Annotated in this window: 50 protein-coding genes and 8 pseudogenes (1 of these 58 running past the window's edge); 5 read left to right on the forward strand and 53 right to left on the reverse strand. The window is 51.0% G+C overall.

Going from position 1 to position 57,671, the window contains the following annotated elements:
* From XI25_RS00005 to pdhA, 9 genes and pseudogenes are all read right to left on the reverse strand, one after another.
* On the reverse strand, positions 1 to 273 hold a 273-nt coding region (locus XI25_RS00005; RefSeq protein ID WP_046676801.1), incomplete at its 3' end, for a helix-turn-helix domain-containing protein.
* A gap of 134 nt (positions 274 to 407) precedes the next feature.
* A pseudogene (locus XI25_RS00010) lies at positions 408 to 2,716 on the reverse strand (DNA topoisomerase 3).
* A 135-nt stretch (positions 2,717 to 2,851) separates the two neighbouring features.
* Complete coding sequence (locus XI25_RS00015; protein ID WP_046676802.1) at positions 2,852 to 4,339, reverse strand: glutamate synthase subunit beta; 1,488 nt, start codon at positions 4,337 to 4,339, stop codon at positions 2,852 to 2,854.
* A gap of 315 nt (positions 4,340 to 4,654) precedes the next feature.
* A complete protein-coding gene (locus XI25_RS00020) occupies positions 4,655 to 5,155 on the reverse strand; it encodes a dihydrofolate reductase (protein WP_082112153.1) in 501 nt (166 codons plus the stop codon).
* A 62-nt stretch (positions 5,156 to 5,217) separates the two neighbouring features.
* Positions 5,218 to 6,012, reverse strand: coding sequence for a thymidylate synthase (gene thyA, locus XI25_RS00025; RefSeq protein ID WP_046676803.1), 795 nt, complete (start codon positions 6,010 to 6,012; stop codon positions 5,218 to 5,220).
* A 342-nt stretch (positions 6,013 to 6,354) separates the two neighbouring features.
* Positions 6,355 to 7,777 (reverse strand): annotated as a pseudogene (gene lpdA, locus XI25_RS00030) (dihydrolipoyl dehydrogenase).
* A 3-nt stretch (positions 7,778 to 7,780) separates the two neighbouring features.
* Positions 7,781 to 9,100 carry a dihydrolipoamide acetyltransferase family protein gene (locus XI25_RS00035; protein ID WP_046676804.1) on the reverse strand — a complete coding sequence of 440 codons (1,320 nt, stop codon included), beginning with the start codon at positions 9,098 to 9,100 and terminating at the stop codon, positions 7,781 to 7,783.
* A gap of 30 nt (positions 9,101 to 9,130) precedes the next feature.
* Positions 9,131 to 10,108, reverse strand: coding sequence for an alpha-ketoacid dehydrogenase subunit beta (locus tag XI25_RS00040; protein ID WP_046676805.1), 978 nt, complete (start codon positions 10,106 to 10,108; stop codon positions 9,131 to 9,133).
* 161 nt (positions 10,109 to 10,269) lie between these two features.
* Complete coding sequence (pdhA, locus tag XI25_RS00045) at positions 10,270 to 11,337, reverse strand: pyruvate dehydrogenase (acetyl-transferring) E1 component subunit alpha (protein WP_046676869.1); 1,068 nt, start codon at positions 11,335 to 11,337, stop codon at positions 10,270 to 10,272.
* A gap of 252 nt (positions 11,338 to 11,589) precedes the next feature.
* Here pdhA and XI25_RS00050 point away from each other — a divergent pair, with 252 nt between their 5' ends.
* Positions 11,590 to 12,321, forward strand: coding sequence for an alpha/beta hydrolase (locus XI25_RS00050; protein WP_046676806.1), 732 nt, complete (start codon positions 11,590 to 11,592; stop codon positions 12,319 to 12,321).
* Positions 12,322 to 12,573: 252 nt separating this feature from the next.
* Here the strand turns inward: XI25_RS00050 and XI25_RS00055 are convergent, their stop codons facing one another.
* The gene (locus XI25_RS00055; protein ID WP_046676807.1) at positions 12,574 to 13,038 is read right to left on the reverse strand and encodes a low molecular weight protein-tyrosine-phosphatase; all 465 of its coding nucleotides are present in this window, start codon (positions 13,036 to 13,038) and stop codon (positions 12,574 to 12,576) included.
* Positions 13,039 to 13,105: 67 nt separating this feature from the next.
* On the reverse strand, positions 13,106 to 13,744 hold the full coding sequence (locus XI25_RS00060) for a trimeric intracellular cation channel family protein (protein WP_046676870.1): 639 nt from the start codon (positions 13,742 to 13,744) through the stop codon (positions 13,106 to 13,108).
* 134 nt (positions 13,745 to 13,878) lie between these two features.
* Here XI25_RS00060 and XI25_RS00065 point away from each other — a divergent pair, with 134 nt between their 5' ends.
* Complete coding sequence (locus tag XI25_RS00065) at positions 13,879 to 14,523, forward strand: thiamine diphosphokinase (protein WP_046676808.1); 645 nt, start codon at positions 13,879 to 13,881, stop codon at positions 14,521 to 14,523.
* 254 nt (positions 14,524 to 14,777) lie between these two features.
* Positions 14,778 to 15,278 carry a C40 family peptidase gene (locus XI25_RS00070; RefSeq protein ID WP_046676809.1) on the forward strand — a complete coding sequence of 167 codons (501 nt, stop codon included), beginning with the start codon at positions 14,778 to 14,780 and terminating at the stop codon, positions 15,276 to 15,278.
* 293 nt (positions 15,279 to 15,571) lie between these two features.
* Here the strand turns inward: XI25_RS00070 and XI25_RS00075 are convergent, their stop codons facing one another.
* The 22 genes and pseudogenes from XI25_RS00075 to metH all read right to left on the reverse strand — a co-directional run bounded on the left by XI25_RS00075 (position 15,572) and on the right by metH (position 38,763).
* A complete protein-coding gene (locus tag XI25_RS00075; protein WP_046676810.1) occupies positions 15,572 to 16,267 on the reverse strand; it encodes a response regulator transcription factor in 696 nt (231 codons plus the stop codon).
* A 152-nt stretch (positions 16,268 to 16,419) separates the two neighbouring features.
* The gene (locus XI25_RS00080; protein WP_046676811.1) at positions 16,420 to 17,973 is read right to left on the reverse strand and encodes an ABC-F family ATP-binding cassette domain-containing protein; all 1,554 of its coding nucleotides are present in this window, start codon (positions 17,971 to 17,973) and stop codon (positions 16,420 to 16,422) included.
* Between the two features lie 190 nt (positions 17,974 to 18,163).
* Positions 18,164 to 19,156, reverse strand: coding sequence for a hypothetical protein (locus XI25_RS00085; protein ID WP_046676812.1), 993 nt, complete (start codon positions 19,154 to 19,156; stop codon positions 18,164 to 18,166).
* Positions 19,143 to 19,697 carry a hypothetical protein gene (locus XI25_RS00090; protein WP_046676813.1) on the reverse strand — a complete coding sequence of 185 codons (555 nt, stop codon included), beginning with the start codon at positions 19,695 to 19,697 and terminating at the stop codon, positions 19,143 to 19,145. Before XI25_RS00090 ends, XI25_RS00085 begins: the two co-directional genes overlap by 14 nt.
* A 3-nt stretch (positions 19,698 to 19,700) precedes the next feature.
* Positions 19,701 to 20,096, reverse strand: a complete 396-nt coding sequence (locus tag XI25_RS00095) for a hypothetical protein (protein ID WP_046676814.1) — start codon at positions 20,094 to 20,096, stop codon at positions 19,701 to 19,703.
* A gap of 23 nt (positions 20,097 to 20,119) precedes the next feature.
* Complete coding sequence (locus XI25_RS00100; protein WP_046676815.1) at positions 20,120 to 20,578, reverse strand: hypothetical protein; 459 nt, start codon at positions 20,576 to 20,578, stop codon at positions 20,120 to 20,122.
* Positions 20,579 to 20,638: 60 nt separating this feature from the next.
* Positions 20,639 to 22,690 carry a hypothetical protein gene (locus XI25_RS00105; RefSeq protein ID WP_235439583.1) on the reverse strand — a complete coding sequence of 684 codons (2,052 nt, stop codon included), beginning with the start codon at positions 22,688 to 22,690 and terminating at the stop codon, positions 20,639 to 20,641.
* Positions 22,687 to 24,573, reverse strand: a complete 1,887-nt coding sequence (locus XI25_RS00110) for an ATPase, T2SS/T4P/T4SS family (RefSeq protein WP_046676816.1) — start codon at positions 24,571 to 24,573, stop codon at positions 22,687 to 22,689. Before XI25_RS00110 ends, XI25_RS00105 begins: the two co-directional genes overlap by 4 nt.
* The gene (locus tag XI25_RS33225; RefSeq protein WP_046676817.1) at positions 24,574 to 25,416 is read right to left on the reverse strand and encodes a hypothetical protein; all 843 of its coding nucleotides are present in this window, start codon (positions 25,414 to 25,416) and stop codon (positions 24,574 to 24,576) included.
* Position 25,417: 1 nt separating this feature from the next.
* Positions 25,418 to 26,125, reverse strand: coding sequence for a hypothetical protein (locus XI25_RS00120; protein ID WP_046676818.1), 708 nt, complete (start codon positions 26,123 to 26,125; stop codon positions 25,418 to 25,420).
* Positions 26,126 to 26,152: 27 nt separating this feature from the next.
* Positions 26,153 to 26,806 (reverse strand): hypothetical protein, encoded by a 654-nt coding sequence (locus tag XI25_RS33875; RefSeq protein ID WP_235439584.1) that lies wholly within the window; start codon positions 26,804 to 26,806, stop codon positions 26,153 to 26,155.
* Complete coding sequence (locus XI25_RS33880) at positions 26,694 to 27,233, reverse strand: SAF domain-containing protein (protein ID WP_052759385.1); 540 nt, start codon at positions 27,231 to 27,233, stop codon at positions 26,694 to 26,696. Before XI25_RS33880 ends, XI25_RS33875 begins: the two co-directional genes overlap by 113 nt.
* Positions 27,234 to 27,236: 3 nt before the next feature.
* The gene (locus tag XI25_RS00130; RefSeq protein WP_046676819.1) at positions 27,237 to 28,733 is read right to left on the reverse strand and encodes a serine/threonine protein kinase; all 1,497 of its coding nucleotides are present in this window, start codon (positions 28,731 to 28,733) and stop codon (positions 27,237 to 27,239) included.
* Positions 28,734 to 28,918: 185 nt separating this feature from the next.
* The gene (locus tag XI25_RS00135; RefSeq protein WP_046676820.1) at positions 28,919 to 29,980 is read right to left on the reverse strand and encodes an SAM-dependent methyltransferase; all 1,062 of its coding nucleotides are present in this window, start codon (positions 29,978 to 29,980) and stop codon (positions 28,919 to 28,921) included.
* A gap of 5 nt (positions 29,981 to 29,985) precedes the next feature.
* The gene (locus tag XI25_RS00140) at positions 29,986 to 30,759 is read right to left on the reverse strand and encodes an ABC transporter ATP-binding protein (protein ID WP_046676821.1); all 774 of its coding nucleotides are present in this window, start codon (positions 30,757 to 30,759) and stop codon (positions 29,986 to 29,988) included.
* A complete protein-coding gene (locus tag XI25_RS00145; protein ID WP_052759386.1) occupies positions 30,756 to 31,103 on the reverse strand; it encodes a thioredoxin family protein in 348 nt (115 codons plus the stop codon). Before XI25_RS00145 ends, XI25_RS00140 begins: the two co-directional genes overlap by 4 nt.
* Positions 31,100 to 31,438 (reverse strand): cyclic-phosphate processing receiver domain-containing protein, encoded by a 339-nt coding sequence (locus XI25_RS00150; RefSeq protein WP_046676822.1) that lies wholly within the window; start codon positions 31,436 to 31,438, stop codon positions 31,100 to 31,102. The genes XI25_RS00145 and XI25_RS00150 overlap by 4 nt, the downstream gene beginning before the upstream one ends.
* Before the next feature lie 13 nt (positions 31,439 to 31,451).
* Positions 31,452 to 32,303 (reverse strand): deoxyribonuclease IV, encoded by an 852-nt coding sequence (locus tag XI25_RS00155; protein WP_046676823.1) that lies wholly within the window; start codon positions 32,301 to 32,303, stop codon positions 31,452 to 31,454.
* Positions 32,293 to 33,111, reverse strand: a complete 819-nt coding sequence (gene mutM / locus XI25_RS00160) for a DNA-formamidopyrimidine glycosylase (RefSeq protein ID WP_046676824.1) — start codon at positions 33,109 to 33,111, stop codon at positions 32,293 to 32,295. Before mutM ends, XI25_RS00155 begins: the two co-directional genes overlap by 11 nt.
* Before the next feature lie 47 nt (positions 33,112 to 33,158).
* Positions 33,159 to 33,947 (reverse strand): TIGR01457 family HAD-type hydrolase, encoded by a 789-nt coding sequence (locus XI25_RS00165; RefSeq protein ID WP_046676825.1) that lies wholly within the window; start codon positions 33,945 to 33,947, stop codon positions 33,159 to 33,161.
* A gap of 347 nt (positions 33,948 to 34,294) precedes the next feature.
* Positions 34,295 to 35,224: a ribonuclease Z gene (gene rnz, locus XI25_RS00170; protein ID WP_046676826.1), complete on the reverse strand. Its 930-nt coding sequence runs from the start codon at positions 35,222 to 35,224 to the stop codon at positions 34,295 to 34,297.
* Positions 35,225 to 35,320: 96 nt separating this feature from the next.
* Positions 35,321 to 38,763, reverse strand: a pseudogene (metH, locus tag XI25_RS00175) (methionine synthase).
* A gap of 178 nt (positions 38,764 to 38,941) precedes the next feature.
* Between metH and XI25_RS00180 the strand changes: the two are divergent.
* Positions 38,942 to 39,479, forward strand: a pseudogene (locus XI25_RS00180) (cupin domain-containing protein).
* Between the two features lie 74 nt (positions 39,480 to 39,553).
* Here XI25_RS00180 and XI25_RS00185 read toward each other — a convergent pair.
* The 6 genes from XI25_RS00185 to XI25_RS00205 all read right to left on the reverse strand — a co-directional run bounded on the left by XI25_RS00185 (position 39,554) and on the right by XI25_RS00205 (position 42,493).
* Positions 39,554 to 39,961 carry a FixH family protein gene (locus XI25_RS00185; protein WP_046676827.1) on the reverse strand — a complete coding sequence of 136 codons (408 nt, stop codon included), beginning with the start codon at positions 39,959 to 39,961 and terminating at the stop codon, positions 39,554 to 39,556.
* Positions 39,962 to 40,281: 320 nt separating this feature from the next.
* Positions 40,282 to 41,073, reverse strand: a complete 792-nt coding sequence (locus XI25_RS00190) for an HAD family hydrolase (RefSeq protein WP_046676828.1) — start codon at positions 41,071 to 41,073, stop codon at positions 40,282 to 40,284.
* 47 nt (positions 41,074 to 41,120) lie between these two features.
* Positions 41,121 to 41,348, reverse strand: a complete 228-nt coding sequence (locus XI25_RS36000; protein ID WP_327204700.1) for a hypothetical protein — start codon at positions 41,346 to 41,348, stop codon at positions 41,121 to 41,123.
* A complete protein-coding gene (locus XI25_RS36005; protein WP_327204701.1) occupies positions 41,320 to 41,649 on the reverse strand; it encodes a hypothetical protein in 330 nt (109 codons plus the stop codon). Before XI25_RS36005 ends, XI25_RS36000 begins: the two co-directional genes overlap by 29 nt.
* A 59-nt stretch (positions 41,650 to 41,708) precedes the next feature.
* Complete coding sequence (locus tag XI25_RS00200) at positions 41,709 to 41,909, reverse strand: DUF896 domain-containing protein (RefSeq protein WP_046676829.1); 201 nt, start codon at positions 41,907 to 41,909, stop codon at positions 41,709 to 41,711.
* 215 nt (positions 41,910 to 42,124) lie between these two features.
* Positions 42,125 to 42,493 (reverse strand): LysM peptidoglycan-binding domain-containing protein, encoded by a 369-nt coding sequence (locus XI25_RS00205; protein WP_046676830.1) that lies wholly within the window; start codon positions 42,491 to 42,493, stop codon positions 42,125 to 42,127.
* A gap of 184 nt (positions 42,494 to 42,677) precedes the next feature.
* On the opposite strand from XI25_RS00205, the gene lexA reads away from it, so the two are divergent.
* Positions 42,678 to 43,304 carry a transcriptional repressor LexA gene (lexA, locus tag XI25_RS00210; protein ID WP_046676831.1) on the forward strand — a complete coding sequence of 209 codons (627 nt, stop codon included), beginning with the start codon at positions 42,678 to 42,680 and terminating at the stop codon, positions 43,302 to 43,304.
* Between the two features lie 390 nt (positions 43,305 to 43,694).
* Here the strand turns inward: lexA and glnA are convergent, their stop codons facing one another.
* From glnA to mutS, 14 genes and pseudogenes are all read right to left on the reverse strand, one after another.
* On the reverse strand, positions 43,695 to 45,023 hold the full coding sequence (gene glnA / locus XI25_RS00215; protein ID WP_046676832.1) for a type I glutamate--ammonia ligase: 1,329 nt from the start codon (positions 45,021 to 45,023) through the stop codon (positions 43,695 to 43,697).
* A gap of 27 nt (positions 45,024 to 45,050) precedes the next feature.
* Complete coding sequence (locus XI25_RS00220; protein ID WP_046676833.1) at positions 45,051 to 45,461, reverse strand: MerR family transcriptional regulator; 411 nt, start codon at positions 45,459 to 45,461, stop codon at positions 45,051 to 45,053.
* Between the two features lie 81 nt (positions 45,462 to 45,542).
* A pseudogene (locus tag XI25_RS00225) lies at positions 45,543 to 46,797 on the reverse strand (methionine gamma-lyase family protein).
* Positions 46,798 to 46,905: 108 nt separating this feature from the next.
* Positions 46,906 to 48,191: pseudogene (hflX, locus tag XI25_RS00230) on the reverse strand (GTPase HflX).
* A 31-nt stretch (positions 48,192 to 48,222) separates the two neighbouring features.
* Positions 48,223 to 49,203 carry an AAA family ATPase gene (locus tag XI25_RS00235; RefSeq protein ID WP_046676834.1) on the reverse strand — a complete coding sequence of 327 codons (981 nt, stop codon included), beginning with the start codon at positions 49,201 to 49,203 and terminating at the stop codon, positions 48,223 to 48,225.
* Positions 49,204 to 49,283: 80 nt separating this feature from the next.
* Positions 49,284 to 49,940, reverse strand: coding sequence for a YdcF family protein (locus tag XI25_RS00240; protein WP_046676835.1), 657 nt, complete (start codon positions 49,938 to 49,940; stop codon positions 49,284 to 49,286).
* Positions 49,940 to 50,497 (reverse strand): DUF402 domain-containing protein, encoded by a 558-nt coding sequence (locus XI25_RS00245; RefSeq protein WP_046676836.1) that lies wholly within the window; start codon positions 50,495 to 50,497, stop codon positions 49,940 to 49,942. Before XI25_RS00245 ends, XI25_RS00240 begins: the two co-directional genes overlap by 1 nt.
* A gap of 154 nt (positions 50,498 to 50,651) precedes the next feature.
* Positions 50,652 to 51,905 carry a penicillin-binding transpeptidase domain-containing protein gene (locus XI25_RS35635; protein ID WP_268794439.1) on the reverse strand — a complete coding sequence of 418 codons (1,254 nt, stop codon included), beginning with the start codon at positions 51,903 to 51,905 and terminating at the stop codon, positions 50,652 to 50,654.
* Positions 51,880 to 53,211 carry a transglycosylase domain-containing protein gene (locus XI25_RS35640; protein ID WP_268794440.1) on the reverse strand — a complete coding sequence of 444 codons (1,332 nt, stop codon included), beginning with the start codon at positions 53,209 to 53,211 and terminating at the stop codon, positions 51,880 to 51,882. The genes XI25_RS35635 and XI25_RS35640 overlap by 26 nt, the downstream gene beginning before the upstream one ends.
* Positions 53,212 to 53,530: 319 nt before the next feature.
* On the reverse strand, positions 53,531 to 53,767 hold the full coding sequence (gene hfq, locus XI25_RS00255) for an RNA chaperone Hfq (protein WP_046676837.1): 237 nt from the start codon (positions 53,765 to 53,767) through the stop codon (positions 53,531 to 53,533).
* A gap of 19 nt (positions 53,768 to 53,786) precedes the next feature.
* Positions 53,787 to 54,768: pseudogene (gene miaA, locus XI25_RS00260) on the reverse strand (tRNA (adenosine(37)-N6)-dimethylallyltransferase MiaA).
* Entirely contained in the window at positions 54,761 to 55,537 is a 777-nt protein-coding gene (locus tag XI25_RS00265; protein ID WP_046676838.1) for a class I SAM-dependent methyltransferase, read from the reverse strand. Before XI25_RS00265 ends, miaA begins: the two are co-directional and overlap by 8 nt.
* 19 nt (positions 55,538 to 55,556) lie before the next feature.
* Positions 55,557 to 57,561: pseudogene (gene mutL / locus XI25_RS00270) on the reverse strand (DNA mismatch repair endonuclease MutL).
* Between the two features lie 59 nt (positions 57,562 to 57,620).
* A protein-coding gene (gene mutS / locus XI25_RS00275) for a DNA mismatch repair protein MutS (protein WP_442950339.1) crosses the window boundary here: on the reverse strand, positions 57,621 to 57,671 show its end. Its footprint extends 2,037 nt past the window's final position; only the last 51 of its 2,088 coding nucleotides appear in the window; its start codon lies beyond the right edge, outside the window; its stop codon occupies positions 57,621 to 57,623.

Below are 57,671 nucleotides of genomic sequence, written 5' to 3' on the forward strand. Positions count from 1 at the left end.
GGAGAAGTTCGAAAGGTTGAACAGAGCTGCGGTATCCATGAGGGAAGCGTTGAATTGAGCCATATGATTGAGTACGTCCAGTTTAAAGCTTGTCGGATAATTTGTATAGCCATTGGCAAAGGCAGACTCACCATGGATCTCGTAGAGCTTCAACCAATATTGAAACTGAGAGTTGGTAACGCCCATTTGATTTGCGTATTCCCTCTGTGAGAGAAGCGTAGGGTCATACGCGTGAATAATCGCCAGTTTACTATCCTTTGTAAATTTAGTCACAAAAAAACTGCACCTCCAATTGTTAGCGTGTGTCCAACAATTGGGGTGCAGTTCAACCTTCATCGGGGGACTGCCTTTTTTCATATCAAAAAATACAATTGACGATAATGCCTTAACGTCCTCAGGTTCCCGGTTTACGTGGGTGACGCTGAGCTTTCCCTTTCCACTCTCAGCTGTCCGCTTTCCGCTCCGCTTCGGACGATTCGTGCTTTAAAGGAACCGCCGCGGTCGTCCTTAAACGTGAGCAGCTGCGTTTTTCCGCTCGTCAACAGCGATTTCAGCATGGCATGCGAAATATTCTTGCCGGCAAATTCCTTCCAGATAACAAACTTGCAGCCCGATTTGAAATGCGAGCAGCCGTAGCCTTTACGGCCTTCGATGATTTGTCCGCCACAGCCGGTCACAGGGCATTCCCCCAGCAGAACCCGGGCTCCCTGAGCCTGGGAACCTGTACCCGAGTTTTCTCGGGAGGGGCTGCTGTTCCCGGGTCGCTCGGCTCCGGCAGTCGATGAACTCCGTGTACCGGATGCCGTACGCGTTCGGGCGCCGCCCGCTTTCTTCCCGGTTTTCCCCTCATCCCCGCCTCCGAACATGGAAGGCGGCGCAGGCCGCTGCGTGGATACTTTGTCGATGATGGACATCGTAAACCGCTGCACGTTTTTCATGAAAACATCCGCGGAAGCTTCCCCCTTGGATATTTGATGCAGGCGGCGTTCCCACTGGCCGGTCATTTCGGGCGATGCCAGAAGCTCCACGCCCGCATGGCGGATCAGCTCCACGGCAGACCGGCCCTTTTGGGTGATGGTGATCTTTTTGCCCTGCATCGTAATATAACCGACTTTTTTTTAGACGCTCGATCGTGGCTGCACGCGTGGCAGGCGTTCCGAGGCCGCTGTCCTTCATGGCGTCGCGCAGCTCGTCATCCTCGATATTTTTACCCGCGCTCTCCATCGCTTTCAGCAGCGTCCCCTCCGTGTAGCTTTTCGGGGGCTGGGTAGCTTTCTCTTTCACTTCGCTCTGCGTGCATGTGACCGGCTTGTCCGCCTGTACGTTGAAAGCACGGTCGTTCCATTCCTGGGTTTCGTCCTCTTCGTCTTCTCTGCCTTTTTTGGATGAAGCTTTGGAGGCTTTGCGCTCCTTGTCCTGCTGAATAAGCACCTTCCAGCCGAGTGACAGAAGTTCTTTTATGTTGGTCTTAAAGGTTTCTCCTTCCACCTCCGTTAACACGGTATGCTGCTTGTACATGGCAGGCGGGTAAAAGTGCGACAAAAACCGGAGGATGATCAGATCGTAAATATGCTGCTCTTCCTTGCTCAATGTTCCGGGACGCTTCAGCGTCGGGAGTATCGCATGGTGATCCTCCACCCGCTCCGGATTGCAGACCGATTTGTTGTTTTTGTGGACAAGCTTTGCGTCGGCACCTTCCGCCATGGTCGCATAAGAAGTCGATTTGAGCATGTGAAGCGCTTTATGCATGCCTTCGATGTTCTGCTCATTGACATAGTTGGAGTTCGTCCGGGGATAGGATATCACCTTATGGCGTTCGTACAGCCCCTGTGCAATATCCAGCGTCTTTTTTGGCCGAATATCCGTACTTGGCATTCGCCTCGCGCTGCAAAAGCGTCAGGTCGTACAGCTTGAAGGGATACTCCTTCGTTTCCTTGACCTCGTATTTCGTAATGTTTCCGCTCTTCCCTTTTACTTTGGCCGCAATCTCTTCCGACTTTTCTTTCGAGGTCAGGCGCTCTCCCTGCCAGGTTCCCGGATACTCCAGTTCGTCCTGAAGGAATTTCGCCTTCACGTCATAAAAGGTCTGCGACTCAAACGCCTCGATTTCCTTCTGCCGGTCGTAAATCAGCGCCAGCACCGGCGTCTGCACACGGCCTACGGACAGCAGGGTCTGATGCCGAGTCGTAAAAGCCCGAGAGGCATTCATTCCGATCAGCCAATCGGCTTCGCTTCGGGCGCGGGCCGCCAGAGTAAGATCTTCAAATTCCGATCCGTCCTTCAAACCGGCAAAACCTTTAGCAATACTTTCTGCAGTCAGGTCGGAAATCCATAGGCGCTTCACCGGCTGGCGGAGCTTTAGCTGCTGCTGGATCAAAGCGAATATGTACTGCCCTTCCCGCCCGGCGTCACACGCGTTGACGATCATATCGCAGCGTTTTGCAAGTTCACCTATCGTTTTCAACTGATCTTTTGTTTTCGGATTGGGTACGATTTTAAATTGTTCCGGTATGATCGGCAGATCCTTAATGTTCCACCGTTTGTACTTTGGATCATAAGCATCCGGCTCGGCCAGCCCGACAAGATGACCGATAGCCCATGTGATGATGTACTGTTCGCCTTCCAAGTAGGACCGGTTGTTCTTGGCCCGAGGTTCGATCACTGCGGCGATATTGCGCCCCATATCCGGTTTCTCGGCGATGACCAGCGTCTTCACGTAACCTCTCCTCCCCGAGTCCTTCCCCGGACGCAGGCAGGCCCGCCGCCGGAAAGGACTCCAAAAAAGGACTTCGCTAAAGGCGAAGTCCCTATCAACATAATATACAATTATAACATAGGATGCGGGCTTTTGTTAAACCAATACCGTACTCCCCATCAGATACTTATCCACTTCACGCGCAGCCTCGCGCCCTTCGTTGATGGCCCAAACGACCAGGCTCTGGCCCCGACGCATGTCGCCGGCGGCAAACACCTTATCCACATTGGTAGCGTACTTGCCGTAGCGGGCTTTCACATTGGAGCGACGGTCGCTTTCAAGTCCCAACTGATCGAGAATCGTCGACTCCGGTCCGTCAAAGCCGATGGCGATCAGCGCCAGCCGTGCAGGGAATACCCGCTCCGTGCCGGGAATCGGCCGGTAAATTTTACGGCCCGTCTCATCAACGATACGCTCAATTTGAATCGTGTGCAGCTCCTTCAGGTTTCCTTCCTCGTCCCCGACGAATTTGGTTGTCATGATCGAGAATTCGCGAGGGTCGCGTCCGAACAGCGCTTTGGCTTCCTCATGGGCATAGTCGAGCGTGTATACGTTCGGGAACTGCGGCCATGGGTTGGCAATCGGATCACGCTCCAACGGTGCCTGTTTGTGGGTACCGAACTGCGTAACGCTGCTGCAGCCATGACGCAGTGCCGTCGCTACGCAGTCCGAACCGGTGTCACCGCCTCCGATGACGATCACGTCCTTGTTCGCGGCTGAAATATAGTTACCGTCTTCAAGGCCGGAATCCAGGTAGCTCTTGATCGTTCCGTTCAAATAATCCATCGCGTAATGCACGCCTTTCAAATCGCTGCCTTCAATGTTGAACTGGCGCGGTTTTGTGGCGCCTCCGCACAGCACGACCGCGTCGTAATCGTCAACCAGCTGCTGTGCCGGTATATCCTTGCCGATTTCGGTGTTTACGATAAACTCGACGCCTTCGGCAGCCAGCAGGTCTACCCTCCGCTGAACGACAGCTTTATCCAGCTTCATGGAAGGGATGCCGTACATCAATAAGCCGCCGACCCGGTCGGCACGTTCAAATACCGTCACCGAATGGCCCGCCTTGTTCAGCTGAGCGGCAGCAGCAAGCCCGGCCGGGCCTGAACCGACGACAGCCACACGGCGCCCCGTGCGTTTCTCCGGTGGTTCCGGGACGACCCAGCCTTCCTCAAACCCCTTATCGATAATCGCCTGCTCGATCGTTTTGATCGTTACCGGCTGGCCGATCAGGCCGACGGTACAAGAGCCTTCGCAAGGAGCCGGACAGACGCGTCCCGTAAACTCCGGAAAGTTATTCGTTTTATGAAGCCGTTCCAATGCATCTCTCCATAAACCGCGATACACGAGATTGTTCCATTCTGGAATCAGATTGTGAACCGGACAGCCGGACGTGCCGCCGATCATGTCGATGCCGGTGTGGCAATAGGGCGTTCCGCAATCCATGCAGCGCGCTCCTTGGGTCTGAAGCTCTTCCTCTGCCATGTGTTTATGAAACTCTTCCCAGTCTTTGACCCGATCCGCCGGTTCCCGATCTGCCGGAAGCTGACGGTGATATTCCATAAATCCTGTTGGTGTTGACATACTGCTTTCCCCCATCCGTTCTCTTCATGCTGAGCAACTTGTATGATTGTACTTTTCATCATATCACAAATCAGGCGATTTCTATCGAAACATGGTGCTATAATGTGCCGTTTAGCTGATTCATTTTTTTCTATTTTAAGCTAAGAAAAACTTTTATCACCGCTTGTCTACAGCATTAACAAACACTTTACAGAGCTGAAGCGTAAAAACATCGTAGCATTTGTCGTTTCCCCTGATAAATGGATTATATATACAATCATTTGCACTTTCCTACAAATCAAACCTCAGCAAAAAGGATTCGGAGAGCTTACGCAGTTAAAGCCCCTTACGTTCAAAGATAACAAAACGATAGGAATAAGGATTGGCTTCATCCGTGATGCCTTGCTCTTCTTGAACGGGAGTCCACTCCTCCCAATTAATCTCGGGAAAGAATGTGTCTCCTTCAAACGATTCATCGATGAAGGTGACATACAGCCTGTCCGCCGCAGGCAGCATCTGTTCATAGATTTGCGAGCCTCCGATGACCATCAGCTCCTGATCGGCAGCATAGGGTTTGGCTTGCTCGATATCATGAATGACAATGCCCTCTTCAGATGTCAAAGTGAAGTTCCGATCACGGGTAAGCACGATATTTTTACGTTTCGGCAAAGGCTTGCCGCCAAAGGAATCCCAAGTCTTTCTCCCCATCAAAATGGTCTTGCCCATTGTTTTTTTCCCGAAAAAAAAGCCATATCCCGGGGCAGATGCCAAGGCATCGTGCCGCCCAGCCCGATTACCTGATTTTTTACCCATCGCCCATATCATCGAAATGCTCATTGGAACCCTTCCTTTCAACTACCGCGTGTTTTTTTTCTCCAACTCGACACCCGCATCCTTAATTAGACGGCAACGGTCGCTTTAATGGTCGGATGGTACTGATAGCCTTGAAATTCAAAATCCTCGAATTTGTAATCAAAGATACTGTCCGGCTTTCTCTTGATGACCAATTGAGGCAGCGGATACGGTTCGCGTCCGAGCTGGGTTTTCACTTGTTCCATATGATTCGAGTAAATATGGACATCCCCGCCGGACCAGATGAACTCTCCGGGCTCCAGTCCGCACTGCTGGGCCACCATATGGGTCAGGAGCGAATAACTGGCGATGTTGAACGGCAGCCCCAGGAAAGAGTCTACCGAGCGCATGGTGAGCATGCAGGACAGCTTTCCGCCGGCCACGTAAAATTGAAATACGAAATGGCAGGGCGGCAGTTTCATGTTGTCGATTTCCGCCACGTTCCAGGCGCTTACGATGTGACGCCGTGAGTCGGGATTGTTCTTGATGGACTCAATGACGCCTGCAATCTGGTCGATATGTCTGCCATCCGGCGTTTCCCAAGCACGCCACTGCGACCCGTATACCGGTCCCAAATCCCCGTTCTCGTCAGCCCACTCGTCCCAAATTCGGACGCCGTTTTCCTTTAGGTACCGGATGTTCGTTTCGCCGCTCAAAAACCATAAAAGCTCATGTACGACGGACTTCAAGTGAATTCTTTTAGTCGTTACCAAAGGAAAACCCTTGGACAGGTCGAACCGAAGCTGCCGCCCAAAAACGGACGTGGTTCCCGTTCCGGTCCTATCTTCTTTTTGGATTCCGTTATCTAAAATATCCTGCAGCAGTTCCAAGTAATTTTTCATAGGATTCTCCACCCTTACGTCTTTATTTCTGCATGTCAGCTAATAGTTTACCACACACCTCTGGGTGGCGGCATACAAAAAAAGGCGGCTCTGACATTTATGGATGGAAGGACATATATCCCTCCTCCCCATCCGACCGTCAATAATAAAAAAAACGTCTATCCACGCACTTTCTCAGAAGACAGACCGCGTTTAGCGGAAGTTTTTCTCGCGATATAAGGAAGCCGCATCTCCGAAGTTTATACTTTCTTTATCTTAAAAAAGACTGTTCACGGATCTCACGGACCCGGTGAACAGTCTCTTGGTTAATGACCGATAAGGTCAAAATGATGAAAAAGGATATTACTTGCGAGGCGCCATGACATGGATTGGGTGACCCAGAACAAGTTCGGCACCTTCAGCCACGATTTCGCCAAGCGTCGGGTGAGCATGGATCGTCAAAGCGATATCTTCGAGCGTAGCACCCATTTCGATCGCGAGACCCAGCTCGGCAATCAGGTTCGACGCTTCGATACCGGCGATGTGAGCTCCCAGCACGAGGCCGGTTTCTTCGTCGGCAACGATTTTCACGAAACCGTCAGGGCTGTTCAGGGACAAAGCACGGCCGTTGCCCGCAAACGGGAACTTGGCGGATTTGGCTTTGTAACCTTGTTCTTTCGCTTGAGCTTCCGTCATCCCTACGCTGGAGCATTCAGGATCCGTGAAGGCTACCGCCGGTACCACTTTGTAATCCACAACGGATGGAAGACCAGCGATCGCTTCGGCAGCGACTTTGCCTTCGTAAGAAGCTTTGTGGGCCAAGGCCGGACCAGGAACGATGTCGCCAATCGCGAAGATGTGCGGGTGGTTCGTGCGTCCTTGATGGTCAACCTTGATCAGGCCGCGATCGGTCATTTCGATGTTGATCAGGTCAAGACCGAGCTCTCCGTCCGTGTTCGGACGACGGCCGACGGTTACAAGCAGGTAATCGGCAGTGATTTCCTTGCTTTCGCCGTTAATGGTATATTTCACGGTTACGTCTTTATCCGTTTGCTCCGCGCTTTCCGCTTTCGCGTTCGTGATGATGTCAACGCCGGTTTTTTGCATGTTTTTCGCAACCAGCTTCGTCATGTCCGGATCGAAACCGTTGAGGATGGAGTCGAGTCCTTCCAGAATGGTTACTTTCGTTCCGAATTTGGAGAACATTTGACCAAGCTCTGCGCCGATGTAGCCGCCGCCGATCACGACGAGACTCTTAGGCAGCTCCTGAAGGTCCAATGCTTCCGTGGACGAAAGGATGCGTCCGCCAAACGGGAATGCTTTCAGTTCGATTGGACGGGAACCTGTGGCGATGATGCAGTTTTTGAAACGGTAACGAGGGGATTCGTGCTCATTGAACACGCGAGCCTCATTTTCGTTGATGAACATGCATTCGCCGCTGAATACTTCAACTTTGTTGCCTTTCAGAAGAGCGCCAACGCCGCCGGTCAATTTTTTTAACCACGCCGTTTTTGAACTCTTGGGTTTTTGCGAAATCAACGGTTACGTCGCCTACGTTAACACCAAATGCGTTCGCATGTTTTGCGGATTCAAAAGAATGCGCAGCGGAGATCAAAGCCTTGGAAGGGATACATCCTCGGTTCAAGCAAACGCCGCCGACTTCGGATTTGTCTACGATCAGAACCTTTTGACCCAGCTGGGCGGCACGAATTGCCGCCACATAACCGCCGGGACCTGCACCAATGACTAGTGTGTCGATATCAAGAGAAGCGTCTCCTACTACCATGTGTTACACCTCCATAACAAGCAGCTCAGGGTTGGCGAGCAGCTGTTTAATGTAATTCATAAAGTTTTGAGCGGTTGCTCCGTCGATGATGCGGTGGTCAAAGCTCAAGGAAAGAGCCATAACCGGTGCAGCCACGATTTCGCCGTTCTTCACGACCGGTTTCTCGGAAATGCGTCCGGTACCCAGAATCGCAACTTCAGGGAAGTTGATGATCGGAGTAAAGAACATGCCGCCGGCGGAACCGATGTTCGTGATGGAAATGGTGGAGCCTTTCATTTCGTTCGCGCTCAGTTTGCCTTCACGTCCGCGACCGGCAAGGTCACGAATGCTGTCGGCGATCATCCAGATGCTCTTACGGTCAGCGTCTTTAATGACAGGCACGATCAGACCGTTATCCGTGTCGGTAGCGATCCCGATGTTGTAGTATTTTTTGTATACGATCTCGTTGTTCTCTTCGTCGATCATCGCGTTCAAAGCAGGGAATTGACGGCAAGCCGCAACCAGCGCTTTAACGATGAACGGCAGGTAAGTCACTTTTGTGCCTTTCTTCTCGGCGATCGGTTTCATGCGCGTGCGGAAAGCAACCAGCTCGGTTACGTCCACTTCGTCCATGATCGTAACGTGAGGAGCGGTATAAGCGGATTTAACCATCGCGTTGGAGATCGCTTTGCGGATACCTTTAAACGGCACGCGCTCTTCTTCGGCGCGAGGATCCACGGCTGCGGTTGCTGCTGCAGGAGCCGCCGGGGTTTCTGCAGCCGCTTGAGCCGCAGGAGCCGCCGCTTGGCCTCCGCCGTTTTTGAATGCTTCCACATCTTCGCGGGTGATTTTTCCGTTGTTGCCGGAGCCTTGAACTTGGGAAAGATCAACGCCTTGCTCGCGGGCAAATTTGCGTACGCTTGGTGTAGCCAGCACGTCTTTGTTAGGAGCTGCCGGTGCGGATGCGCCGCCTGCTTCGCCTTGCTTCGCATCTGCAGGAGCGTCTTTCGCAGGAGAAGCTTGGGTATCCGCGCTGCCTTTCGCTGCGTCAGCTTCTTGTGCGGTCTGCTCTTCAGCGTGGCCTTCCTGTTCCGGAATGTCGCCCTCGGCGTCGATGATCGCTACAACTTCGCCAACGCGGCATACTTGACCGTCTTTGGCAAAAACTTCTTGAACCGTACCGTTTACGGGACAAGGAACTTCCACGACAGCCTTGTCGTTTTGGACTTCCATGATGATGTCGTCGTCTGTTACTTTGTCGCCCGGCTTGATGTGCATTTTGATGATTTCACCTTCATGCAGACCTTCACCCAGCTCTGGAAAACGATATTCGAATTTTGCCAACTGTAAAACCTCCCTAGATATTTACTGCAATTAAAATTCCATTACTTTATTCACTGCCGCGATGATGCGGGCAGGGGTTGGCAGCCAGGCATCCTCGATTTGCGCAAAAGCATATACCGTATCCGGAGCCGTTACGCGAAGGACGGGAGCTTCGAGGTGCAGAATGGCTTTCTCGTTAATTTGGGCAATAACCTCAGCGGCTACACCCGCGGATTTTTGAGCTTCCTGAACCACGATCGCACGATTGGTTTTCTTGACGGATTCCACGATGGTGTCGATATCGATCGGAGCAACGGTGCGCAGGTCGATGATCTCGGCTTTGATGCCTTGTTTTTCAAGCTCTTCCGCCGCTTTTGTCGCCGTATGCACCATAAGGCCGTAAGCGATGATGGTCACGTCGGAGCCTTCGCGGACAACGTTCGCTTTGCCGATCTCGACCGTGTACTCCCCTTCCGGCACTTCCGCGCGGAAAGCATGGTAAAGGTTCAGGTGCTCCATGAAAAATACCGGGTCATTATCGCGGATCGCAGAAATGAGAAGCCCTTTCGCATCATAAGGATTGGACGGTACTACGACTTTAATACCCGGACTTTGGGCAATCAAACCTTCCAGGGCATCCGTATGCAATTCCGCCGCTTTGACGCCGCCGCCGAAAGGCGTACGGAATACGATTGGCGCGTTATAGCGTCCGCCTGAACGGTAACGCATGCGGGCCGCTTGAATAACGATTTGGTCGAGGGCTTCAAAAATAAATCCGACGAATTGAATCTCCGCGATCGGGCGGAACCCTTGAATACCGAGACCTACGGCCATGCCGCCGATTGCGGACTCGGCCAGCGGCGTATCGAATACCCGCTCATCCCCGAATTCTTTTTGCAAACCCTCGGTTACCCGGAAAACACCGCCGACATTACCAACGTCTTCACCGAAGATGACAACGTTCGGGTCACGGTTCAATTCCACGCGCATCGCGTCGCGAATCGCTTCTTTCATGTTCATTTGTGCCATTGCTTCATTTCCTCCTTAGACATAACAGATCACATATGCTTGGCAGTTAAACCGTATCGTTTAATAAAAGCAGGACTCCGTTCAAAGCCCACGGTCCTGAACGGCTTTGCCGCTTCATCAAGACCGTATCCGAAGCAGTTCCCGGAAAACAGGAACCGATTTTATTGGAAGTCGGCTTTTTGCTCTTCAAGATGTTTCGGGGTTTGCTCGAACATGCTGTCCAACAGACCGGGAACGGTCATTTTTTCGGTTTGTTCGGCTTTCTTGATTTGCTCGTTGACTTTTGCTTTTGCTTCGTCTTTTACGCGAGCCGTATCTTCGTCAGTCCAAAGACCTTTCTTCTCGAGGTATTTGGCAAGACGGGCAATCGGATCCTTCTCGTTCCATTGTCCTTCTTCTTCTTTTGTACGGTATTTCGTAGCGTCGTCGGACAGGGAGTGAGGACGGAAACGGTACGTTACCGCTTCGATCAGGGTCGCGCCCTCGCCGTTGCGTCCGCGTTCAGCAGCGTCCTGAACGGCTTTGATAACGGCCATAACATCCATGCCGTCCACTTTCACGCCTTTAATGCCGGCGGCAACCGCTTTGTGGGCGATGGAAAGCGCGGCAGTCTGTTTTTCGAACGGAGTCGTAATGGCATATCCGTTATTTTGCACGAAGAAAATGACCGGCAGCTTGTAAACGCCCGCGAAGTTCAGGCCTTCGTAGAAGTCGCCCTCGGAGGAACCGCCGTCACCCGTGTACGTAATAACCACTTGCTTTTGTTTTTTCAGCTTGTAGCCCATAGCAATACCCATCGCGTGCAGGATTTGGGCACCGATGATGATTTGGGGCATCAATACATTCACGCCGTCAGGGATTTGACCGCCGTGTTGATGTCCACGGGAATAAAGGAATGCCTGGTAAAGAGGAAGTCCGTGCCAAACGAGCTGCGGCATGTCGCGATATCCTGGGCAAACGAAGTCCTCTTTTTGAAGTGCGAATTCGCTGCCGACCATCGTTGCTTCCTGGCCGGACACCGGAGCATAGAAACCGAGACGTCCTTGACGGCCGAGGTTAACGGCACGATCGTCCCATGTGCGGGTAAATACCATGCGGTACATAATTTCTTTCAAATCTTCATCTGTAAGTTTCGGCATAAGATCTTGATTCACGATTTCGCCGTCCGGGGAAAGTACGGATAATGTTTCGACTTCCTCGGTGTATACTTCGTAAGCAACCTTGGTCATTTTCTTCACCTCAATAAATATTTGAATATCAAGCTCCGCTGTTATAGAATTATTATACACCTGTTCTATTCCATTCGTCAAAGAAATGCTGAACAAATTTCATTTTTCTTTGCTTTTGTATGTATAACAGGTTTTGAAAATTAATATAACAGCGTCGCAGATTTAACAATGTCAGCGACTTTTGTCACCGTAACAGGTCATCTCAGCATGTTGTTGGCGATTTTCCAAAACGAACGAGAAAGGTGAGATTCGATGACGGATCAACGTCTAATGAAGCGAACGATCGTAAAAGAAGAAATTCAGAGCAACTATTTAAAGGAGCCCCGGACCCTTCGCATTTATCTTCCTCCCGGATATAACGAAATCCTCAGCTACCCTGTCGTGTACTGTCAGGACGGTGAAGAGTTTTTCAATTTCGGAAGGATTGCAACATGGGCCAACCAGCTGATCCTTGAGGAAGGCGTTGAGCCGTTCATCATTGTTGGCGTTGAAGTGAACACGAAAGTGCGAACGGAAGAGTATGCTCCTTTCGGAAACCGTTTTGACGCATACCTTTCCTGCTTTGCCGAAGAAATTATTCCCTATATTGAACAAAAGTATCCTGTCCGGAGAGAAACCTCTGAACGGATCCTTGCTGGGGATTCTCTTGGCGGCAGCGTTTCGGTTCATTTAGCTCTGCGTTACCCTGAGCTGTTTACGCGCATTATCAGCCTGTCCGGCGCTTTTTACGAGCAGTCCCAACATATTATCGCCCTCGAAACGGATTTGTCCTGGATGAATATTTTCATGATCGTCGGTCTTCAAGAGGACAGCTACACCACGGACACGGGAGTTTATAACTTTGTTGAGCTGAACCGGAAAACAAAACAGCTGTTTGAGGAACGCGGGGCTACCGTACATTATGAAGAGAAGGACGGCCGCCATATTTGGGGCTTCTGGCAGAAGGAGCTGCCTTCCGCCCTTATGTACTTCTTCCAGCATTGATCCCCTATCCCCTGCAAAAAAAAGATGAACAATCGCGCACTTTTTGAAAATATAAGAAAGTATAAGGTTTATTTTATACTCGGCTTATATTTCATGCAGAAACGCTATCGCTATCCTTCCTATTAGAAGGACATCGAAGTCGTTTCTGCTTGTGGAATGTGCTTTTGTTCATCTTTTATTCAACCGCTAAACTGCATGCGCTTTCATTCATCTTCAAAAGGAAAAGCGGCGAAAACCGCTTGTCCGTCTAAATTATAACTTTTCTTTGGCAATCCTGTCCAGCAGGACGTCGCAGCCCGCATCAATCAATCGGTAGACTTCATCGAAATTTCCGGTAAAATACGGATCCGGAACCTGCCGCTGCTTTTCATTCGGCAGAAGATCCATGAATTTAATGATATCGGCATCTTCCCCGCCCGAAAGTTTCCGCAGGTTTTCAACGTTCGAGTCATCCATGGCCACCACAACATCGAAGTCGGAAAAATCCCGGCTCTGAACTTGTCTTGCAGCAACTCCCTCGTAGCTAATATGCCAGCTGTCGAGTATCTTGCGGGTGCCTTCATGGGGAACCTTGCCGATATGCCAGTCGCCGGTCCCTGCCGAGTCCACTCTAATATTACCGCTTAATCCTCTCTGCGCAATTTTGTGCCGCAACACCGCTTCAGCCATCGGCGAGCGGCATATGTTGCCAAGGCAGACAAAAAGGACGGAGATCATTTGCTTCATTCCCTTCTTCGTAGAGACTTTTGAAAAAAATCAACGAATTCCATCAGGAGCAGAACGCTTACAAGGAAACGTTCTTGCCGTGGCTCGGGGACTCTGCCGACAGCAAACGCCTCGGCAACCGCCATTTGTAGTGAACGGACAGCATTCTGAAAACGACAACCAAAACGAACAGCGTCAGCAGCTGCCAAGTGGATTTCGTAATCCCGAGCCCGATGGCTGCTCCGGCGGCCATCGCCCAAACGGCATATATTTCGTCCCGAAGAACAAGCGGCTTGCGCCCGGCAAGCAGGTCCCTGATAATCCCGCCTCCGATCCCCGTCATCGCCGCGGCTACAATCACTGCACTCATCGGGTGATTCATTTGGGTGGCATAGATCCCTCCCTGTAATGCAAAAGCCGACAATCCGATCGCATCGAAAAGAGCTTCGGTTCTTTTCCAGTGTTTAATCCAGGCCATTGGAAGCACGAAAGCAACAAATACGGAGACAATGGCAAGAAGTATCAAATCCCCTTGACTCCAAAGCGTTGTAACCGGGACACCGATCAGGACGTTCCGGATAATCCCGCCCCCAAAGGCCGTTACCAGCCCCAGCACAACGATGCCTAAAATATCATACTCCTCTTCCATGGCAACAAAAGCGCCCGACATGGCAAAAGCAACCGTGCCGATAATACTGAACAGATCAAACACATGCACGTCCAAAATGTCTATCCTCCGCTCCTTATCTTTTTGCTTATCCCATTTTATCCGCGCGTGCCGAAATTGTGCAAGCACAAAAACTGCTCTATACTGATATAAAATGACAACTAAGCCATTAAGGAGGAAATCATATGAAATCCACGCGGATTTTAATCTTTACTGGCGGTGACCTCTCTCCTCGTTTATTAGATGAAATCAAGAAAGATGATTATATAATCGGCGCTGACCGGGGCGCTCTTTTTCTGATCGAACACGGGATTAAGCCGCACGCTTCCGTCGGTGACTTTGACTCCATTTCCGAGGAGCAACTGGAGCAAGTCGCGGCCGTGAGCGGAAGTATAGTAAGATGCGATCCGGTTAACAAAGATTTAACCGACACCGAGCTCGCCTTCGATCTGGCTATTGAAAGAACCCCCGAAGAAATCATGCTTCTTGGCGGGACTGGAACCCGCATGGACCATACCCTTGCGAACATTCATATGCTGCTGAGGGGAGTTCAGCATCACATCCGCTGCTCCATGCTGGATTCATATAATTACATTACGCTGACAGGTACGAGCTGTACCGTTGAAGACAGGGGATTTACCTATGTGTCCCTTCTGCCCTTGACTCCGGAAGTGACCGGTATTGAGCTTGAGGGATTTCAGTATCCCCTTCATAACGCAACCTTAAAAATCGGACAATCCCTGGGGATAAGCAACCGATTGTCAGGCAATAAAGGCACCGTTAAAATTGAAGGCGGATTACTGCTCATAATTCAGAGTAAGGATCGATAATTATTACGTTTTCGTCATTATTACCGTAAATTTTTTTGAAAGCGAAAAGCCCTCGGCACACAAGGGTTTTTCGCTTTTTTTGCATATCGGAAACACGGATTTCTTAATTTTTTGTAACTTTTAATTGTAATTTAATATTACGCTTTCATTCCTTGCCAGCCGCCGTATCCAGCATTTTTTTCCAAATTATGCGTGGTTTCAAATCTGTTATACTCGGTTCAGCGAAAGACAAAACAACTTGGAGGTACTACATCATGACTAAACAGACTTGGATCAAGAAAGCCGTAATCATCAGCCTGAGCGCTGCGATGGGAATGGGAACGCTTTTGGCGGTTTCTCCGGCTGACCGGGTGGAAGCGGCCGCAACCACTACCAAAGGACAACAAGTCGTTAAATTCGGCAAAAAATATATGGGTACACCTTATGATTTCGGTGCTTCGACAAGCACAACCAGAGTATTTGACTGCTCTTCTTTCATGAAACACATCTTTAAGAAATACGGGGTGAACCTGCCTCGTACATCTGCCGCCCAATCCAAAGTCGGCGTGGCGGTATCCAAAGCAAACCTTCGTCCCGGAGACATGGTGTTCTTCTCCAGCGGCAGCCGCGCCAACGGCAGAAACGTAACTCACGTGGCGATCTATGCCGGCGACGGTAAAATCCTTCACACGTATGGCAAGCCGGGCGTGACGATTTCCAAACTGAATTCCGGCACTTGGAAAAGAACTTACCTGAAAGCGCGCCGCGTCCTGTAGTTGAAAATAATTAAAACGGAGCTGTCCCAAATGTAGATGCTCTCTACTGCGGGACAGCTCTTTTTTTTCGTGCGATAAAGCGCGGAGATCGCGAGCTAAACCGAATCGCCCTTGCCTTCGCTTCTTACGTACCCATCTGATCGGATTATGGGGCATGGGAAAGCCCATAGCGCTACCTGTCGCTTTAATTAAAAAAAGCCCGAAGCAGGAATCGCCGAAAATTCAAAACATGCAGATGGGGCACCCCAAGCCAATCGACCCTTGGGATTGTTCTACGTTTTTAACACTCCGAATCAAGCATCGGTTTCCGGCGGCTTCAGCATATATCCCGCCCCCCTCACCGTACGGATCAGCTTCCATTTGTGTCCCCGGTCCAATTTTTCTCGAAGATGAAGGATATAAACATCCACCACATTGGTTCCTGTATGAAAGTCGAAATCCCAAACATGCATTAAAATTTCATCCCTGGAACAGACTTCATTGCGCCTCTGGGTCAAATACAGCAGCAACTCATATTCCCTTTGCGTTAATTCTATGGCCTTGCCCCCCCGGCTCACCTGTCTGCTAGGGGGATCGATCGTCAAATCGCCAATCTCGATCTTCTGATCCTTCTGCCTTCCGCCCATTTCAAACAATAGAAGCAGCTTCCCTACGCGGGCCGCAACCTCCCGTTCATCCGCTTCCGGGGATATATAATCATGGGCCCCCGCTTCCAGCGACGCGGCCGCTTCTTCGGAACCGTCATTTCCCAGCACAATGAGAGGCAGCCCTTGCCTTTCTGTCTGTATGGTGTGGAGAAGATCAAAATCATTCATCCCTTGAAGCCGGCTGTCCACGATGACCATATCCAATGATTTCTGCCGAGCATAGGATAAGGCGGAATCCATGTGATCCGTTTGGATTACGGTATATCCGGCCTTTTCGAGCCAGCCGGTTATTCTTTCAGCCCGTTCTTGATCGGAGACTGCAAACATGATCGACCTATCCATAGGGATTCCCCCACTTTCGCATTGAAGTCACCCTTCATCAGCAATATGTCCGGAATTAGTCTGCCTAAAATGAACGGCATCCATTCCTGCTGCCGGAAGTAGATCCGCTTTAAAACCAAAAAAGCCACTCACCGCGAGTGGCTCATCGGACTTTATTTAGACTGATGGGACCAGTCTTCCACGTTCCAAATCTTGGTTACCCAATCTTCGTAAAAATCCGGTTCATGGGAAACAAGCAGTACGGTCCCTTTATATTCTTTAAGGGCTCTCTTCAGTTCATCCTTGGCAGCGACATCCAGGTGGTTGGTAGGCTCGTCAAACAATATCCAATTGCTCTCCCGCATCAAAAGCTTGCACAGACGGACTTTGGCCTGTTCCCCACCGCTGAGCGCTTTCAGCGGTCGGGTGATATGTTCGTTTTTCAAACCGCAGCGGGCCAAATGAGCGCGAACTTCATGTTGGTTCAGGTGTGAAAATTCGTTCCATACATCATCGATGGGCGTTAGATTTCCTGCCCGAACCTCCTGCTCGAAGTAGGCCGGGTATAGAAAATCTCCTTGGTACGTCTTCCCGCTAATAGGCTGTATTTTACCCAAAATCGTTTTGAGAAGCGTTGATTTACCGACGCCGTTACAGCCGACGATCGCAATTTTTTCACCGCGTTCAATGGTGATCGACATTTTCGGAAGCAGCGGACGGTCGTACCCGATCTCGAAGTCAATGCCTTCAAAAACGGTTTTGCCGCTGGCCCGGGCTTCCATGAAATTAAACACCGGTTTGGCGGCTTCCTCAGGCCGGTCAATACGCTCAAGACGGTCCAGCTGCTTTTCGCGGCTTTTCGCACGTCCGGACGTGGAATAGCGGGCCTTGTTGCGCTGAATGAAATCTTCCTGCTTTTTAATGAATTCCTGCTGCTTTTCATAGGCGTCGATATGCTGGTTTTTGTTGATATCCGCCATCTCCAGGAATTTATCATAGTTCGCGGTATACCGGGTCAGCTTCGCGAATTCAAGGTGGTAGATCACATCGACGACCTTATTCATGAACTCGGTATCGTGTGAAATAAGAATAAACGCATACGGATACTCTTTCAAATACTGGGTTAGCCACTCGATATGCTCTACATCCAGATAGTTCGTAGGCTCGTCCAGAAGCAAAACATTCGGCTTTTCCAGCAGCAGCTTGGCAAGCAGCACTTTGGTCCGCTGCCCTCCGCTAAGCGTCGCAACGTCACGGTCCAGCCCGATCACGGACAACCCAAGACCGTTCGCCATTTCCTCCACCTTCACATCGATCATGTAAAAATCGCCAATCTCAAGCTGTTCTTGGATTTCTCCCATCTGCTCAAGCAAAAGCTCCAGCTCTTCGGGAGACGCATCCGCCATCTTTTCCGTAATGGACATCATTTCCTGTTCTAGCTCGAGCAGGGGCAAAAAAGCATCTTTCAGCACATCACGCACGGTTTTGCCGGGAGTAAGCTTGGTATGCTGGTCCAGATAACCGTAACGAACCTTAGGGGTCCATTCCACCTTGCCGCTGTCCTTCAGCAGCTGTCCCGTCAAAATATTCATGAGCGTGGATTTGCCGACCCCGTTGGCGCCGACCAGCCCCACATGCTCGCCGGCCAAAAGCCGGAAGGATACATTTTTAAATAGCACCCGATCGCCAAAATTATGCGAAACATTTTCTACGGTCAATAAACTCATAACTGCGGTAAACTCCTGTCTATATAAAATAAACTCATTCATATGAATGGAATGATTAGAGCGGGTATTTAATAAGCCGGTTCCCTAAACACTCACGATTTATTGCCGACTTTATAAAAATCTCTAATCGTGCAATCAAGAGTTTATTGTATCATAGACATCGGCATTGTCGAAACAGTAATTTTCGAGTTTACATGACGCCCGGGTTGTAACAGCTTTTCTCCCGGTAACCGGCTTCTGCCGCCTTTTTCGGACTATCAAAGACCTCATGCACCTCATAAGGAACCGAACAGGTACTGCGGTAAACATACTTCAGGCCGTCTGTCGGATCAACTACGCCGTAATAAACAGGATTCTTCACGAGCCTGCCGCCACCGAGCGCATAGTTGTTGTAATATCGGTCTCCCACCGGGATTCCTTGAATGAATGCCATCATTCCGATATCGTCAACCGTATTCACCCATTCCTCCTGACTGATGACGGGTAAGTCAAACCTGTAAGATATGCCGTTCCGGGCCGCAATTTCGTTGTGGCGCCCGATGTAATATGCAAGATCCTCCTGGACTGCATGTACGATCGTCAATCGCCTAACTTGCTCAAAGGTCTGTGATTGATTCAGCAGAGGTATGCCCGTAGTCCCGGCCAATTCGTGCTGCCAGCCGGCATGCCATGTCCCGCTCGACAGATGATACCCTTCCACTCGGCGATCCAATGTAAAGTGGATGCTGTTACCGTCGCCGTCAGCGTAGGCATATGGAACTTTTGGCGTCCAGGCATGTCTCCAGGATGGATTTCCTTCCGAATCCGTAAACGACTCCATCGCATAGATAAAATACCCGTCATAATCCATAACCGCGATGGCAGGAATATACCACCATAAAGCGGCTTGCGCCTGAGGATCGTCTTGGATTCCCATATTTAAATAGAGAGTTCTGGAGAAGGCGGCAAGAGCTTTTTCTTTGTCTGCACGAAATCTCTTGGATGATTCGTAACCCGCCTCCATCTCCTGCCTCTCATTTACGTTCAGCATCACGCCTCCGTCTTGAACCGCCGTTCTCAATCCGGCCGTATATTTCATTTCAATGTAACGAATATCCTGCATGTTCCCGGCATGCATGGACAAGATCATAAAGAACGGAAAAAACAATGCGGTAAATAAAACGGCAAGATCAGTAATCTTCATTCAGCACCATCCCGCCGTACGGAAAAACAACGCCGGACTTGTCCCCCGATCCCGAACCCGTCAGAGCCTCGCTGAACACCGAGTATGGAGTACGGTTCAGACGGTATGCCTTAACGTTAAAAAAATCGCCTGCAGCAAGCTTGTATCGCCTATCGGGATCATCCTTGGCCAGATCGGAAGGTGGAAACAGAATGCTCATGATGTCATCCGTATAAAATGAATCGAACACGACCGAAAAATGGTTTTGAAACGTTCCGGGATCTGCCGGATCGCCGTACTCCGGATGATACCTTTTATGCTGATGCTCCATCTCCACCTTGTAAAGGTTTCCGGTAACCTCCAGCTCTTGCAAAAAACCGTTATACATCTGCGGCGTTACATAGCCCTTCGTACGAACGCTGTCTACGAATTTCGTGACCGTTTGAAACACGACAATTCTCGAAAGATCATCCTGCCTGCGCGCACTCTCCCCTGCCGGAACGAAGTAGAGCAGCAGAACGGACAGCAACGCCGCAAACCACTTGGATAACGAATTGGACATGGCTTACCTCACTTTTGAAAACTGGATCCGCACGATTTCGCCTGAACTGCCGTAATGGTAACGCACGGCGTAATGGCTTGCCGCTTCAATGACGGACAAATCCCAACTTTCGGGATCGCCTCCCGGGGGGAAGCTTACACCGTCCACGGATAGGTCATACAGCTTCTTTTCTTCCCCCCGGAGCATGAACAAAATCTCACTCCCTCGAAAGGTAAGAGCGTCGCTATACCTTCCCGGGTTCACGGTGGATATCGAAATGCTTTGCTCCTGGCTCAACCCGTAGGCTGCCTCAATGGCTCCGTCAATGTCTGATTGCATTTGATATGAATACCAGCATGCCCCCATAAAGAGGACGGCAGCAACCGACAACTCCAGCATCGAAATAACTTGGTTTTTCATGGAACCGGCCCCTGGAAGATGCTTTATTGTTCAAAAATAATGCCTCGAATCACATTTGAGTTATCCTTCACAATCGTCGCCTTGAACTTGCCGCTGGGATTGACGTATTCCGGGCTTTTCTCATTCAGCGTTTCCGTGATCGACCCTTGACGCGAATCGGGATGCTCGACGGATCCGTCCGTTTTCAGCACATTGCCGTACCATTGGCCAGCAGGGTTTTTGCCCGTTTTGATCATGATTCCGAACTGATCCTTGTCTTTATATTTGCGGAGGGCATTGGTCACCTGGGAACCGCTGATGGTTGTCCCGTCATAAACCGTGAACGCGGCCTGGGAAAGCTCTGTCTGAATATCCGAAAAGTTGTTTTGGGCCGTCTTGGTAGCCTCCTGGGCGGAAATGAACAAAATGACGACAATGGTGATAAGGGCAATGGTCAGGAATATCCCTGCCGCCACCTTTAAAGCCGAAGATGCGTTATTCATAATCGTTTATCCTCCTCTTCCCGTAACCCGGGAACATATCATTACAATTTTTGAATCTGTTCATAATAATCGTTCATCTGCGTAAAACTCATCCCGATCAGCGGAATAACCAAATACAAAAAAAATGAGTGCGTACATCGGAGCAAATCCGATCATCCTTCCCCAGGCCGCTTTGGTGTCGATCATTCGCTCATATTCCTGCCTTCGCTGTTCAAAGACAAATGCCATTTCGCCTTCAAGATCGTCAAACACATCCTTGATCGGCACCTTGTCAACGGCAAGCAGCAGTTTATCCACCAATCGCTGGAAATCCGGGAACCATACATCCTCCTTTAATTCTTGCAGGGCAAGCTCGGCACCGTGCTCATAGTGCAAAAGGCTTTTCTGAATCGGCACTTTAAAAATGACCGCAAACCGATTCAGCCATTCCAGTATGCCTTCAACCGATATTCGGCCCATTCCGCGCAAAATGGAAATGACGGTCTGGAATTGATAGACCTCATGCTTCATCTCCAGCTTCCGGACCTTGCGGTTGAAGATCAACATCCACAATGGGAAATAATACCCTATAACAAAAGCTGCGAAAGCGCATATAACTTCCCACCATTTTAAATATTCAGCATTATATCGTTCCAGTTTGCGAACGATACGCTCCGCCGTTTCCTCAAGTTGATCCAGGGTCAGCTTTCCCTCCCAAAATTGCTTAACCGTTTCTTCAGCCTGTTCCGGCGACACCCCGGATGATCTGCCCAAATGGTTCATGACTTCCCGGTCAACGGCCGCTTTCTTAAACGCTTCCTTCTCCTGCAGGGCATTCATCTTACCGAAAAAGGATGTCTCGGAAACGGGCGAATACAGGAGTTGATGTTTCGCGTTAACATGCAAAAACAAACAGGTAACCATAACGCCAATGAACGCAAGCAGGCCTAAGCTCATCCGTCGTACATAGAACCACTCCAGCCGAAGGCGGGTATTGCTTTCCTTGAGCAGCCTTACCCGCCGCTCGTGTTTAGGCGTACCGGCTTTAGGCATCAGCATTGCAGCAAGCGAGTTCACGGGTTTATAACGCAGGAGCATGCTTTCCCAGGATTTTTTGTCATATCCGGCCCGGTAATCGGTTTCGCTGTTTTGCTGAAGTTTTTGCAGCAATGCATAGGCAACGAGGATGATGACGTAAATGGACAGCTTGGTAATAACGCCCAGCTTGCTCATGTAAAATTCATCCATGGCGGGAAAGCTGCCTCGTGCCCATCGTTCAATCGGTTTCGTAAAGAATACCGGGACCAGGGCAATAACGTTGAGTCCCTTCAATAAATAGTCCAGCTTGTCGCGCCTTAAAATTTCCAAATGAATCTCTTTGGTCAACCCGCTTAACCCCTGCAAAAAAATAGAGCTGCTTTTCTTGTCACGATCTCCAAATTCCATCACGAGGTGGGATATCCCGGCAAAAGCCTTGAGGAACCGGTTGGGTGCGGTTTCGTAATACCGTTCAAGCTCTTCCTCGGGATCTTGAGAGATCAGCGCCTGATAGATGCGGTGAGCATGCAGGGATATTTCATGCCCCGCAGTCTCGGCGGCCTCATAAATCGCTTCTTCCACCATTCCGTGCTGCTGATAATGATGTCTGACACCGGAAAAAAGCTCAAGGGATTGAACCAGCAGCCTTCGCTCCAAGCGGTTCATATAGATATCGATCAATAAATCGTGAATAACCACGGCAGACAATAGAGATATGAGTACAAACGCAATCCCAGGGTTAATCAAAATGAGCAGCAATCCGGTAATTCCGGCTGCACCGGCAACCATCAACGTTATTTTCATCGTTTCGTACCGGAGTGAAACTTCATCGAAAGGGTGTATGATCGAAATCCGCTTCCGCATCCTCTTCACATAAGCCGAAACCATCGGGAGTTTCATCGCGTTGATGTACGCCGTTTGGAAAAAATAACGGTATCTTTGCTTGAAGTGGGCAGATCTGTTGGCTTTGTGAGGCCTGGAAGATTCCACAAGCTCCTGGTTTCTGCGTTGAATCCACAGGAGAGCCCCGTATATAACCGCAAAAGCGAGCAAAGAGAACGCCAAAACGGAGATCAGAATATCTTTTGTGGTCACACTGTCACTCCCCAGCTTTCCCGGATAAAATTTCGGAACGAATCGATATCCTGCGGCAGCATCTGTTCTTCCATCTCTCGAATCGACCGTCTCGATAAGGGAGCCGTCGCTTCATAACCCCCGTTTCTGTATTCAACGACATTTCGGGAGGTATAACGATAGCGAACCGATTGGCGTGACCCGTCAGCGCTATGCTTGGTGTGGCTTTGACCAAACTCCGCCAGGGTTTCCGCTTCCTCCGGCATCGCTTCTCCGGAGAGCTCCCATTCGAACGGTATGCATTCCGTTATTCTTTCGATATATCGTTTCCCGTTATGATCCCTTCTCAGGTGGATATCGAAATTTATCACGCTGACCACTTGCTGCTCCGCAATATCCTCCTGCCGGAACATCCCGCTTTTTAGCAACGAATTCCTTAAAGACTGCACTAGATCGTTGAACGTCTTGGCATGATGCGTGAATACGGTGAACAAGCTGGCCACCTGCGACATTTGAATCATCCAGGATGCCACCTCGTCACTTGCCACTTCGCCCAAAATATTTACGGTTCCATCCGTTTTCTTCTGAAGATCAAGCCCCTCCTGTCCGCTGATAAACTCGGTTTCCCGAAAGCTCAGGATATTTCTTCGGCTGTAAATTTTTCGCAAGTGGAGCTCAAACGCCATCTCCTGAACCCGCAATGTATAGGAAGCATAGATATGCTTGACCATGGCCATCAGCAGCGTTGTTTTCCCTGATCCTTGGGCGCCTGTAATGGCCGTAATACGGCTTCCTTTCATCAAATACTGCAGCAGGCCGATCGGGATATGCGCACCATGGCCGGTGATCAGCTGATCCAGCAAAACGGCATCCACATCGAATTTCCGGACGAAAAAAGCCCACGATTCGGAAAACGGAGGCCGAACGACGACAACGCGCGAACCGTCTTTCATTTCGTTCACTTTATAACCGTTTGCTTCGGATAACTGTCCGGGGTGATTGTATTTGTAAATGTTCTGGCAGACCCTTTTCAACTCCCTTACATCCCCAAAGGACAAAAAAGCCATATGAATCGATATTCCTTTATAAAATATCCATATGCTTTCGCACTCCGAGGCGGGAGGTCCCGCAAAACCGGCGTAATAATCATTCTCTTTAAGGGTATCTTCTACGGCTTTATCTCCGAGCATCCCGCTAACGCCGCCGCTCACCCCGTCAATCCGCTGATCCCGAATCTCGTCAATGACAGAAAACCCCTTGTAATGCTGGTAAATTCGCTGAACCACAATATTCAGCTTGTCCTCCAAACTCAGTGGACGGATTTCATGGTCATATATGTAATCAATATCGTCGGCCGTGACGGCATAAACGGCATCCTCGCCATACTCCTCAAGAATTCTCGGCTGAGACAAATGATAAAGCTCCAACATCGTCGACAAGGCCTCATCCCCATACTCCTGCTGGTATAAATACAACAGGATCTCGAACTTGTCCTGGGGCGTAAGGGCTTCATGCCGATGAAACGGGATGGCATGGTTAAGATTCGACTCGTTTACCTGCAGGTTCTTTAGCAAAAGCTCCTTTAAAAAATCCTTAACGTACCGCTTGTCCAGGACATTGCCTGAGATGCATCCTTTAAGAGCCCGCCGCAGCTCGCTTCTTTTACTCAAGCGCCTGCGGTACTCTTCTTCATGAAGTCCAAGATCGGAAAGCTGGCTCCGGGTTATCTGATGGAGCGTATCCTTGACAAATGCGGTCATCGATTCAAGCGAATACTGGTCTGGCCCAGGTCTGGGAAGCGTGAGCTGTCTTTTCGTTCTCCTCCATCGCAGCGTTATATAAAGACCGGCCAGTATAAATATCAGAACCATGAACAAAGTGTTTTGGAACGTGCCGGTGAGCATTCAAGCCCCCCTTTCCGTAAAGCCCGAGGCTGCCGGCAATCCCAGGCGCTCAGCTGCCGCGAAAGCGATGTTTCTGACAGCTTGAACATATGGGGTAACGCGTCTTCTGTCTCCTCCTCCGCGCGCCCTCAGAATACAAGACTGGAGATTGCGCGAATTCCATGCGTTCGCAATTTCCGTGCAATAAGGCACACCCTCAAGCATTCCTTTCAATCCGAACCGCCGCTTCATATTTTGAAGCGTGCAGTGGCTGTTCCGGTCATATCTTCCGACAACATAACCGACCGTTTCTTCCCGAATATTCATCTCCGTTATTGCCTTCTGTTCGAAGCAACCTTCCAGCGATCTCAGATTTTGGGTGAGTCCGAACAATACCAACTTCGACGAACCAAGGAGCTTGCGGTCTGCCGCATTCGGGAACCCGTTTCCCGCATCCGCTACGATAACGTCGTAGGACCGGCTTGCCGTTCTTATAATTTGATCCAGTAAACGGCATCGTCGGTCATCCCCCATTGCCCAAGGATTCGGATGAGCGCTGAGAAGATCTAGCTTATCCGGAAGAAGAGGGATGGTGTAATCCCTAAGGTTATCGGGAGTCAGGCGTCCGCTGGCCGCCAGGCGCTCCAATGCGCTCATTCCCTCATCCTGAAAAGTCGCAATGGAATGATCAAGAGGCTCCTTTCTTAACGAATACGCCTGCTCCACTCTTTCGCCGGCTTTTCCTCCGTGCAACAAGAGGCACTTCACTTTAAACTCCGCCGCCAACACCACCGGCAAGCTTGCAGCCAATGCGGTGCTCCCGGTCCCTCCCGGCAGAGGGCTCCATACCGTAATTAAACTCATGTCACGCCCTTCTCCTTTCCGCCTGTTTCATCGCCCGCCTGATATGGCGCCTTTCCATTTCGGTCAGCCTTTGAATCAATTCCATAAGAGCCCGCTTGTACGTTCTGCCCAGCGGTTTTATCCGAAGCCTTCCGGCATGCTCATTCTCTATTTTCAATGCATACGACAATTCATCCCATGGAATCCGGATCGGCTCGTCAAGCCAACGCACCTGGGCCCTGCCCAGGTAACTGTCGATATAAGCATCGTCCGTCATGTCTTCGATCGCATTTAAATAAACGCGCTGAAACCCCGGGGGCTGAAGCCCTTCCCATCCTTCCGACAACCCTTTTAGCCACTGGTCGCCTTTCATGAGTCCTGTGAGTTCGAAGCTGCTTACCCATACCATTGCGTCCGCCCCTTGCCAGTCTTGAGGCTTCATAAAGGACTCCTTTTCCACATCGATGACGACCAAATCATAAGGAGCCTCTTCCGACCGGCCAAGCCTATCCATTAAAGCGGAGCAGTCTTCAAAACCGCATGCAACGTCAAATCCCGAAAACTCGGTGATATCCAAGCAAGGATCCAGCCTGCCTATGCAATGGGCATATTTCCGTTCACGGGCCGCATCGGCCAACAGTATACGTTTTCCATCCTGAGCTAAAATCTTACAGAGGTACAACAGCATATCGCTTTTATCGCAAATGCCTGCAAATATCCACGTCCTCAATTTCTTTGCCTCCTTTTGCCGGGCCGATTATGGGCTTGTAAAAATTGCCTCCGTTTCGATGTCCTGCTGATCGCTATCGCCTGCCGAGGCGGAATCCGAAACCGCCTTTCCGCCGCTAAAAATTTCCTCCGATTCAGCTGTCCGGTCATTCCGGATGCCATCCTCTGCCCGCTCCGTCTCCGGTTCATACGCAACCTCGCCGTTTTCACTTTCCTTTACAGGCCACGAATAAGAATCTTGTCTCGTCTGTTGATAGATCATATCGCCGGAGCCGGATGCCTGGATGGAACGCCCAGGATCCATCTTCTCGAGATCACGGTCCAAAGCGGTCCGAATCGAGGATTCGAGCTGCCTCTCAGCCTTATCGATAATGTTTGGATCCCTCTTGATCAATGCAATGACCTCCAGATTCGGCGGATAATTGGGCACCGCCTTTTTCTGCATTTGCGGTTCGACATAGGTAAGCGCATAAAGCGAAGCCTTATGAAGGTACGCATCAACCATCGCACTGGAGAGCAGCAGTATTTCCTGCTCGCTCAATGTTGTCCAGAAAGCCGGTGCCGACAGTTTATCGATCGCTTTTTTGGACAGAACTATATAATCCTGGCCTGTCGGGAACTGGATCCGTATATCCACGGTATCCTTCACTTTCAGGTTGCTCGGCAACCAAACGGATTTCATTTCCTTGTTTCTTAGATCGGGGGGGCGTGGCCTCCTCCTCGTACAGCATAGCCAGCGTGATCGGAGTCCCTTTTCTGAGCTCGATTTTCGTTCCCTTGCCTGTAAGCTGTTCCAGCTTCAACGGCATATTATCCGGTGATAGATCGGCGGGCAGGCGAACCTCCTGCAGATCCTTCCTGTCGAGGAAGTGACCGGCGGGGAGATCCTTAAGAGGAATCCAAGCCGTTTTCATCGTCCTTAACCGATCGAGCTGAGCGGCTTCCAAATCTTGAATTCTTTGCCGGTACTGCTGCCTTTCCTGAGCGAACTGTTTCACGTTCCCGTTTTGTACAACATAGAAACCTCCGGCCATCAACACACCCATGAGCCCGGCTCCCGCAAGACCGGCATACAGCAATTTTTTGCCGCGCCGACGTATGATTGGCATTTCTTATTCTCCTCTCCATGAAAACGGTTGAGCTTTCAGGAACCTGAATCTGCTTTTCCGCGGTTTCATCGGTAAATAATCCTCGTATATTTCGCGCATCGCCTGCTCGGATGCCACGGAAAGCTCGAAGGGATCGCATATCGGCGGAAGGGAAACCACCTTGCTGCCTCCAAGCGCTTTTCTCAAATTTTCGGCGGCGGCTGAGGCCGCAAGGGGCAAGACGTAAACTCGGCCGGGCTGCTCATGACTAGAAAGCATGCGGGTGAGCGTTATAACGTCATTCCGCCTCCATTCCGCCCCGGATCCGACAACGACCGGAACGTTCGCCCGTAAAAACTCCTCCAAGCGATCGCTGTCGCGATAAGACCCCAAATCCAAAACAACCGCATCATAACTGCCAGAGATCAATGAAATGACGTCGCTTCTGGCGGTCTGCCGCCAAAAATCGATACCGTTTATATTGAATTTTCGCAACGAGACGTTTGGACATCCTTCCGCAATCTCCTGGATGCGGATAAATGCAGATGATCGCGCGCCCATCTCCACAACCGCTACGCGATTGAACATTCCGGCCAGAAAATGCCCCATCATGATACAGCAATGCGTCGTTCCGAGACCCGGCGAAGTTCCCAAGACGGCCGTAACCAAAGTCCCTACTGCCGTATGCTTTATGCCGGTAGCCGCCTCTCTGGCCGGCAAGGGCATGCTCCCGTTTTCCAATGCGGTTTGAACCTCGTGGGCGGACTGGTACCGGTTTTCCGGCTTTTGCTGCAATAGCTTCCGGATCACGGAAGCAAAGCCTGCGGGCATGTCCTTTCGGATATGTCGCTCTACTCCGGGAATCCATTGGCTGAGGCGTCCGCCCGTGCCCAGATAAAGCATAAGCGCCCCAAGAGCGTACAAATCCGACCTCGCATCGCTTTGCCCGCCGCCATACTGCTCGGGGGCAGCAAATCCGACAGTCCCCAGATGAACCGTGTCCTCATTCTGTTCCTGTTTGTAACTGCGCGCGATGCCAAAATCGATGAGCCTGGCTTCCATATCCGTTGTAAGCATGATATTGGACGGCTTTAAATCCCGGAAAACAACGGGTGGAGTATGAGCATGAAGATAACTTAATACCTCCAGCAGCTGTTTGGCGAGACGGAGCATAAAGTCGGCTGACACTTGACCGCGGTAACCCCGGATATACTTTTCCAATGTCATGCCGTGAATATAGTCCATGACCAAATAGGTATAACCGCTTTCATCCGGTTTAAAAAAATCGACGATTCGCGGCAGTCGGGGATGGCTAAGCGTAATCAGCAGTTCCGCTTCGGCCTGCACGGCATGAAACATGCCATGTACGGATACCGTCTCCTTAATCGCCCATTTCTTTCCAGGCAGCTTTAAGTCTTCCGCTAAGTAAACACAGCTCATTCCCCCCTCGCCGATCTTCCGTTCGACGCGGTATCGGTCTCCGAGCAAAATTCCTGGCTCCAGCTTTGATCGATGCTTCATATTTCTCCCTCTTTCTTCGGTGAACGGCTCTTCTTAATGCAAACAAAAAAAAAAGAAAGCACCCTGCCGACCGTCCACGATATACCGTGGCGATCGCACAGGATGCTTTCCTGAAATAATGTTTGGTTAATTTTGGAATCATTATAAAACAAGGTGACTCGATTTGTAAAGCATTTTTTTGCTGATTAATACTTGATCATATATAGAGTAATTTCATCGCGGTTATGAAAGAGCTGCTTGGCGCCCTGAATTTGCATCCGGGACTCTTCAAATATGCCCGTAATTTCTTTGATCAGCGCCATTGGCTTTTTCGTCAGCAGTTTGACCGTGATCACCGCCGTCCCCCCGGGAACAAGGGAATATAAAAGCCCCGTTACAAGCCTGGCCATTTGTTTTGGACTCCAGCTCATATCGCAAACGATGAGATCAAATTCATGCTCTTTGAATTTCACTTCGGCCGCATTTTTTTGGATGATCCTTAACCCCGAACGATGAATCAACGTTTCGTGCATTTGGGCGGGGTCCACGGCGGTTACCTGAATCCCCCGTTCCAGCAAAAAAGATGTCCAACCGCCCGGTGCCGCCCCGATATCCAGCGCTCTGCCGAAGGAAGAAAACGGAATGGAGAATTGCTTTTCCGCTTCCAGCAGTTTAAACTTGGCCCTTGAAATCTGGCCTTCTTCCCGTTGAAAACGGATAGCCCCTCCGTTCCAGTCGGAAAGGTTTTCATCGGGTTTCGATACGCCCAGGTACCATTTTTCTTTTCCGGCGAACAAGGAAATGACCCAGTCGGGTTCATCGACCGTATATTCGGCCTCTAGCGGAGCCAGTTCTTCCATCATCCGGTCCCGGAGGGCTCCGGAGCTTTCGGCCCAGCTGGCTCCTTCCGTTTTTCTGACTTGTACAGACATTCGGCTAGAAGCAAGCATGTCTTGTTTCACCAAATAAGCCGTCACCTCTCGTATAGCCTGTTCCGCCTCCTCCGCTCCTACTTCAAGATGGACGGGAAACAAATGCCGCAAGAAAATGGGCTGTTGTCCGATGATTCGACGTACGGCATCTTCCAGGGTCGTGCCCAGGGTCAGTACAAAGACTTCGCCCGGCACAAGCATGGTGCTCTTCAAGCTTCCGAAAAGTCTGCGCAGCTCTTCCTGCGCGTAGGGAGCAAAGCCGTGATTGGCCGTGCATATCAATCTGGTCGAATGCCGTTCGGCCGATTGCTCGTGTATTGCTTGATGTTCATCCAATGGGATTACCCTCCAGAAAGTACTTTAATCCAGGGACGTCCGCCATCCCACTCAAGATCGACTCGGATATCATAAGTCCTTTTTATAAGTTCCTTGCTCAGTACGTCTTCTTTGCGCCCCGCTCCCGCCAATTGACCGTCTTTGATCAAGGCGACATGGGTAAAGAGCGGTACGATTTCCTCGATATGATGCGTGACATAAACAACCGCCACGTCGCGCCGCTTTAAACGGTCAATCTCCAGCAGCATTTTTTCGCGCTCGTATAAATCGAGACCCGCGCAGGGCTCATCCATGATAAGAAGCTTGGGATCGGCCATGAGCGACCGGGCAAGCATGACCTTTTTCCGCTCTCCTTGGGAGAGAGTTCCGAGCGGATGCTCCGCCAAATGCGAGAAGTTCATATCGTCAAGCAATGCCATTGCTTTTTCCCGAACTTCATCCGGAATCGCCTGGTAGAAACGCAAAAAAGCGTATGCGCCCGTGGCGACAACCTCCCAAACGGGATCGCTGAACGAAAGCTTTTCCATCAGGGATTGGCTGATGTATCCGATCTGTTTGCGCACCTCGCGGACATCGCAGCGGCCATACTCATTTCCGAGCACTTCGACCCGTCCGCTGCTGGGGAATAAATAACCGGTCATCATTTCAAGCAACGTCGTTTTTCCGGATCCGTTCCTTCCCAAAATGACCCAGTGTTCGCCCTTTCCCATTTCAAGGGAGACATCATTAAGAATAAGGTCGTCTCCTCTTCGGAGGGTAATGTTTTGAAGAGATATCATATCAGCGCCCCCCTGACAAAATTCAAAATATCCTGCACGGAGCCCATTCGGTACAGCGTACGATACGGCTCATCCTTTTTTCCGGGTACCGCCAGTAGTGCAGGAACGCTGCCGATCTGAAAACGCCGGACAATCTCCGGCATAAAGTTCACGTCCCCTTCCAGGAGCGTGTCATCAGGCAGGAGCAATTCCGCTACATCCAGCATTTTGCGCGCCGCCCCGCATGTACCGCATAAAGGAGTATGCAGAAAAACAATGATCGAAGCCGCCAAGTCGCTTCGCTGGACGAGCCGGTTTTGCCATTCCAGCCGCTCGGTCAGCTCTCGCTGCGTAACCTGGATCATGAGCCCGATCCGGCTGCCTTGTCCAAAACCTCTTGCGGCATGGGTCCATTATGCACAGCTACATCGGAAGGCATATGCTCGTATAACATCTCGTACATTTTTCTTCTTCCCAAAGGGCTGGAGGTGTGCAAATAAATTTGTCTCGGGTACCGTTTTTCGGCTATCATCGCGGCCACGACATCCCCGCCGTTCATTTGTCCGTGCCCCAGTTCATAGTCAAGGGACAAAATATCCACTTCGCACTCCCGCAGCATCAACAGACATTCTTCCCCGTTCCGGGCCAGCGCAAAGCCTTTCGGACATGATCGCCAATCATCAAGGTACAGGTGGATCATAGGAAATCCCTCCTTATCGAAGCCAGGACTTCACCTCGGCGATATCATCGCGGTGCGTCCCGTCCTCTCCTTTCTCGCTCTCTAAAATAAACGCCTTGCCGGCCAGTTCACTCGATTGCAAAAGGGCTCTCAGCCCTTCTTTGCCGATCATCCCGCGCCCTACCCGTGCATGCCGGTCCTTTCGGGAGCCCGCGTCATATTTGGAATCGTTCAAATGAACGGAAACCAGTTGCTCCCAATATCCCAGTTCCCGACCTTTATGCAGCAGCTTGTCCGTTGCGCTTACATCCCACTGCCCTGCGGCAAACAGATGGCAGGTATCCAGGCAAAAGCCAATTTTCTCCGGTTCATTAGCCAGTTCCCTTACTTTAACCGATTCCTCCAGCGTCATGCCCATGCTGCTATGATCGCCCGCCTGATTCTCGATCAGGAGTTTCGCCCGTCCCGTCCAAGCGGAAAGCACGTCGTTCATGCAGCGGATGACATTTTGATAACCCTCCAGGATGTTTCCCCCCTTCAGATGTCCAAAATGAACGACGATTCCGAGCGATCCGCACGATTCCGCAATGATCAAATCATTCATCAACGATTCCACGGTCAATCGGTAGTGCTCCTCTCCCCGCGTCAAGCCGACAGCCATATTGGTGGGATATGGCGTATGAGCCACGGAAACGAGCCCAAACTCGCGGCAGTATGCCGCACAGGCTGCCCCTTCCTGAAGATTCGGGGGTTTCACATGAAGACTGCGAGGGTTTTTCGGAAAGTACTGGAAAGCTTTGCCGCCGAGACTGTCTGCATACCGGGCTGCCGCTGCAAAACCGCCCCTTGTGCTGACATGGCTGCCGATCTTCGGATCATTCCTCATGTTGGCAACTCGGACAGTAAAACGCCTTTCGTCCGCTCTGTTCTATTCTGGCAATGGCGGTACCGCAGCGTACGCATGCTTCTCCTTCCCGGTCATACACCTTGCATTGGTCGTCATACCCTCCCGTCAGCCGGTCATCCGTTGAAAAAGGCATTTCCATGTATCCCCCGCCCTCTGTTGCCTCTTCCAAAACTTTCACGGCACTGTCATAGAGCCGTTCGAGGGAAACTTCCGACAGATGCTGAACCTTGGCGGAAGGATGTATTCCGGCGTCAAATGCAATCTCATCCGCATAGCAATTCCCAATGCCTGCTACCGCATGCTGATTGACCAAAAGGCTTTTCAAGGCTCCCCGGCGGGTCCCGAGCAAACGGACAAAACGCTCTTTCGTCATGCGCCGGTCCATCAGTTCAGGACCGAGATCCCGCAGCGCTTTCTCGGTTTCTTTTGCGGTCAATAAATGCAGGTACCCGAGGCGTAGGCCGATAAAGCACAAAATCCGGTCACCGAAGAAAATCTCGATTTGAGTGGACCGGGAAGGCCGCTCCTCTTCTTCTTTTGCCATGTACAGCAGCCCGCCAAGCATAAGATGAAGCAGCAGACGCCGACCGTCGTTCAGATGGAAGATCAGATGTTTCCCCCGACGCTCCACAAAAATGACCTTGGCGCCGATCAATGTAGCCTGAAACTCATCGGGATGGACATTAATCGATTTTTCTCGGTTTACGATCACCTTGCTGATCGGAATGTTTAAAATACGGTCGGACAGCTTTCTCCGATAGTTTTCCATTTCCGGAAGTTCCGGCATGATGCATCTATCCTTTCATGTCGCGCGTCATATTGTTCATCATCGGGTTAGCCGCACAGCAGGTCTGCCGCCTCGTACAAATCCCGGCAGACATAATCCGGGGCCACGCCCGCCGCTTTCATGTGTTCTTCCATATTTTCGTCCGTCGTAATGCCCGTCATGACCAGAACCGTTTTGCAACCGGCGTTCGCCCCGGCCGCAATGTCCGTCCTCATATTATCGCCCAGGACAATCGCGTCGGAAGGCGAAATCCCCAGCCTGTCCGTGGCATATTTCATCAAGATGGAGGATGGCTTGCCGATCACGATGGGCTTTACGCCGGAAGCCGCCTCAATGGCAGCCCCCAAAGAACCTGCTCCCGGTGTAAGCCCGGTATCCGAGGGCAGCAGCAGGTCAGGGTTCGTGAGCACCGAAACCGCGCCTGTTCGAATCCATTGAACCGCCTTCGCCAAGGATTGATAGTTGAAGGATCGGTCAATGCCTTGAACCACATACTGCGGAATTTCCTCCGTCGGTTCCAGTCCGGCATCCAACAGAGCCGATCGGAGCCCCTCTTCTCCCAGAATCGCCACTTTTGCTCCCGGCGATTCATGGGCAATATAACTCGCTGCCGCGAGCGATGAAGTGCACACCTCCTCAGGGGAAGCCGGGATGCCCATCCCGCCAAGGTGCTCCGCCACCTGTTCGGGGGTTCGTGACGAATTGTTGGTCACAAACAAATAAGGGATCTTCCGCTCCCGAAGCTTCCGGATAAGGTCGTCGGCACCGTCAATTCTATTTTTGCCATGGTACAGCGTACCATCCAGATCAATAAGCAGTCCTTTCACTCGTTCCATAATGACACCCGCTCTTCTGCCAATTTTATTCACGTTATTAAATATTGATTGTGTTAAATTCGTATGCTGTTCTGATATCAAAAGCACGCACAGGTAAAAGTATATACGACGAGACCTTTGAGTCCCATGATTTTCGTCTCTGTCCTATTGTAATTTAACGTTATGGCGCCTGCAACAAGCTTGCTTTTGGCCTAGCTTTTTTTTGCTGCGGCATTTCGTCAGATCTATGTAATTTCATTCGATTGCCGGTCGAAAGAGATCGAAGACTGTCCCTGAAATACGGTTTCCGGAACAGTCGTGTCATTTCCTGCGCTTTCCCGGAAAATAATTTTATTCCCCCGAATATATTACCCCTGCCGATGGATCGGATAAAGGGCAAAGTCCTCAGCCAGCCGCGTATTCGGAAACAGCTGCCTGGCTTCCTCCAGCATCGGCTGCAAATGCTCGATATCCTTGTATCGCGAACTAAAATGAGTGAGCAGAAGTTCCTTGACTCCTGCCTCCGCTGCAGCCTTTGCCGCCTGCCTTGCCGTGCTGTGATAGTATTCAAACGCCGTGTCCTCAAGGTCATTCATGAAAGTGGCTTCGTGAACAAGCAGATCCGCCCCCTTCGCCAGCGGCATGATGTTTGAACATGGCCGTGTATCCCCAAGGACGGTTACCACTCGCCCCTTTTTGGGGGAAAGCAGCACATCCGAGGGGTGAAGCAGTTGTCCTCCCGTGATTTCCACGCTTTCTCCCCGCTTTAGCTTGCCGAAAATGGGACCGGGTTTGAGCCCAAAGGACTCTAGCCGTTTTAAATCAAGGCTGCCCGGACGGTCCTTCTCCGTAACACGGTAGCCGTAACTTTCCGTCCTGTGTTCGAGCAGTGCGGCCTCCACCCGAAAGGTTTCGTCTTCAAACAATAATCCGCCGCTGTGCTCTTTGATCTCCAGCGAATAATTCACACGGGATTGGCTCAGCTCGAGAGAGGTGTCAATAAACGTCTTGATTCCTTTGGGGCCGTACACCGTAACCGGCGTGGTCGCTCCCTGCGCGCCCCGGGTTGACAATAATCCCGGCAGACCAAAAATATGGTCGCCATGCAAATGGGTGATGAAAATGTACTCCAGCTTGCTTAATTTGAGGGGGGTTCGGAGTATTTGATGCTGCGTACCCTCTCCGCAATCGAACAGCCAGATGCTGCTCCGCTCTTCCAGCAGCCGGAGTGCCGCAGAGGTCACGTTTCTCTGCAGCGAAGGAACCCCTGCGTTCGTTCCCAAAAAATAGAGTTCCAAGCCTCTTCTCCCCTTTCAGGTATGTAAACCGGAGAAAATCCCCCGAAAAATTCGGAGGATTTCCGGCAAGTCTGCACCCGCGTTCACAGTTGTCGCTTATGCTTTGTCTACATTAAAATACTTGGCTTCCGGATGGCTGAATACCATGGCCGACACAGAGGCTTCGGGCTCCATCATGAAGCCCTCGGTCAGGTGTACCCCGATGTCCTCCGGCTTCATCAGTTTGAACAGCGGCTCCTGATCTTCCAAGTCCGGGCAGGCCGGATATCCAAAGGATACGCGTATGCCTTGATAACGCGCCCCAAGTCTCCGCTTCATGGTCATATCCTCCGGATCCGGGAAGCCCCAGGAATCCCTCATCATATGATGAATGCGCTCCGCCAAAGCTTCGGCCGTTTCCAGCGCGACCGATTGCAAAGCATGGGATCGGAGATAGTCTCCTTTTTCCTTCCATTCCGCGGACAGCTTCCCTACGCCGTGTCCTGCCGTAACGACAAGAAAGCCTACGTAATCCATAGTCCCGCTCTCAACCGACTTCAAGAAATCGGCTAGGCACAGATAAGGTTCAACCTGCTGTCTAGGAAAGCTGAACCGGTGCAGAACGGTTGATTGATCTTCCGGATCGTATATGATAATGTCATTCCCCTGCGATTGGGCAGGGAAAAACCGATACATCGCGTGAGCTTGTATAATGCCCTTTTGAATAGCCTCTTGCAGGATTCCGTCTACCGTATCCTTCAGAGATACCGCCTTCGGATCCTCTGAAGCAAGCAGCTGTTCTACAGAGCCGCGAAGCCCTAGATGATGGCCAAGCAGCATCTGCATATTAATATAAGGCAAAATATGCGTTATCGGGTAATTCCTTAGGATATGGCGCTCGAAATCCGGAGGAAGATACACGGGCGCATCCGTGGCAATTTTGGAACGCTTGATCCGGGTTTGTTCCGGCAGCCGTTTTTCGGACGGAACGGTCGATAAATCCTCTTCCCGTTCGGATCTCACTTCCTGCTCCAGCTCGGTCCGGTGTACGGGGTCGCTCAATTTGTTGGCAAGATCCAACCCATCCATGGCATCCTTCGCATATAGTACCATTCCGTCGTACTCGGGGCGAATCCGGGTTCTCGTAAACTTGCGCGTTAATGCGGCCCCCCCCCACCATAATAGGAACATTAATGCCCGCGGTTTTTAAATCCTGAGCGGTGAGCACCATCTGCTGCGCGGATTTGACAAGCAGTCCGGACAAACCGATGGCATCCGGCTTCTCCCGGCGATAAGCCTCAATGATTTGCTCCGGTGGTACTTTTATACCCAAATTGACGATCTTGTAACCATTGTTCGAAAGGATGATTTCCACGAGGTTTTTTCCGATATCATGAACATCGCCCTTAACGGTGGCTAGCATGATTTTGCCTTTAACGGACGTCTCGTTTTTCTCCATAAAGGGCTCCAGATAAGCAACCGAAGCTTTCATGACCTCGGCGCTCTGAAGCACCTCGGCCACGATCAGCTCGTTGTTGTTGAACAGCCGTCCCACCTCGGACATGCCATCCATTAGCGGCCCGTTGATGATTTCTAGCGCACCGTACTTTTGAAGAGCTTGGTCCAGATCCGGAATAAGCCCTTCCTTCGAGCCCTCCACAACATAGGTGGCTAGACGCTCCTCAAGGCTGAGATTTGAAATTTTTTCTTTCTTCTCGACTTTTTTTGTTCCGAAAAGCGGCCACGAAAGCAGCCAGCGTATCATCATTCGTCCGGTAAATCAAATCCTCCGCAAGCCGGCGCTCCTCTTCGGGAATGGAAGCATAACGCTCAAGCTTTTCGGTATTGACGATCGCATAATCTAGGCCGGCTTTGGTGCATTCATACAAAAACACCGAGTTCAGCACTTCTCTCCCGGCTTCGGGAAGACCGAAAGACACGTTGCTGATCCCCAGAATCGTATGGCATTCCGGCATGGCTTCCTTAATAAGCCGGATTCCCTCTATCGTTTCCTGGGCGGAGCCGATATACTGCTCGTCTCCGGTTCCCACAGGGAACACCAGCGTATCGAAAATAATGTCCTGCGGTTCAATCCCGTACTTATGGACAAGAAGTTCATAGGAGCGGCGGGCAACGTTCAGCTTATCGTTCCGATCGATGGCCTGCCCGCTCTCGTCAATGGTGCCTACGACGACAGCCGCCCCGTATTTATGAACCAGCGGCGTTACCTTCTCAAACTTTTCCTCGCCGTCTTCAAGGTTAATAGAGTTAATGATTGCCTTTCCTTGGGAATAGCTGAGGGCCAGATCTATGACTTCCGGATCGGTCGTATCGATCATGAGAGGGACTTTTACTTTTTTCACGACCAGCTCCAAGAACCGGATCATGTCCTCTTTCTCTTCGCGGTCCGGATCCTGAACGCAAACATCAATAATATGCGCTCCGTTTTTCACTTGAGCCCGGGCAATTTCGGATGCTTCCTCATACTTGCCTTCCACAATCAAGCGTTTAAATTTACGGGAACCCAGAACGTTCGTTCGTTCCCCGACCATGTAAGGGCGGTTATCCTGCTCGATGTAGACCGGCTCGATGCCGGAAAGCGCAGGCAGATGCGAGCCGGTCATCGGACGCGGCGGATACTGGCTCATTACCTCGGATAATGCTCGGATATGCTCCGGCGTCGTTCCGCAGCAGCCCCCGGCAATATTCAACCATCCCTTTTCCGCAAAAGCGGCCATCTTCTGTGCAAGCGAATCCGGAGACTCGTGGTAATGCCCGTTCTCATCCGGCAAACCCGCGTTGGGGTAACAGCTTATTGCCGAACTGGACATTTCCGAAAGGGAACGGATATGATCGCGCATAAACTCGGGTCCGGTCGCGCAATTCAACCCGACCGATATCGGCTTGACGTGTTCAAGGGAAATGTAAAAGGATTCAATGTTTTGTCCCGCCAACGTGGTCCCCATCGGCTCAATCGTCCCCGAGATCATGACCGGCAGCCGCACTCCCGTCTTCTCAAAGGCTTGTCGGATTCCGATCGTGCCCGCTTTTACATTCAACGTATCCTGGGACGTCTCCAGCAGCAGAGCGTCGACCTTGCCTTCAATTAAGGCGGCTGCCTGCTCCTCATAGCTTTCAATCAGCTCCTGGAAGGTTACGCCGCCGGTCACGGACAGTGTTTTTGTCGTTGGACCCATGGCGCCAACGACATAACGCGGCTTAAGCGCGGTTGTAAATTTGTCGGCTGCCGCCCGGGCGAGCCGGGCAGCCTCAAGGTTGATTTCCCTTGCCAAATGCTGGATATCGTATTCAGCCAGTACTACCGAAGTCGCGCCGAACGTATTCGTTTCGATTAAATCCGCTCCGGCCTCCAAATATTGCTCATGAATATATTGTATAACATCAGGGCGTTTCAGCACTAAAATTTCGTTGCATCCGTCCAGCTCATCTCCGCCGAAATCCTGCGGCGAGAGGTTCTCCTGCTGAATCATCGTGCCCATGGCACCGTCCATGATTAATATTCGTTCTTTTAGAAGTTCTTGTATGTCAGGCTTGTTCAATGTTACCCCTCCCCGCAAAACGTTAAATCCTAGTGTAACAGAATCTTTTTCAATAGAAAAGGATGAATATGTCGTGAATTGTGCGTCATTATAATATAAAATTGTATTTAACGGATGACAAACCGGGTGAGTGCAGATATAATACATATTAATCCAAGTGGAGAAAGAGGGATAAAGCATGGCAGAAATCGTTATTCGCAACACGAACGAACGAATCAGCGGAGAAGAAAATGTTCGTGAATTTTTGAACCGGCAGCAGGTCGTCTATGAGCACTGGAACATTGAAAAGCTGCCCGATGAGCTGCAGACCAATTTCAAATTAACCGACGACGAGAAGAAAAAAAATCCTCGAAATTTACGACCCTGAAATCCGTGATTTGGCTGCACGGCGCGGCTATAAAATTTGGGACGTTATTACTTTGTCTGAGTCCACCCCGAACCTGGAAGAGCTTCTCCAAAAATTCGAAGAGGTACATACCCATTCAGAGGATGAAATCCGCGCCATTGTCGGCGGTAAGGGCATTTTTATTATCAAGGGTTCCGATGAAGTGGGATATTTCAATGTCGAACTTGAGCCGGGCGACGTGATCTCCGTTCCGGAGAATACGCCTCACTTCTTTACACTCATGGACAATAAACAGATTATAGCCGTTCGCCTGTTCGTTGAAGAAAACGGTTGGGTAGCCTACCCGGTCGCCAATCCCGGCCTTAACTAATCCAATCATATAATTCAAAAGCGGCACTGTGAATCCGAATGGATCATACAGTGCCGCTGGTTTTATAAAACGGATTATTCGGTTACCTTTAATTCTTTCATCGGCATGGAGTGCTGCCCCCGGGCGGTCACATGGGAAATCACCATATACGTGCCGGCTTCCTCAAATGCTTTCTCCAGCACATAGACCCCGTCTCCGGCATGCGCCACCGGAACTTTCACCTGCATCCCCCCGCCTTCGCGCTTAAGCTCAAACTCCACTTTATCCGCGTCTTCAACGGGGCTGCCCGATTGCGTGACCTTTGCCTTCATGACCACTTTCTCTCCGGCCGCAGCCGATTCATCGCTTAAAGTCAAATCCACGATAATCGGTTCCATCATGACCAATTCATCGCTGTTGTTGGCACTGCTGTCGCTGCAAGCAGCCAGGGCGATAGCCATAAGTACCATAACCGAAATGATGGCATAGTTCTTCTTTAACATGGTTCCACCTACTTTTCCGTTCATATGTATTCGGGCATGACATAGGCCAAAGCCATCCATTGAGTAAGGCAAGAAAGAAAAAAAAGTTTTTTTATACTCTTGCTGATGGGCCTTCGATATGCGTTGTTGAACAACGAAGCCGTTTCTGTGTACTCCTTGCAGTCCCATTATTATACATCGGATTCCGTCTAAAAATATGTTGATCCGCTTACAATTGTGTGACAAATATCACATCAACAGCCAAAAAAGGATCCGGCCTCACCCAATGCGGGATGTTGACCGGATCTCAAGACTTTACGGCAATTCTTATGAAAATATCATTATAATGAGTTCAAAATGGAGTGAAGTTCAGTCAGGCTCTGTACCTCGAAATCCGGTACAATGTCAGGGTCCTTCATCCGGTCATTCCGGTTGATCCAAACCGTGGTTAGTCCGGCGGCATTACCGCCTTTAATGTCGGTTGTCAGCTTATCGCCGACCATCACCGCTTGTTCCGGGGGAATCTCAAGCAAACCGAGAGCGTGGATAAAAATAGAAGGATCCGGTTTGCCTTTTCCTAAGTTGCCCGAGATGACAATATGATCGAAATAAGGCGCGAGTTCCGGCACCCCGTCCAGCTTTTCCTGCTGAAGATCAGGACTGCCGTTAGTAAGCAGCAGCAGCTTGACTTTTCCTTTCAGGGATTGGAGGACGTCAAACGTCTCTTCGTATACGTAAGGACGTTTTCTGCGCTCTGCCGCAAATTGTTCCGCAAGGTCGCCGGCCAACGCATCATTCTCGATCCCCAGCTTCTGAAGTCCTTTTCTCCAAGACTCCCTGCGGTATACCGGGGCCAGTTCCTGCAGCCGGCGGAATTCCGGCTGGTCGCCCGCGGTAAAGTTTGCCCACAAGCCTTCATACGGGTTTATTCCGATCATTTGCGTAAATGCAAAAGTTTCGTAGGATTCATAAAGCAGGCGTGCTTCTTGACGAACAGCCTGAAGCAATTCCGAGGCTTGAATATCCGCTGCTTCCGCAGCCGTCCTGCAAGTGATTTCAAAAGCTTCTTCTACGCTTCTTTCATCCCATAATAACGTGTCATCCAAATCAAACAAAACAGCAGCAGCCGACATCTTTCCAACTCCCTCTCCAACTAGCCCGCTTCTTGGCGGACATTCTATTATTCGTTTTCTACCGGAATCTGATTTACTTTGGCAAACTGTTCAAGTCTTTCGCCCATCGCTTTTGTATCATAACGGTTGATCAGGCGCGAGAACACCCAGTTGCCGCCCTTGCCCTTGCTTTCAATAACAACGGAGCCATGCAAAATTTTGATCTTCGAAATTTCCGAAGCGGACAGCTTGCGCTCGCGGTTAAATTTAAAAGTCGACAGCGTACTCCGCCCCACTTTTAAATAGGGCTTTCTTAAAAAAAATCATCAAGGCCAGCAAAATATAAAGGCTGACGCCGATCCAATTCATGGTCTGACTCCCCGCCCCCGCTTCAACGGTAGCCATGCCCAAAAGCAAATACAGCACAGCCAGCGCAAGCAGCACGATCGGAAGCACGTATTTGCGGCCTTTAAAAACGTCTCCTCCGTCATGGGCGACAGATGATCCTGTACCGATCGAAGCCTGTCCCTGTTTTTTTCGCTGTTTATTCAGCTGAGTCATATTTTTGCTGACTTTTCTTTCCCACGAACGAGACATGAGTCTCCCCCTCTATAATGATGTTTGCATTTAAAATCGTAAACGTAAAGGATGAACTTTTAATGTTTCAAATTCGTCCCATTAGGGTCTTCATCCACCCACTCGATGGATTCCAACTGCTGCCGGAAGTTTCTCCGGATATTATTAAGATAGATTTCACGAAGCTCGGAGCGTTCTTTTTGCTCCTCCTCCGTCAAACCTTCGTTTTTGTGTTTTCTGGCCAAGACATTGATTCGTCCAACCAATGCATCGATATCCATGCGTTTCCCTCCAAATGAAAATTTAATACTAACTTTGACATGTGAAAAAGAGCTTGTCAAGGAATCGTCCTTATCAAGCTCGAACATATTCAACCGTCTATGACATTATATCATTAACACTAAAAAAATTCCGAATAAAATGAATGAGGCAAACTGCAACTGCACTGTATTTCAAAAGATAGAGTACTGGCAAATGCATCATATCGCCAATAAACTCACCATAATGGCAATGCCAATACATCTCCTGCCTGAATTTCAGGCCCTCTTAATCCGTTATTTTCCGAAATTGAACTGACATAATCGCGGGTATCCATTTCCTGAGGTTTATGAGACGAAGCGATGCTCCATAAGGTATCGCCCGGCTGCACGATGACATGTTTCTCGCCTTTCGGTTTATCCATCCCGCCTGCAACTACAGAGAAGGCACCTGTCCAGCCCATTATGAAAATCATCAGTATCACCAACGTTTTGCCTGCACGACTCTTGGCAAAATCACAAATGACATCAAGGAGCGACTTATCGCTGCTTACCTCTTCCTGAACCGGTTTGTCATAAATACTGCGGTATGTACTGTATCTCAACATGGATCATCATCTCCCAAACAAGTGTTCTGTTATGAAATCAATATAACACGAACATTTGTTTGATTCAATAGTTTTTTGCGAACAATTGTTCTATTTTTTTTTGAACTTTAGAACTTATGTTTGTACGAACGAAAGTTCTATGTTATAATTTTCCCAAACGTTACTAAAATGGGGTTGATACGGAATGTCGAAGATATCCAGCCGCCAGCTGGCCATATTGGAATTTATCCGCAATGAAGTCCGAAGCAAGGGTTATCCGCCTTCCGTTCGTGAAATCGGAGAGGCTGTCGGACTGGCATCCAGTTCCACGGTACACGGTCATTTGGACCGGTTAGAGAAGAAAGGCCTTATCCGGCGAGACCCTACGAAACCAAGGGCAATTGAGCTGCTTGGACAAGAGGAATCGGAGAGCAGCAATCTGTTTACGCATACGATCTCCAGAGTTCCGGTCGTCGGCAAGGTTACCGCGGGTGTGCCGATTACGGCAACGGAGAACATCGAGGATTATTTCCCGCTGCCTCAACATTTTGTGGGAGACGACAAGGTGTTCATGCTTTCCGTTATGGGCGACAGTATGGTGGAAGCCGGTATTTTTAATGGCGACTATGTTATTGTACGGCAGCAGCAGACGGCCAATAACGGCGATATTGTCGTAGCGATGACGGAAGAAGACGAAGCAACGGTAAAAACGTTCTATAAAGAGAAGGACCATATTCGCCTTCAGCCCGAGAATCCTTCCTACAAACCGCTTCGGTTGAACCATGTGACCATCCTGGGAAAGGTCGTCGGCATTTTCCGGGACATCCATTAAGAGATCAGCTTTATAGGCCCACCGCGACAAAGAGTCTGCCGTTCACTAGACACGGCAGACTCTTTTTTTATTCCTATGAGGTAGTCTCTTCCGCTCACTTAACCTTTATAGCCATAATCCATGACAATGGGAGGATTCGGGGCGAAGGCTCTAAAACAACTTCCAACGAAACAGTCTCGATTGATACGAGGCTGTTTTCTATATTAATGTTTATGGGAAGAAAATTAAGAAGAAAAAATCTGCGCGGCAATCATCCCGCACAGATTTTGTTTGTTTATTCTGTTTCCTTCGCGAATCGAAGTTCAGTAAGTAATTGCGATTTGCCAATCGCATCGCTCTTCCCACAAAGCAAAAATCCCCAGAAGCCTTGCGGCTCTAGGGATTATAGAATTAATACAGAGTTATATATTGATCGCGTTCCCATTGATGAACCTGCGTTCTATACATATCCCACTCGATTTCTTTCAGTTCATAGAAGTGGGTCAGGGCATGATCACCGAGGGCTTCGCAGATCACTTCGTTGCGAATCAGCTCGTTGACGGCTTCCTTCAGGCTCGCAGGCAAGCTTGGGATGCCTTCCTCGATCCGCTCTTCCTCCGACATGACATAGATGTTCCGGTCGATTGGAGCAGGAAGCGGAAGCTTGCGCTTGATGCCGTCCAAACCGGCTTTAAGCATGACGGCGAGCGCCAGGTAAGGGTTCGCGGCAGGATCCGGGTTGCGAACTTCAACGCGCGTGCTGAGTCCGCGGGAAGCCGGAATACGAATCATCGGGCTGCGGTTGCTCGCTGACCATGCTACGTAACACGGAGCTTCATAGCCGGGCACCAGACGTTTGTACGAGTTCACCGTCGGGTTCGTAATCGCTGCAAAAGCACGTGCGTGCTTCAAAATGCCTGCCATAAAATGACGCGCCGTAGGACTCAAACCTAGCTCGTCGCTTTCGTCCACGAACACGTTCTCGTTGCCGTTAAAGAGGGATTGGTTGCAGTGCATCCCCGAACCGTTCACCCCGAACAACGGCTTCGGCATAAACGTGGCAATCAAGCCGTGCTGTCTGGCAATGGTTTTAACCACGAGTTTAAACGTCTGAATCTGGTCCGCGGCTTTAACGGCATCGGCATATTTAAAGTCGATTTCATGCTGGCCCGGCGCCACTTCATGGTGGGAAGCTTCGATTTCAAAGCCCATTTCCTCAAGCGTAAGCACGATATCGCGACGGCAGTTCTCGCCAAGATCCGTAGGAGCAAGGTCAAAATATCCGCCTTGATCGTTCAGTTCCATCGTCGGATTGCCTTTTTCATCGGTTTTGAAAAGGAAAAATTCCGGCTCCGGACCGACATTCATGGATGTATAACCCATTTCTTCGGCTTCCTTCAAACATCTCTTCAAGATGCCGCGGGGGTCCCCGGGAAACGGAGTGCCGTCCGGCAAATAAACGTCACAGATCAGACGAGCTACGCGGTCTTGGGAAACCCAAGGGAAGATGACCCAGGTATCCAGGTCCGGATAAAGGTACATATCCGACTCTTCAATCCGAACATATCCTTCGATCGAGGAGCCGTCAAACATCATTTTGTTATTTAACGCTTTCGGCAGCTGACTTACCGGAATTTCCACGTTTTTGATCGTGCCCAGCAAATCGGTGAACTGCAAGCGGATAAAACGCACATTCTCTTCCTTGGCAATACGAAGAATATCCTCTTTCGAATAACTCACTCTATCCTCTCCCTTATAAAGATCTGTTTATTTATTAAAAAACCGGGACAACTCTCCTTGGATCAAAGACACTTGACCCGGTCTTCTAGCCGTAATCAATTCCTGCTTCAACAAGCGGCGAAGCTGGGATTCCGACATTTCCTTGCGTTTGCTTTCCGTGTCCGGCGTAATCACCGTGGCTTCTTCCGATTCCTTCAAAACCGGATTCATCACCTGTTTAATCCCGGCGATATTGACGCCCTTCTCGATCAAAGCCTTGATTTCCAACAGCCGTTCCACGTCATTAAAGGAAAATAATCGCTGGTTGCCCGACGTACGAGCGGGAACAATCAAACTGTGCTGCTCGTAGTATCGTATTTGTCTTGCTGATAAATCTGTGAGCTTCATGACAATCCCAATCGGAAATAAAGCCATATTTCTCCGGATTTCATCACCCATAACTCATCAACCTTCCAAGTGATCTTTTCTGTTCCATTGTATATTTCCTACTACGCTATGTCAATCACATGTTAGATAATCTTACAATAAATTTCGATCCATCATGGTCTGCAGTGCCATTAATACTCCAAACTTCACATGAGAGTAAGTAAGACCGCCCTGCATATATCCGATATACGGCGCCCGGATCGGCGCATCCGCGGACACGTTCAAGGCTCCCCCCTTGAATGAAGGTTCCGGCTGCCATAATCACCGGATGCTCATAGCCCGGCATGTCCCACGGCTCGGGAACGACATGGCTGTCCACGGCGGCCGCCCGCTGAATGCCCTGGACGAAAGCGATCAAATGCTCAGGTCCGGAGAAGGACACCGCTTGAATTAAATCCGTCCGCTTTTCATGCCATGCCGGTTTGGTTACAAACCCGACCTCTTCAAAAACCGCAGCCGCATAAATGCTTCCTTTCACAGCCTGTCCAACGGCGTTTGGCGCAAGAAACAGCCCCTGATATATCCCCCGGGTCGTGCCGAGCATAGCTCCGACCTCCCGGCCGATTCCCGGCGCCGTCAGGCGGTACGCCGCCTGGTCGACATACTTTTCCTTCCCGCAAATATAACCTCCGGTTTCCGCCAAGCCGCCACCGGGATTTTTAATCAAGGATCCAGCCATCAGATCCACTCCTACCTGGGTCGGCTCCAGCTCTTCGGTAAATTCCCCGTAACAGTTATCGACAAATACGATGACATTCGGATTCATGGCTTTCGCCTTGTCCACCATTTCTCCGATCTCGGCCACCGTGAATGAGGATCTCCAATCATAGCCCCGGGAACGCTGAATGCCGATGACTTTCGTGGACGGCGTCATGGCCGACGCTACGCTTTCCCAGTCCACTTGACCGTTCTCAAGCAGGCTAACTTCCGAATAACCGATCCCGAAATCCCTCAAAGAGCCTGTCCCGTCCCCTGGCTCGCCAATCACTTTATGAAGCGTATCGTATGGGCGCCCGGTTATGTATAACAAGTCGTCGCCCGGCCGCAGTACGCCGAACAGCGCCGTGGAAATCGTATGCGTGCCTGAAGCAAAATGCGGGCGGACCAGTGCAGATTCGGCTCCGAATATATCGGCATACACCTCGTCAAGCACTTCCCTTCCACGGTCGTTGTATGCATATCCGGTCGATCCGGCAAAATGATAATCACTCACTTTACTGCGTTGGAACGCCTCGATGACCTTCCACTGATTATGGTCGATAATGCGGTCCATCTCCCGCAGGCGGGATGCGATTTTGTCCTCAACCTGACGGCTTATTTCTTCGATTTGTTGCGAAAATCTTGCCATAACGTCCTTCTCTCCTCTTGCTTTGAGCAATTCAATATACTTTCCAAAACACGAATCCGTTCTTAACACAGGAAGCGGCTGGCGAACTTCGCCAGCCGTTAGATCAACTTATTGAATCAGATAGTCCTGCAGCTGATATCCCATTTTATCATAATCGGCGCGATTGATGCGGACCTCAAAAATAATGTCGTTATCCTCGAAGGACTGCTCAAGCACGTCCCCGACCCGGTACAGCACGGAGATCACATCCCCACGGTCGCCCGGAATACGGAATTTCAGAGTGCCTCCGGATAAATTATCTTGAATCGCCTGGCGAACCTCCTCCAGGTCCTGATCATTGAAGGCGCTGATTTTCAAATAACCTTCGCCTGAAGGCAGCATTTCCAGCTGATCCGGCTGACAAGCGTCTATTTTATTAAACAATACCAATTGCGGCTTATCCGCTGCGCCTAAATCCTCCAGGATCGACTGCACGACAGCCATCTGCTCCTCCCTCATCGTGGAAGAGGCGTCCACGACATGAAGAATCAGGTCCGCTTCATTCGCTTCTTCCAGCGTCGCGCGGAAAGCCGCCACAAGGTCATGCGGCAGATTCTGAATGAAACCTACGGTATCCGTCAGCACGATCTCTTTACCGCTGGGAAGCTCCATAATTCTCGAGGCGGATCCAATGTGGCAAACAACTGATTCTCGATATATACATCCGCCGCGGTTAAACGGTTCAGCAGCGTGGACTTGCCCGCATTCGTATAACCGACCAAAGCCACCTGAACGGCCCCGGTCTTTTTCCTCCGCTCCCGGTGAAGCTTCCGGTGTTTCGTCACTTCGTCCAGCTGGCGTTTCAGGTCGCTGATCCGTTCACGGATATGCCGGCGGTCCGTCTCCAGCTTGCTTTCGCCCGGCCCCCGCGTACCGATTCCGCCGCCAAGCCGGGACAAATTCTTGCCGTGTCCCGAAAGGCGGGGAAGCAGGTAGCTGTGCTGCGCAAGCTCGACCTGAATGATCCCTTCGCGCGTTTTCGCGCGCTGGGCAAAAATATCAAGGATCAGCTGCGTCCTGTCGATAATTTTCACGTCAAGCGTTTCTTCCAAATTCCGAACTTGGGCTCCGGAAAGCTCCTGATCGAAAATGGCGGTATTGGCGCCCAGCCCGTCGATCGCCATGCGAAGCTCCTCGACTTTTCCTTTTCCGATAAACCACTTGGTGTCGGGAGTTTCTCGATTTTGGGTGATTACATCCAACACCTCTACTCCGGCCGTTTCAGCCAGCTGTACCAGCTCTTGCAGCGAATGTTCGGTATTGATGCCGGATCTTTTGACCTGATCGGTAACCAGGCTGACGAGAACCGCTCTATCCTGCATTTCGGTCGTTGTCTCGTGCGTGTTATTTGCCATAGCCTCTGCTCCTTCTATCGCTCATTCTCGGTTATGATTTGGCGGTCAGTTTGAAATCCTCGGGTCGCAGGGTCATTAACTCCAGTTTTCCCGGATTCCCAGCCACATAATGATTCAACAGCCTTACCGCCTGATTGCGGATTCCTTTTTCAATGACGTTGCGTACATAGCGGGCATTGCTGAAGGCATGCCGGTAATTCTCTTTTTCCACATGCAAGTGTTCTCTCAGCTTCATCATGGACTGAGGCATCAGGATATAATCCCTCTCCTTGGCCATCAGCTCGGATATTTGAATCAACTGGTCCAGGTTGTAGTCCGGAAAGTCCATCTGAATCGGAAACCTGGAATGCAATCCCGGATTGCTTAACATAAAGAAATCAATTTCATCCGAATAACCCGCCAAAATGAGAATGAATTGATTTTTATGGTCCTCCATGGCTTTAACCAGCGTATCGATGGCTTCCTTGCCGAAATCCTTCTCCCCGCCTCTTGCAAGGCTGTATGCTTCGTCAATGAACAAAATGCCCCCCAGCGCCTTTTTGACAAGATCCCTCGTTTTCTGTGCGGTGTGGCCGATATATTCGCCGACCAGGTCGGCTCTCTCCACCTCCACCAGATGGCCTTTGCTGAGAACGCCCATTTTTTGAAACAGCTTGGCGACGATGCGGGCCACCGTTGTTTTCCCCGTACCCGGATTTCCTTTGAAAATCATATGGAACACATGGCCGCCGCTCAGCAGCCCGGCCTCGGAACGCATGCGGGCAATTTGCAGCAGCGCATAGATTTCATAGACCAGGTCTTTAATTTGCTCCAAACCTACCAGTTGGTCGAGTTCCTTCTGAATTTCCTGAAAAAGACCGTGCTGCGGCACGGAATTCGGCGATGGGGCCGGCTCGCGCTCGGGCGCCGCGCTGCTGATCAGCGGGGGTTCGGCACTGCGGAGCACAACGTTGATCTGTCTGGAGGGCCGGCCGTCCGGCCGGTTTCCGGCGGTTGTTACGCGCCCGTTCATAGCTCCTCACCTCTTATCCAAAGGGCTGACTATCTATTTCAATGTATTCTCTTTGGATACAGGTTATTAGAAGTTTTCGGTTACTTCCATCCCAATGCGATCAACAAGCGGTCCGCAGTCCATTTCGTATAAGCCAAAACCTCGCGGCTCTTGTGCTTAAACATAGGAAGCACGGTAGATGTCGTTATGGAAAGGGAAGGCTGGTCATAGCCCAGCGTTCCGGCGATCTCCATCGAACGGGTCCCATGGTAGTCATGGGTTACGATAACCGCGCGCTTCCAGTCATTCTCTTTCATAATCCGCTGGCTGTACAACAAGTTTTCATAGGTGCTGGTCGCCTCGTTTTCCAAAATGATATCTTCTTCGGGCACGCCCTTGGATACCAGATAGTTTCGCATTCCTTCCGCTTCGGTGTACTTGTATCCGGGTTTATCCAATCCTCCGCTGACGATAAGGACGGGATAGTAACCTTCCTGGTACAGCTTGAGTCCGTGCTCCAGCCTCTCTTTAAGGCCAGGGCTTGGCTGATCCCCCCACATCGATGCTCCGAGAATGATGCCGACGTCGGCTTTCCCCTGCAGCGTGCTCTCGGCCTTGTTGATTTGAACCCAGACATAAACCGACCATAAAAGCCCGAGCAAAAACAGAATAAGCAATCCGTACAAGCATTTTCTGGTTCGGCTGGAGCGTTTCCTTGATATCGGCTGGATAACCCCCGCCCGATGATTGCGGTGCATCATTTTTTCCTCCTGAATTCTCCGTTATGGAACAAACGATCCCGATGTTCAAGCGACATCATAAAATACGGAAACTCATGCGCATCGATAGCCCGGAGGACCTCCCTGGCCGTTACCTTCGCCTGCCGATAATCGTCCCGCGTGATATCGCTGCGGCGCAGCGCATCTTCAAGCTCATCCTCGTCCAGCAAAAATACTTCTCCATCCTTATTTACCACCACGTCCAGATACAAATCGTCAAACCAAGGCACGCCCTGATCGGTGACGCCCTGCTTCTTGCAGATGTCGATATACCACTGCACGATGCGGCGTTTGTCGTCGAACATGGCCGTCACGATAAAGTGACTGTCTTTCGGGTAATACTGCAGCCAGGAATATCCCTTATCCGCAATGCGGTATGTATGCTGCCCGTAAGTTTTCCATAAAGGCTCTTTCAGGCCGTAAATCGTATATAAGGTGAGATATCCCGTGAACTGCTCGCCTTCCACATAGCGGGAAGTGAAGTGCCGTCTGGTAATGCGGCGCCAATTCGCCCGGTCTCCGAATTTACGTTTCATGGAACTTTTCCTCCCCATATCGTAAACTCAGCTTACCACATTTGAGTTTCACACTCAAAAAGCTTATGTCAAAACCAAAAGAAGAAGCCTCCAAAACCACTAGTCAAAAGTGGAAATGAAGGCTTCCTGCTCTAGGTTTCAGCGGAATATCCGTTTATTCGACTGCGTCTTCCGGCGGAACGCCGGGATCAGTGATTCCTCCGTCTCCCGGGGTTGCCGTTCCGGGAACGGTATGAACTTCGCCGGTTCCGCCCGTATCGCCGCCTCCGGTTCCCTGATCACCGGTTCCGGAACCGTTGTCGATACTTCCGGCCCCCTGGCCGTTATCGGTTCCTTGACCGCTGCCTTGGCCATTCTCCTGGCCGTTTCCTTGTTCTTGACCGCTTTGGCCGTTACCTTGCCCTTGACCGTTTCCTTGACCGTTTCCTTGACCGTTACCTTGCCCTTGGCCTTGCCCTTGGCCTTGCCCTTGGCCTTGGCCGTTACCCTGACCATTGTCCTGACCGTTTCCTTGGCCATTCTCCTGCCCCGGATCGGTACTGCCGCCTTGTTCGCCTTCATCCGGCGGGACGACATTGTCGTCAGGCACTTCTTCAACTTCATCCGGCGGGGCCTGCCCTGCCGTGACAACTTGAAGCACATTGGACGGCTCGCTTTCAAGATCCTTGGCAGGATCATAAGCCGTTATATAGTAGCTGTAGGTCAGACCCTCCAGGGCGCCCAGATCATCCGCGGAAGTAGCGTTAAGCATATCGAGGATCCGAGTATATTCGGCCTCAGAAGATTCTTTTCGATATACCCGGTATATAATTCCGCTTCCGTCGACCGCGCTCCAGCTCAGGTTCACGGTCTGCGTCTGTGCATCGTAAGAGCCGGTCAGATTTCTGACCGCCGCAAGCTTCGGCTCTTCTACGGGCGGCGGCGCAGGCGCTTCGGTTGTAGGGAAGCTTTGGGCTTCGTAACCCTGCACCGCCTTTTCCATAACCTTGCCCCATAAAGCCGCAGCCATCGGACTGCTCTGCCGCATGAGGTGGTTTCGTCCAGGGTCATCGTATCCAAGCCAGACGGCTGCCGTCAGCTCAGGCGTATATCCGGCGAACCAAACGTCCCGCACGCCGCCGACGCCTTTATAACCGCTTTGCGTCGTCCCCGTCTTGCCGGCTACCGGACGGCTGATTCTGGCATTGCGTCCCGTTCCGTCCTGAACGACCAGCTTCATCATGTCCGTCATTTGGGAAGCGGTTTGCTCGCTCATGACCCGCTCGCCGTTCCCGCCTTTATTCTCATGAATCACTTTACCCTTGCTGTCTTTAATCTGCTTGATCGCAAAAGCTTCATTCATCTGGCCCGCGTTGGCGAAAGCGCTGAAAGCTCGGGCCACTTCAAACGTATTGGTCCCCCTGCTCATTCCCCCCCAGAGCAAGAGACAGGTTTTTATCGTCCTCTGTTGCTTTAATTCCGATATTTTGCACGAAATTGTATCCGGTCTTCACGCCGATCTGATTCAGCAGCCATACTGCTGGAATGTTTTCGGATCGCTGAATCGCTTCCTGCATGCTGACCGTCTCGGAGTATCCGTGAAGGTTGTTCGGACAGTAGTTGCCGAAGCATTGCTTCCGGTTGCTCAATCTGGAATTCTTCGTATAATTGCCGGTTTCCAAAGCCGGAGCATATACCGCGATCGGCTTCAGGGCTGAGCCCGGCTGACGCCGGCTGTCGATCGCGCGGTTAAATCCGCCGCGTTCATATTCGCGTCCGCCCATCAAAGCGACGATCCCGCCGGTATGCTGGTTAATGATAACCATCGAGCCTTGAATGATGGCATCGTCCGCGCCTTTTTCAAAGTTGGCGGGATTATTGAACTCCGCTTCCATGGCCTGTTGCGCATTCGCGTCCATCGTCGTGTAAATCTGGTAACCGCCGATGTTCAGGTCGTCTGCGGTAAGTCCCCATTTTTGCTCGGCTTCGTCCATGACGTAATCGATAAAAGCGGTGTATTTCTGCTGCGTAGCCGGCGGTTTATATTTATAGTCGACCTTCTTCGCTTTCTCCGCCTCTTGAGCCGAAATGTATCCCTGATCGCGCATCAGATTCAGTACGACGGCTCTGCGTTCCTTGCTGAGCTCGGGATTCTTGAGCGGATTGTATTTGGACGGCCCCTTCGGCATTGCCGCCAGTGTCGCCATTTCCCATAGTTTTAGATCGTTCAAGTTGCTTTTCCCGAAATAACGCTGGGATGCGGCTTTGATTCCGTAATAAGGACCGCCGAAGTTGATCCGGTTCAGATACATTTCCAATATTTCGTCTTTAGTGTGATTACGCTCCAGCGCCAATGCGATCGATACCTCGGTCGCCTTCCGGAAAAACGTTTTGTCCCGCGTCAAGAAAATATTCTTTGCAAGCTGCTGGGTAATCGTGCTGCCGCCCTCCACCATGGAACGCGCCATGATATCCTTGACCGCCGCCCGGCCGATGGACCAGATGTCCACGCCGTTATGTTCATTAAAACGCCTGTCTTCCGTCGCAATGAACGCGGCCTTCAGCAAATCGGGCACATCGTCGATCTTGACGGGATCGCTTTTTTGGATCGACAGCTCGCCCATCAAGTTGCCGTTTCGGTCATACACTTTGGATGTCCCGTACGCCGTAAGCTTGTCCTTGTTCGCCTCCAGCAGTTTTTCCCCGCTGACCATGATGAACAAATAACCTGCCAAGGCACAAAAAATCGCAAGGACCACGGTGAAGAACAAGGCCCAGCCGATTCGCTTGCCTTTGCCTTTTTTTCTTTTTCGATGATTTTGGCGTCTTCTGCGTTGTCTTTGGGGCTTCTTTGTTTTTATTAACCCTCGATATCTGGTTCTGGTCTTTGCCAGCCATGGTACGTACCCCTCCTGACTCCCTTTCGGATCTGTCTGTCATTACCCCGGAAAGAAAAGAACAACCTTTTCAGGTTGCTCTTCCGCTCTCCTATACCACTAAACGAAATTTACAAAAAAAAAGTTTCAGAAAAATCGAATCTGGAAAAAAATGCCCTTATTCGCTGCTGCTATCCTGCATCAGGGAAACATTGCGCTGCGGCATGAACGTGGAGATGGCATGCTTGTATACCATTTGCTGGCGTCCGTCACTGTCGATCACAATGGTAAAGTTGTCAAAAGCTTTGATCGTCCCACGGATCTGAAAGCCGTTCGTCAGGTATACCGTGGCCGGGATGTTCTCTTTACGCAGTTGGTTCAAGAACGTATCTTGGATGTTAATGGACTTGTTCATTAGCCGTACCCCCAATGGTTCAATTAGATTGTTTTGATGTATATTCAATGTTCGAGAGAAACTTTCCTGCTATTATAGCACGGATCTTTTCATAGTTAGCAGAAAAAATTTTCAGAGTCGGTGACGTCAACCCATTCGATATCCTGCATATGACGGAACCAGGAAAGCTGACGTTTGGCAAACCGGCGGGTATCCCGTTTCAGCAGTTCGACAGCCTCCTCCAAGCTGCATTCCCCTTGAAGATGCGCCAAGATCTCCTTGTAGCCGAGACCCTGCATCGACACCAAGCCCGGAGCATAGCCCTTGTTCATCAGTCCGGCAACTTCTTCGACGAGTCCCTGACGGATCATGGAGTCAACACGCTCTTCAATACGGTTATATAGCATTTGGCGGTCCATTGTCAAACCGACCAGGCACAAATGATAGGGAGACTCCTTTTTTTGCGCGGCCAGCTGGGCCGAAAGCGGGCTTCCGGTCAAGTGAAATATTTCCAAGGCGCGAACCACTCTGCGCAGGTCGTTCTGATGAAGGCGCGCCGCGCTTTCCGGGTCGACGGATGCCAGTTTCCGATGCAGCGCTTCGGGCCCGTGCGACTGCGCATAAGCGAACTGTTCCTGTCTGAAAGCCTCGTCCGCTCCGGTATCGCTGAAGCGAAAGCCATAGCAGACCGATTCGACGTACAGCCCGGTTCCTCCGACAATGAATGGAAGACGTCCCCGATCCGTAATTTCCTGAATAAGCCTTACGCTCTGCTCCTGAAATTCGGCTACCGAATAAGGATAGTCCGGTTCATGGATATCGATCAAATGATGCGGAACGCCCTCCATTTCTTCCCGGGAAATTTTTGCCGTTCCAATGTCCATCCCTCGGTATACCTGCATGGAATCGCCGGAAATAATTTCCGCATTGAAGTTTTTGGCAAGCTCGATGCTCATCTTGGTTTTTCCTACGGCGGTCGGGCCGATCAGGACCAAAAGATTAGGTTTGGATGATTCAGTCAATGCGTATCACTCCGTACGTTATTTTCGAATGGCCCCGCTCCGGGACCTTAAAGCCGAGCCGGGCAAATTCGCCGCTCCCTCTTTTTTCCTTCAGCACCACCGATTTGCGTGCCACCCTGACGGCCTCGCGGACGCTTTGCTCGTCAAGCGCCTCCCCGTTTGCATAATGGCGCAGCGGGTTGATCGATGCGGATTCCGCAACCGGCTCCCGAAACATCGGGTCAAAATAAACGATGTCCGCGCTTTTATCCGGAAGCTTTTGCAGATAATCGAGATGGTGGCCATGCTTTACATCGATCCTGCGCATGGCCTCGTCGCTGGCGGAAAGGTTGCTTTCATAGGTCCGGAGACCTTCTTTCAGAAGAACATAGAGCGGAAAGGAGCTTTCCAGCGCCGTTACTTTGCCGCGCTCCCCGCCTTTTACGGAGAAAACGAGGGAATCCGTCCCAAGGCCTGCCGTGCAATCGATGACGGAGTCGCCCTCTTCCATGCCGGCAGCCTCGAGCATGAGGTCCGGCTCTCCCCGGAGCACCCGTTTCAAACGGACGTAACCCATGCTGGGATGGAACTCCAGCGTTTCCCGGCCCGGCCCCCCAAGGCGGACATGCCCTTGCAGAACGACCAGAATATCCTCATCCCCGGTCTTCAATGCAAGTCTTCTGAGCGATTGGCCTCCCCGGGTCACGTATCTGCAGCCCGTTTCTTCCGCCAATGCCTTGGCCCGTTCAACCAGTTCGGGCGCCTCGGCCTCTCCTGTCGTGATAATCATCTATTTCCTCCTTGATGTTTTACATAACGCGTTTGAACATTTTTTCAAGATCGTAAGCCGAGAAGGAAACGACGATCGGACGCCCATGAGGACACGTATAAGGCTGCTTGCAGGCAGCCAACCGCTGAATCAGCGTCTCGGCTTCCTTCTCCGTCAGCTTCTGATTCGCCTTGATCGAGGCCTTGCAGGAGCAAAGGACGGATGATTTCTCGCGCAGCTTCGCGAGATCGATATTCCGTTCGTTCAGTACCCATTCCGCCATTTCTTCAATGATCTCCTTCTCGTCCCCCTTCGGGAACCAGAATGGATGCGACCTTACGAGGAAGGTTTGCCCTCCGAAATGCTCCAGATAAACCCCTGCCTGTTCGAACCAGTGCAAACGGTCTTTCATTTTGTCGCTCTCGGAAGGCGTGAACTCCAGCGTAATGGGAAGGAGCAGCTCTTGCGAAGCGTCCGCGGGTTTTCCGAATTTCTCATAATAATATTCGTAGTTGATCCGCTCATGCGCGGCATGCTGGTCGATCAAGTAAAGACCGGAGTCGTTTTGCGCGATCAGGTAAGTCCCGTGGTGCTGGCCGATGTAGTTCAGCTCCGGAAAAGGCGGAATATCCGGTACCGATCCGCCGGCGGCCTGCAGCCACTCCCGCGTGACCGGCGGCATGCTCTGTTGCGGCCGCGTCTCCGTCCGGTAAGGCGAGGACGAAGTTTCCCTTGTTTGGCCGGAAGAAGCAGTACGGGGTGCGGCATTCCCGAAAGTCCCGCTTTCGCGAAACGGACGGGCGGCCTGGGACTGCTCCGAAACACCGTAACCGTAGCCGTTATCTGTGGCCTGCTGCTCCCCGCTGTTTATCTGCCGTGAAGCAGGGCCCGTAACGAAATCCGGAGCTTGTCCTGGTCCGGCGCCGGGGTTCCGTTCGGAAGCGGATCGGTCCGGCACGCTGGCCCCCGGTTGTCCTTTTTGAAAATGGAACTGCTCTTGAATGAAAGCCGTCCCTTCCTTGCCGATACTCTGCTTCACGGGTCGGGGGGATAAGCACCTCCTGACGAAGCACTTTGCCCACGGCCTCTTCGGCAAATGAAAACAGCTCAGGCTCCTTGCTGAAACGAACCTCCAGCTTCGATGGATGCACGTTGACGTCCACCAGCGAAGGATGCATGTCCAGCTTCAGGACGACTAGCGGAAAGCGGTTGATCGGCAGAAGGGTATGATAACCCCGCAGCACCGCTTGCGACAATCCGTAGTTCCGGACATACCTTCCGTTAATGATGAAGGACATCGCATTCCGGTTCGCCCGGGTCCAATCCGGCCGGCTTACATAACCCGAAAGGCTGTAATCCATATCCTCCGCCCGAATCGGCAGCATGGCTTTGGCCGTCTGGGTTCCGTAAATCGCGGCAATGACCTGGAGCAGGTCACCGTTGCCCATCGTCTGCAGCAGCGTATTGCCGTTGTGCCGTACCGTGAACGCTATATCCGGACGGGACAAAGCGAGCCGGTACATATAATCCGAAATGTGGCCCAACTCGGTCTGAATCGTCTTCATATACTTCAGCCTTGCCGGAGTGTTGTAAAACAATTCCTTGACGACAAATTCCGTCCCTTTCGGGGCTGCCGCGTCTTCATTGCGTTTAAGCTGCCCGCCCTCGATTTCCATCAAGCGGCCTTTGCCTTCCTGATTGTTCGAGGTCGTTAACCGGACCTTCGACACCGCTGCGATGGACGGAAGCGCCTCGCCCCTGAAACCCAAGCTCGTAATCTGGAACAGATCGCGGCCCTGGGAGATTTTGCTTGTCGCATGCCGGTAAAAAGCCGTCACGCAATCCTCCGGATCGATGCCCGAGCCGTTATCCGTTACCCGGATGCTTTGAAGCCCGCCTTCCTCGACGAACACATCGATCTTGGTACTGCCTGCATCGATCGCGTTCTCCACCAGTTCCTTGACGACGGAGGCAGGCCGCTCCACCACCTCGCCTGCTGCTATTTGGTTGGCGATATGCTCGTCCAATATGTGTATTTTGGCCATGTTTCCTACCTCCGTTATGCCAGATCGAAGATTCTTCTTTTGCCCTGATCCCCCATATGCTACAGGCGATTCGCCTTCTGTTTCAGTTCGTTTAACAGCTGCATTGCCTG

Origin of the sequence: Paenibacillus sp. DMB20 (assembly GCF_000987955.1) — a bacterium.
Taxonomy (GTDB): Bacteria; Bacillota; Bacilli; order Paenibacillales; family Paenibacillaceae; genus Paenibacillus_AQ.

Excerpts from the sequence above, each read along its gene's own strand:
- XI25_RS33225 (WP_046676817.1), bottom strand. The coding sequence starts at position 25,416 with ATGAGTTTAATTACGGTATGGAGCCCTCTGCCGGGAGGGACCGGGAGC.
- XI25_RS00095 (WP_046676814.1), bottom strand. The coding sequence starts at position 20,096 with ATGAAAAACCAAGTTATTTCGATGCTGGAGTTGTCGGTTGCTGCCGTC.
- XI25_RS36005 (WP_327204701.1), bottom strand. The coding sequence starts at position 41,649 with ATGTCTCGTTCGTGGGAAAGAAAAGTCAGCAAAAATATGACTCAGCTG.
- XI25_RS35635 (WP_268794439.1), bottom strand. The coding sequence starts at position 51,905 with ATGAGCAGGGGGACCAATACGTTTGAAGTGGCCCGAGCTTTCAGCGCT.
- XI25_RS33875 (WP_235439584.1), bottom strand. The coding sequence starts at position 26,806 with ATGAAATCCGTTTGGTTGCCGAGCAACCTGAAAGTGAAGGATACCGTG.
- XI25_RS00145 (WP_052759386.1), bottom strand. The coding sequence starts at position 31,103 with ATGATCCAGGTTACGCAGCGAGAGCTGACCGAGCGGCTGGAATGGCAA.
- XI25_RS00080 (WP_046676811.1), bottom strand. The coding sequence starts at position 17,973 with ATGAGTTTATTGACCGTAGAAAATGTTTCGCATAATTTTGGCGATCGG.
- mutM (WP_046676824.1), bottom strand. The coding sequence starts at position 33,111 with ATGCCGGAACTTCCGGAAATGGAAAACTATCGGAGAAAGCTGTCCGAC.
- lexA (WP_046676831.1), top strand. The coding sequence starts at position 42,678 with ATGTCGAAGATATCCAGCCGCCAGCTGGCCATATTGGAATTTATCCGC.
- XI25_RS00065 (WP_046676808.1), top strand. The coding sequence starts at position 13,879 with ATGAAATCCACGCGGATTTTAATCTTTACTGGCGGTGACCTCTCTCCT.
- XI25_RS00040 (WP_046676805.1), bottom strand. The coding sequence starts at position 10,108 with ATGGCACAAATGAACATGAAAGAAGCGATTCGCGACGCGATGCGCGTG.
- XI25_RS33880 (WP_052759385.1), bottom strand. The coding sequence starts at position 27,233 with ATGCCAATCATACGTCGGCGCGGCAAAAAATTGCTGTATGCCGGTCTT.
- XI25_RS00220 (WP_046676833.1), bottom strand. The coding sequence starts at position 45,461 with ATGGGTGATGAAATCCGGAGAAATATGGCTTTATTTCCGATTGGGATT.
- XI25_RS00200 (WP_046676829.1), bottom strand. The coding sequence starts at position 41,909 with ATGGATATCGATGCATTGGTTGGACGAATCAATGTCTTGGCCAGAAAA.
- XI25_RS00150 (WP_046676822.1), bottom strand. The coding sequence starts at position 31,438 with ATGATCCACCTGTACCTTGATGATTGGCGATCATGTCCGAAAGGCTTT.
- thyA (WP_046676803.1), bottom strand. The coding sequence starts at position 6,012 with ATGAAAAATTACTTGGAACTGCTGCAGGATATTTTAGATAACGGAATC.
- pdhA (WP_046676869.1), bottom strand. The coding sequence starts at position 11,337 with ATGACCAAGGTTGCTTACGAAGTATACACCGAGGAAGTCGAAACATTA.
- XI25_RS00050 (WP_046676806.1), top strand. The coding sequence starts at position 11,590 with ATGACGGATCAACGTCTAATGAAGCGAACGATCGTAAAAGAAGAAATT.
- XI25_RS00165 (WP_046676825.1), bottom strand. The coding sequence starts at position 33,947 with ATGGAACGAGTGAAAGGACTGCTTATTGATCTGGATGGTACGCTGTAC.
- XI25_RS00090 (WP_046676813.1), bottom strand. The coding sequence starts at position 19,697 with ATGTCCAATTCGTTATCCAAGTGGTTTGCGGCGTTGCTGTCCGTTCTG.
- XI25_RS00245 (WP_046676836.1), bottom strand. The coding sequence starts at position 50,497 with ATGAAACGTAAATTCGGAGACCGGGCGAATTGGCGCCGCATTACCAGA.
- XI25_RS00075 (WP_046676810.1), bottom strand. The coding sequence starts at position 16,267 with ATGGATAGGTCGATCATGTTTGCAGTCTCCGATCAAGAACGGGCTGAA.
- XI25_RS00015 (WP_046676802.1), bottom strand. The coding sequence starts at position 4,339 with ATGTCAACACCAACAGGATTTATGGAATATCACCGTCAGCTTCCGGCA.
- XI25_RS00140 (WP_046676821.1), bottom strand. The coding sequence starts at position 30,759 with ATGATATCTCTTCAAAACATTACCCTCCGAAGAGGAGACGACCTTATT.
- XI25_RS00155 (WP_046676823.1), bottom strand. The coding sequence starts at position 32,303 with ATGAGGAATGATCCGAAGATCGGCAGCCATGTCAGCACAAGGGGCGGT.
- XI25_RS00070 (WP_046676809.1), top strand. The coding sequence starts at position 14,778 with ATGACTAAACAGACTTGGATCAAGAAAGCCGTAATCATCAGCCTGAGC.
- XI25_RS00235 (WP_046676834.1), bottom strand. The coding sequence starts at position 49,203 with ATGAACGGGCGCGTAACAACCGCCGGAAACCGGCCGGACGGCCGGCCC.
- XI25_RS00190 (WP_046676828.1), bottom strand. The coding sequence starts at position 41,073 with ATGTCGGCTGCTGCTGTTTTGTTTGATTTGGATGACACGTTATTATGG.
- XI25_RS00020 (WP_082112153.1), bottom strand. The coding sequence starts at position 5,155 with ATGAGCATTTCGATGATATGGGCGATGGGTAAAAAATCAGGTAATCGG.
- XI25_RS00100 (WP_046676815.1), bottom strand. The coding sequence starts at position 20,578 with ATGAATAACGCATCTTCGGCTTTAAAGGTGGCGGCAGGGATATTCCTG.
- XI25_RS00055 (WP_046676807.1), bottom strand. The coding sequence starts at position 13,038 with ATGATCTCCGTCCTTTTTGTCTGCCTTGGCAACATATGCCGCTCGCCG.
- XI25_RS00130 (WP_046676819.1), bottom strand. The coding sequence starts at position 28,733 with ATGAAGCATCGATCAAAGCTGGAGCCAGGAATTTTGCTCGGAGACCGA.
- hfq (WP_046676837.1), bottom strand. The coding sequence starts at position 53,767 with ATGAACAAGTCCATTAACATCCAAGATACGTTCTTGAACCAACTGCGT.
- XI25_RS00085 (WP_046676812.1), bottom strand. The coding sequence starts at position 19,156 with ATGAAGATTACTGATCTTGCCGTTTTATTTACCGCATTGTTTTTTCCG.
- XI25_RS00110 (WP_046676816.1), bottom strand. The coding sequence starts at position 24,573 with ATGCTCACCGGCACGTTCCAAAACACTTTGTTCATGGTTCTGATATTT.
- XI25_RS00240 (WP_046676835.1), bottom strand. The coding sequence starts at position 49,940 with ATGCACCGCAATCATCGGGCGGGGGTTATCCAGCCGATATCAAGGAAA.
- XI25_RS00205 (WP_046676830.1), bottom strand. The coding sequence starts at position 42,493 with ATGTTGAGATACAGTACATACCGCAGTATTTATGACAAACCGGTTCAG.
- XI25_RS00265 (WP_046676838.1), bottom strand. The coding sequence starts at position 55,537 with ATGATTATCACGACAGGAGAGGCCGAGGCGCCCGAACTGGTTGAACGG.
- XI25_RS00185 (WP_046676827.1), bottom strand. The coding sequence starts at position 39,961 with ATGTTAAAGAAGAACTATGCCATCATTTCGGTTATGGTACTTATGGCT.